62 protein-coding genes (1 of these 62 running past the window's edge) are annotated in these 54,985 nt (G+C 58.5%); 10 read left to right on the top strand and 52 right to left on the bottom strand.

The window, feature by feature from the left end; genetic code table 11:
* Positions 1 to 21 precede the first annotated feature (21 nt).
* The 4 genes from pgl to JJB09_RS01590 all read left to right on the top strand — a co-directional run bounded on the left by pgl (position 22) and on the right by JJB09_RS01590 (position 3,681).
* Positions 22 to 720, top strand: a complete 699-nt coding sequence (gene pgl, locus JJB09_RS01605; RefSeq protein ID WP_201652106.1) for a 6-phosphogluconolactonase — start codon at positions 22 to 24, stop codon at positions 718 to 720.
* Between the two features lie 70 nt (positions 721 to 790).
* Positions 791 to 2,608 carry a phosphogluconate dehydratase gene (gene edd / locus JJB09_RS01600; RefSeq protein ID WP_201652104.1) on the top strand — a complete coding sequence of 606 codons (1,818 nt, stop codon included), beginning with the start codon at positions 791 to 793 and terminating at the stop codon, positions 2,606 to 2,608.
* Between the two features lie 7 nt (positions 2,609 to 2,615).
* Entirely contained in the window at positions 2,616 to 3,107 is a 492-nt protein-coding gene (locus JJB09_RS01595; protein WP_201652102.1) for a GNAT family N-acetyltransferase, read from the top strand.
* Positions 3,108 to 3,168: 61 nt separating this feature from the next.
* Positions 3,169 to 3,681 (top strand): GNAT family N-acetyltransferase, encoded by a 513-nt coding sequence (locus tag JJB09_RS01590; RefSeq protein WP_201652100.1) that lies wholly within the window; start codon positions 3,169 to 3,171, stop codon positions 3,679 to 3,681.
* Here the strand turns inward: JJB09_RS01590 and JJB09_RS01585 are convergent.
* The 39 genes from JJB09_RS01585 to flgF all read right to left on the bottom strand — a co-directional run bounded on the left by JJB09_RS01585 (position 3,676) and on the right by flgF (position 37,274).
* Positions 3,676 to 3,891: a hypothetical protein gene (locus JJB09_RS01585; protein ID WP_201652098.1), complete on the bottom strand. Its 216-nt coding sequence runs from the start codon at positions 3,889 to 3,891 to the stop codon at positions 3,676 to 3,678. The genes JJB09_RS01590 and JJB09_RS01585 overlap by 6 nt on opposite strands.
* A 116-nt stretch (positions 3,892 to 4,007) precedes the next feature.
* Positions 4,008 to 4,907 carry a bifunctional methylenetetrahydrofolate dehydrogenase/methenyltetrahydrofolate cyclohydrolase FolD gene (locus JJB09_RS01580; protein ID WP_201652096.1) on the bottom strand — a complete coding sequence of 300 codons (900 nt, stop codon included), beginning with the start codon at positions 4,905 to 4,907 and terminating at the stop codon, positions 4,008 to 4,010.
* Between the two features lie 121 nt (positions 4,908 to 5,028).
* Positions 5,029 to 5,715 (bottom strand): hypothetical protein, encoded by a 687-nt coding sequence (locus tag JJB09_RS01575; protein WP_201652094.1) that lies wholly within the window; start codon positions 5,713 to 5,715, stop codon positions 5,029 to 5,031.
* Between the two features lie 161 nt (positions 5,716 to 5,876).
* Complete coding sequence (locus tag JJB09_RS01570; RefSeq protein ID WP_201652092.1) at positions 5,877 to 6,671, bottom strand: WecB/TagA/CpsF family glycosyltransferase; 795 nt, start codon at positions 6,669 to 6,671, stop codon at positions 5,877 to 5,879.
* Between the two features lie 444 nt (positions 6,672 to 7,115).
* Positions 7,116 to 7,670 (bottom strand): hypothetical protein, encoded by a 555-nt coding sequence (locus JJB09_RS01565; RefSeq protein ID WP_201652090.1) that lies wholly within the window; start codon positions 7,668 to 7,670, stop codon positions 7,116 to 7,118.
* 6 nt (positions 7,671 to 7,676) lie between these two features.
* Positions 7,677 to 8,057 carry a hypothetical protein gene (locus JJB09_RS01560; protein ID WP_201652088.1) on the bottom strand — a complete coding sequence of 127 codons (381 nt, stop codon included), beginning with the start codon at positions 8,055 to 8,057 and terminating at the stop codon, positions 7,677 to 7,679.
* A 50-nt stretch (positions 8,058 to 8,107) separates the two neighbouring features.
* Positions 8,108 to 8,653: a rod-binding protein gene (locus tag JJB09_RS01555; protein WP_201652086.1), complete on the bottom strand. Its 546-nt coding sequence runs from the start codon at positions 8,651 to 8,653 to the stop codon at positions 8,108 to 8,110.
* Between the two features lie 92 nt (positions 8,654 to 8,745).
* Positions 8,746 to 9,153: a hypothetical protein gene (locus tag JJB09_RS01550; protein WP_201652084.1), complete on the bottom strand. Its 408-nt coding sequence runs from the start codon at positions 9,151 to 9,153 to the stop codon at positions 8,746 to 8,748.
* A gap of 7 nt (positions 9,154 to 9,160) precedes the next feature.
* Positions 9,161 to 9,907, bottom strand: a complete 747-nt coding sequence (locus tag JJB09_RS01545; protein WP_201652082.1) for a flagellar biosynthetic protein FliR — start codon at positions 9,905 to 9,907, stop codon at positions 9,161 to 9,163.
* Complete coding sequence (flhA, locus tag JJB09_RS01540; protein ID WP_201652080.1) at positions 9,904 to 11,994, bottom strand: flagellar biosynthesis protein FlhA; 2,091 nt, start codon at positions 11,992 to 11,994, stop codon at positions 9,904 to 9,906. Before flhA ends, JJB09_RS01545 begins: the two co-directional genes overlap by 4 nt.
* A gap of 108 nt (positions 11,995 to 12,102) precedes the next feature.
* Positions 12,103 to 12,369, bottom strand: a complete 267-nt coding sequence (fliQ, locus tag JJB09_RS01535) for a flagellar biosynthesis protein FliQ (protein ID WP_201652078.1) — start codon at positions 12,367 to 12,369, stop codon at positions 12,103 to 12,105.
* A 29-nt stretch (positions 12,370 to 12,398) separates the two neighbouring features.
* Positions 12,399 to 12,854 carry a flagellar hook assembly protein FlgD gene (flgD, locus tag JJB09_RS01530; protein WP_201652680.1) on the bottom strand — a complete coding sequence of 152 codons (456 nt, stop codon included), beginning with the start codon at positions 12,852 to 12,854 and terminating at the stop codon, positions 12,399 to 12,401.
* Between the two features lie 11 nt (positions 12,855 to 12,865).
* On the bottom strand, positions 12,866 to 13,315 hold the full coding sequence (gene flbT, locus JJB09_RS01525) for a flagellar biosynthesis repressor FlbT (protein ID WP_201652076.1): 450 nt from the start codon (positions 13,313 to 13,315) through the stop codon (positions 12,866 to 12,868).
* The gene (flaF, locus tag JJB09_RS01520) at positions 13,312 to 13,659 is read right to left on the bottom strand and encodes a flagellar biosynthesis regulator FlaF (protein WP_201652074.1); all 348 of its coding nucleotides are present in this window, start codon (positions 13,657 to 13,659) and stop codon (positions 13,312 to 13,314) included. The genes flbT and flaF overlap by 4 nt, the downstream gene beginning before the upstream one ends.
* A 133-nt stretch (positions 13,660 to 13,792) precedes the next feature.
* Complete coding sequence (locus JJB09_RS01515; protein WP_201652072.1) at positions 13,793 to 14,830, bottom strand: flagellar hook-associated family protein; 1,038 nt, start codon at positions 14,828 to 14,830, stop codon at positions 13,793 to 13,795.
* A 12-nt stretch (positions 14,831 to 14,842) separates the two neighbouring features.
* Positions 14,843 to 16,336 carry a flagellar hook-associated protein FlgK gene (flgK, locus tag JJB09_RS01510; RefSeq protein ID WP_201652070.1) on the bottom strand — a complete coding sequence of 498 codons (1,494 nt, stop codon included), beginning with the start codon at positions 16,334 to 16,336 and terminating at the stop codon, positions 14,843 to 14,845.
* A gap of 22 nt (positions 16,337 to 16,358) precedes the next feature.
* Positions 16,359 to 17,633, bottom strand: a complete 1,275-nt coding sequence (locus JJB09_RS01505) for a flagellar hook protein FlgE (RefSeq protein WP_201652068.1) — start codon at positions 17,631 to 17,633, stop codon at positions 16,359 to 16,361.
* A gap of 120 nt (positions 17,634 to 17,753) precedes the next feature.
* On the bottom strand, positions 17,754 to 18,425 hold the full coding sequence (rem, locus tag JJB09_RS01500) for a transcriptional activator Rem (protein WP_201652066.1): 672 nt from the start codon (positions 18,423 to 18,425) through the stop codon (positions 17,754 to 17,756).
* A gap of 283 nt (positions 18,426 to 18,708) precedes the next feature.
* The gene (locus tag JJB09_RS01495) at positions 18,709 to 19,254 is read right to left on the bottom strand and encodes a transglycosylase SLT domain-containing protein (protein ID WP_246748528.1); all 546 of its coding nucleotides are present in this window, start codon (positions 19,252 to 19,254) and stop codon (positions 18,709 to 18,711) included.
* Complete coding sequence (locus JJB09_RS01490) at positions 19,214 to 20,587, bottom strand: flagellar hook-length control protein FliK (protein ID WP_201652062.1); 1,374 nt, start codon at positions 20,585 to 20,587, stop codon at positions 19,214 to 19,216. The genes JJB09_RS01495 and JJB09_RS01490 overlap by 41 nt, the downstream gene beginning before the upstream one ends.
* The gene (gene motC / locus JJB09_RS01485; RefSeq protein WP_201652060.1) at positions 20,584 to 21,900 is read right to left on the bottom strand and encodes a chemotaxis protein MotC; all 1,317 of its coding nucleotides are present in this window, start codon (positions 21,898 to 21,900) and stop codon (positions 20,584 to 20,586) included. Before motC ends, JJB09_RS01490 begins: the two co-directional genes overlap by 4 nt.
* 2 nt (positions 21,901 to 21,902) lie before the next feature.
* Positions 21,903 to 23,312 (bottom strand): MotB family protein, encoded by a 1,410-nt coding sequence (locus JJB09_RS01480; protein ID WP_201652058.1) that lies wholly within the window; start codon positions 23,310 to 23,312, stop codon positions 21,903 to 21,905.
* Positions 23,309 to 23,956 (bottom strand): hypothetical protein, encoded by a 648-nt coding sequence (locus JJB09_RS01475; RefSeq protein WP_201652056.1) that lies wholly within the window; start codon positions 23,954 to 23,956, stop codon positions 23,309 to 23,311. Before JJB09_RS01475 ends, JJB09_RS01480 begins: the two co-directional genes overlap by 4 nt.
* A 278-nt stretch (positions 23,957 to 24,234) precedes the next feature.
* Positions 24,235 to 25,212, bottom strand: a complete 978-nt coding sequence (locus tag JJB09_RS01470) for a flagellin N-terminal helical domain-containing protein (protein ID WP_201652054.1) — start codon at positions 25,210 to 25,212, stop codon at positions 24,235 to 24,237.
* Positions 25,213 to 25,594: 382 nt separating this feature from the next.
* Positions 25,595 to 26,590, bottom strand: a complete 996-nt coding sequence (locus JJB09_RS01465; protein WP_201652053.1) for a flagellin N-terminal helical domain-containing protein — start codon at positions 26,588 to 26,590, stop codon at positions 25,595 to 25,597.
* 276 nt (positions 26,591 to 26,866) lie between these two features.
* A complete protein-coding gene (locus JJB09_RS01460; RefSeq protein ID WP_201652051.1) occupies positions 26,867 to 27,850 on the bottom strand; it encodes a flagellin N-terminal helical domain-containing protein in 984 nt (327 codons plus the stop codon).
* Between the two features lie 270 nt (positions 27,851 to 28,120).
* Positions 28,121 to 28,879: a flagellar type III secretion system pore protein FliP gene (gene fliP, locus JJB09_RS01455; protein ID WP_201652049.1), complete on the bottom strand. Its 759-nt coding sequence runs from the start codon at positions 28,877 to 28,879 to the stop codon at positions 28,121 to 28,123.
* A complete protein-coding gene (locus JJB09_RS01450) occupies positions 28,876 to 29,394 on the bottom strand; it encodes a flagellar basal body-associated FliL family protein (RefSeq protein ID WP_201652048.1) in 519 nt (172 codons plus the stop codon). The genes fliP and JJB09_RS01450 overlap by 4 nt, the downstream gene beginning before the upstream one ends.
* 27 nt (positions 29,395 to 29,421) lie before the next feature.
* Complete coding sequence (gene flgH, locus JJB09_RS01445; protein WP_201652046.1) at positions 29,422 to 30,132, bottom strand: flagellar basal body L-ring protein FlgH; 711 nt, start codon at positions 30,130 to 30,132, stop codon at positions 29,422 to 29,424.
* Complete coding sequence (locus JJB09_RS01440) at positions 30,129 to 30,677, bottom strand: MotE family protein (protein ID WP_201652044.1); 549 nt, start codon at positions 30,675 to 30,677, stop codon at positions 30,129 to 30,131. Before JJB09_RS01440 ends, flgH begins: the two co-directional genes overlap by 4 nt.
* Positions 30,674 to 31,792: a flagellar basal body P-ring protein FlgI gene (locus JJB09_RS01435; protein ID WP_201652042.1), complete on the bottom strand. Its 1,119-nt coding sequence runs from the start codon at positions 31,790 to 31,792 to the stop codon at positions 30,674 to 30,676. The genes JJB09_RS01440 and JJB09_RS01435 overlap by 4 nt, the downstream gene beginning before the upstream one ends.
* Positions 31,789 to 32,277 carry a flagellar basal body P-ring formation chaperone FlgA gene (gene flgA, locus JJB09_RS01430; protein WP_201652040.1) on the bottom strand — a complete coding sequence of 163 codons (489 nt, stop codon included), beginning with the start codon at positions 32,275 to 32,277 and terminating at the stop codon, positions 31,789 to 31,791. The genes JJB09_RS01435 and flgA overlap by 4 nt, the downstream gene beginning before the upstream one ends.
* Positions 32,278 to 32,293: 16 nt before the next feature.
* Entirely contained in the window at positions 32,294 to 33,082 is a 789-nt protein-coding gene (gene flgG / locus JJB09_RS01425; protein WP_201652038.1) for a flagellar basal-body rod protein FlgG, read from the bottom strand.
* Between the two features lie 9 nt (positions 33,083 to 33,091).
* The gene (fliE, locus tag JJB09_RS01420) at positions 33,092 to 33,421 is read right to left on the bottom strand and encodes a flagellar hook-basal body complex protein FliE (protein ID WP_201652036.1); all 330 of its coding nucleotides are present in this window, start codon (positions 33,419 to 33,421) and stop codon (positions 33,092 to 33,094) included.
* A 2-nt stretch (positions 33,422 to 33,423) separates the two neighbouring features.
* Entirely contained in the window at positions 33,424 to 33,837 is a 414-nt protein-coding gene (gene flgC / locus JJB09_RS01415; protein WP_201652034.1) for a flagellar basal body rod protein FlgC, read from the bottom strand.
* Between the two features lie 3 nt (positions 33,838 to 33,840).
* Positions 33,841 to 34,224 carry a flagellar basal body rod protein FlgB gene (gene flgB / locus JJB09_RS01410; RefSeq protein WP_201652031.1) on the bottom strand — a complete coding sequence of 128 codons (384 nt, stop codon included), beginning with the start codon at positions 34,222 to 34,224 and terminating at the stop codon, positions 33,841 to 33,843.
* Between the two features lie 328 nt (positions 34,225 to 34,552).
* Positions 34,553 to 35,125: a flagellar protein gene (locus tag JJB09_RS01405; protein ID WP_201652029.1), complete on the bottom strand. Its 573-nt coding sequence runs from the start codon at positions 35,123 to 35,125 to the stop codon at positions 34,553 to 34,555.
* 1 nt (position 35,126) lies between these two features.
* On the bottom strand, positions 35,127 to 36,485 hold the full coding sequence (gene fliI, locus JJB09_RS01400; protein ID WP_246748546.1) for a flagellar protein export ATPase FliI: 1,359 nt from the start codon (positions 36,483 to 36,485) through the stop codon (positions 35,127 to 35,129).
* A gap of 63 nt (positions 36,486 to 36,548) precedes the next feature.
* Entirely contained in the window at positions 36,549 to 37,274 is a 726-nt protein-coding gene (flgF, locus tag JJB09_RS01395; RefSeq protein ID WP_201652025.1) for a flagellar basal-body rod protein FlgF, read from the bottom strand.
* Between the two features lie 243 nt (positions 37,275 to 37,517).
* Here flgF and motA point away from each other — a divergent pair, with 243 nt between their 5' ends.
* The 6 genes from motA (at position 37,518) to JJB09_RS01365 (ending at position 42,756) form a co-directional block, all read left to right on the top strand.
* The gene (gene motA, locus JJB09_RS01390; protein WP_201652023.1) at positions 37,518 to 38,393 is read left to right on the top strand and encodes a flagellar motor stator protein MotA; all 876 of its coding nucleotides are present in this window, start codon (positions 37,518 to 37,520) and stop codon (positions 38,391 to 38,393) included.
* Positions 38,390 to 39,325 (top strand): FliM/FliN family flagellar motor switch protein, encoded by a 936-nt coding sequence (locus JJB09_RS01385; RefSeq protein ID WP_246748527.1) that lies wholly within the window; start codon positions 38,390 to 38,392, stop codon positions 39,323 to 39,325. Before motA ends, JJB09_RS01385 begins: the two co-directional genes overlap by 4 nt.
* A 51-nt stretch (positions 39,326 to 39,376) precedes the next feature.
* Positions 39,377 to 39,991 (top strand): flagellar motor switch protein FliN, encoded by a 615-nt coding sequence (fliN, locus tag JJB09_RS01380; protein WP_201652021.1) that lies wholly within the window; start codon positions 39,377 to 39,379, stop codon positions 39,989 to 39,991.
* A gap of 54 nt (positions 39,992 to 40,045) precedes the next feature.
* Positions 40,046 to 41,083: a flagellar motor switch protein FliG gene (locus JJB09_RS01375; protein ID WP_201652019.1), complete on the top strand. Its 1,038-nt coding sequence runs from the start codon at positions 40,046 to 40,048 to the stop codon at positions 41,081 to 41,083.
* Positions 41,084 to 41,202: 119 nt separating this feature from the next.
* On the top strand, positions 41,203 to 42,285 hold the full coding sequence (gene flhB / locus JJB09_RS01370) for a flagellar biosynthesis protein FlhB (protein ID WP_201652017.1): 1,083 nt from the start codon (positions 41,203 to 41,205) through the stop codon (positions 42,283 to 42,285).
* A 3-nt stretch (positions 42,286 to 42,288) separates the two neighbouring features.
* Complete coding sequence (locus JJB09_RS01365; RefSeq protein ID WP_201652015.1) at positions 42,289 to 42,756, top strand: hypothetical protein; 468 nt, start codon at positions 42,289 to 42,291, stop codon at positions 42,754 to 42,756.
* On the opposite strand, the gene visR is transcribed toward JJB09_RS01365, so the two are convergent.
* From visR to JJB09_RS26870, 13 genes are all read right to left on the bottom strand, one after another.
* Positions 42,757 to 43,485, bottom strand: a complete 729-nt coding sequence (gene visR / locus JJB09_RS01360) for a transcriptional regulator VisR (protein WP_201652013.1) — start codon at positions 43,483 to 43,485, stop codon at positions 42,757 to 42,759.
* A gap of 15 nt (positions 43,486 to 43,500) precedes the next feature.
* A complete protein-coding gene (gene visN / locus JJB09_RS01355; RefSeq protein WP_343228972.1) occupies positions 43,501 to 44,196 on the bottom strand; it encodes a transcriptional regulator VisN in 696 nt (231 codons plus the stop codon).
* Between the two features lie 472 nt (positions 44,197 to 44,668).
* The gene (fliF, locus tag JJB09_RS01350; RefSeq protein ID WP_201652011.1) at positions 44,669 to 46,372 is read right to left on the bottom strand and encodes a flagellar basal-body MS-ring/collar protein FliF; all 1,704 of its coding nucleotides are present in this window, start codon (positions 46,370 to 46,372) and stop codon (positions 44,669 to 44,671) included.
* 176 nt (positions 46,373 to 46,548) lie between these two features.
* A complete protein-coding gene (gene cheT / locus JJB09_RS01345; RefSeq protein WP_201652009.1) occupies positions 46,549 to 46,941 on the bottom strand; it encodes a chemotaxis protein CheT in 393 nt (130 codons plus the stop codon).
* Positions 46,942 to 46,960: 19 nt separating this feature from the next.
* The gene (gene cheD, locus JJB09_RS01340) at positions 46,961 to 47,509 is read right to left on the bottom strand and encodes a chemoreceptor glutamine deamidase CheD (protein WP_201652007.1); all 549 of its coding nucleotides are present in this window, start codon (positions 47,507 to 47,509) and stop codon (positions 46,961 to 46,963) included.
* Entirely contained in the window at positions 47,506 to 47,895 is a 390-nt protein-coding gene (locus JJB09_RS01335) for a response regulator (RefSeq protein ID WP_201652005.1), read from the bottom strand. Before JJB09_RS01335 ends, cheD begins: the two co-directional genes overlap by 4 nt.
* Positions 47,896 to 48,960 carry a protein-glutamate O-methylesterase CheB gene (cheB, locus tag JJB09_RS01330; protein WP_201652672.1) on the bottom strand — a complete coding sequence of 355 codons (1,065 nt, stop codon included), beginning with the start codon at positions 48,958 to 48,960 and terminating at the stop codon, positions 47,896 to 47,898.
* A complete protein-coding gene (locus tag JJB09_RS01325) occupies positions 48,957 to 49,862 on the bottom strand; it encodes a protein-glutamate O-methyltransferase (RefSeq protein WP_201652003.1) in 906 nt (301 codons plus the stop codon). The genes cheB and JJB09_RS01325 overlap by 4 nt, the downstream gene beginning before the upstream one ends.
* A gap of 2 nt (positions 49,863 to 49,864) precedes the next feature.
* A complete protein-coding gene (locus tag JJB09_RS01320; protein WP_201652001.1) occupies positions 49,865 to 50,332 on the bottom strand; it encodes a chemotaxis protein CheW in 468 nt (155 codons plus the stop codon).
* Positions 50,333 to 50,361: 29 nt separating this feature from the next.
* A complete protein-coding gene (locus JJB09_RS01315) occupies positions 50,362 to 52,650 on the bottom strand; it encodes a chemotaxis protein CheA (protein WP_201651999.1) in 2,289 nt (762 codons plus the stop codon).
* A gap of 13 nt (positions 52,651 to 52,663) precedes the next feature.
* Complete coding sequence (cheY1, locus tag JJB09_RS01310; RefSeq protein WP_201651997.1) at positions 52,664 to 53,029, bottom strand: chemotaxis response regulator CheY1; 366 nt, start codon at positions 53,027 to 53,029, stop codon at positions 52,664 to 52,666.
* Positions 53,029 to 53,325 carry an STAS domain-containing protein gene (locus JJB09_RS01305; RefSeq protein ID WP_201651995.1) on the bottom strand — a complete coding sequence of 99 codons (297 nt, stop codon included), beginning with the start codon at positions 53,323 to 53,325 and terminating at the stop codon, positions 53,029 to 53,031. The genes cheY1 and JJB09_RS01305 overlap by 1 nt, the downstream gene beginning before the upstream one ends.
* Before the next feature lie 142 nt (positions 53,326 to 53,467).
* Positions 53,468 to 54,985 carry the 3' portion of a globin-coupled sensor protein gene (locus tag JJB09_RS26870; protein ID WP_201651993.1) on the bottom strand. It continues 93 nt past the right edge of the window, so only the last 1,518 of its 1,611 coding nucleotides appear in the window; its start codon lies beyond the right edge, outside the window; the stop codon is at positions 53,468 to 53,470.

The following is a 54,985-nucleotide window of genomic DNA, read 5'->3' as shown; positions in this document are numbered from 1 at the left end:
TTTGCAGGAACGAGATAGTCGATGGCGTACCGGTTCAATATTTTCGACAATGGAGCAGCACTGGCGGAGACGCTTGCGGAGCGAGTGGCCGGCACCTTGGCCGAAGCGGTCGCAATGCGCGGCCATGCTTCGATCGCCGTTTCCGGCGGTTCGACGCCCAAGGCATTCTTTCGTGCCCTGTCCTCGACAACGCTCGACTGGAGCCGCGTGACGATCACGCTGGTCGACGAGCGTTTCGTCCCGGAAAGCAACGAGCGATCGAACCATGCGCTGGTGTCTGCGGGGCTATTGCAGGGCAAGGCCGCAGAAGCCCGTTTCGTCCCGCTCTACCATGACGGAGCGACGGCTGAGGATGCCGCACGACTGGCGACAGCGGCGACCGTGGATCTCTGCCGACCCTTCGATGTGGTCGTGCTCGGCATGGGTGGCGATGGCCACACCGCTTCGTTCTTTCCTGGCGGCAGCAACCTACAGATGGCGCTCGACCCGGCCACTCCGCGCGGCGTCATCACGATGGAAGCCGAAGGGGCTGGCGAGCCGCGTCTGACCTTCACCTTCTCGGCTCTGCAGGATGCGCGCCTGCTCATCCTGCATATCGAAAGCCAATCCAAGAAGCCTGTCATCGACCGCGCGCTGTCGGAAGGCAAGGACAGCACGTTGCCGATCGGCCGCGTCATCGCGACGGCATCGTCGGATACCGAGATTTACTGGGCGCCCTAAAGATCCCGAAATGTTTGGGCGCCACCTGTGCCGCGCCCTCCCCAGCGGCACGACATAGAAAGGAACCGCCATGGCAGCCGACAAGAAAATCGCGGCCATCACCGCTCGTCTCGTGGAACGATCCAAACCCTCGCGTGAAGCCTATCTCGGCCGCGTACGCGAAGCGGCAACAAAGGGTCCGCATCGCTCGGTCCTGTCGTGCGGAAACCTCGCGCATGGATTTGCCGTCTGTTCCCCCTCCGAGAAGGGCATGTTGGCAGGCGACCGCGTTCCCAATCTGGGCATCATCACCGCCTATAACGACATGCTCTCGGCCCACCAGCCCTACGAGACCTATCCTGCGCTGATCCGGGAAGCCGCTCGGGAAGCCGGTGGTGTCGCTCAGGTGGCGGGCGGCGTGCCGGCAATGTGCGACGGCGTTACCCAGGGCCAGCCTGGCATGGAGCTATCGCTGTTTTCGCGCGACCTGATCGCCATGGCGGCAGGCGTCGGCCTGTCGCACAACATGTTCGACTCGGTGGTCTATCTCGGCGTCTGCGACAAGATCGTCCCCGGTCTTGCAATTGCGGCGCTGACATTCGGCCACCTGCCGGCCGTGTTCGTGCCCGCCGGACCGATGACATCGGGCCTGCCCAACGACGAGAAGGCGCGCGTGCGCCAACTCTTTGCCGAAGGCAAGGTCGGCCGTGATGCGCTGCTCGAGGCCGAGTCCAAATCCTATCATGGTCCCGGCACATGCACCTTCTACGGTACGGCCAATTCCAACCAGATGCTGATGGAGATCATGGGCTTTCACATGCCCGGCTCCTCCTTCATCAATCCGGGCACGCCGCTACGCGATGCGCTGACCAAGGAAGCCGCCAAGCGAGCACTGGCGATAACTGCCATGGGCAACGAGTTTACGCCTGCCGGCGAGATGATTGACGAACGTTCCGTCGTCAACGGGGTGATCGGCCTGCATGCCACCGGCGGCTCGACCAATCACACGCTGCATCTGGTGGCGATCGCGCGCGCGGCCGGCATTCATCTGACCTGGCAGGATATTTCGGATCTTTCCGACGCGATCCCACTCCTGGCGCGCGTCTACCCCAACGGTCTGGCCGACGTGAACCACTTCAATGCGGCGGGTGGCATAGGCTTCCTGATCCGCGAACTGCTGAAGCAGGGCCTGCTACACGACGACGTCCGCACCGTATTCGGTCAGGGCTTATCGGCTTACACCGTGGAAGCGGGACTCGGCGAAAATGGCGCCGTGGTACGCAAGCCGGTCCCTGCACAAAGTGGCGATGCCAAGGTACTGAGCACCATCGAAGCGCCCTTCCAGGCATCCGGCGGTCTGAAGATGCTCAAGGGCAACATCGGCACCGGCGTCATCAAGATCTCCGCCGTCAAGCCGGAACGCCATGTCATCGAAGCGCCGGCCAAGGTGTTTCACGACCAGGCCGGGCTCAACAACGCCTTCAAGAATGGCGAACTGACCGGCGACTTTATCGCGGTCGTGCGGTTCCAGGGGCCGAAGGCGAACGGCATGCCGGAACTGCACAAGCTGACCACCGTGCTCGGCATCCTGCAGGATCGCGGCCAGCGCGTGGCACTGCTGACGGACGGCCGCATGTCGGGCGCTTCCGGAAAAGTGCCGGCGGCAATCCATGTGACGCCCGAGGCCAAGGATGGCGGAGCTATCGCCAAGATCCGCGACGGCGACATGATCAGGCTCGACGCGACCAAGGGCACGATCGACGTCCTGATGGATGCCGATATCTTTGACGCACGGATCGCCATCGAGGCCGATCTGTCGGACAACGAGTACGGTATGGGCCGCGAGCTGTTCGCCATCTTCAGGCAGAATGCAGGCGCCGCCGATCAGGGCGGCAGCGTGCTGTTCTGATCCGCTCATGGTGACCATCAGACGCGCCGGTCCGCCAGACATAACTGCCTTCATGGAGATCGAGCGGCAGCCCGGATTCGAGCATCTCGTCGGGCGGTCCTCCGCTGAATTCCATGCCCGGGTGATAGACGATACGGACTACGCCTATCTGGCGGGCCTGACTGATGACGGCGCGATTGCCGGAATTGCCATATTGCGCGATCTCGAAAATCCGCAGGGCAATATCCTGCTAAAACGGCTTGCCGTACTCACGCCGGGCTCCGGCTTCGGCAAACCTTTTCTCAGGGAAGTCATCGGCTGGGTATTTACCAATACGCCCGCCCACAGGTTGTGGCTCGATCACATCATCACCAACGACCGCGCCCGCCATGTCTACGAGCAGAGTGGCTTCGTGCGCGAGGGCGTTTTCCGGCAAGCCTACGAACTGCCTGACGGAAGCCGAACCGACCTCGCGGTCATGTCGATCCTCAGACCGGAATGGCTGGCCAGACAGCGATAGACATGTAGAATGGGGTCTTCGCTGGCGCCGAAGGCCGCCAGCATACTCCTTCGGGCCGACCATGCAGAACGCGCCGTCCACCGATATCCGCCGTGCCATCGTCACCGACATTTCCGCCATCATGCAGATCGAGCGGCAGCCCGGCTACGAGTTGCTGGTCGGGCGGTGGGAAGCGGACCAGCATTTCCGCAACATCACCGATCGCAATTTCCGCTACCTCGTGGCTGACAGCGACAATGGCAGGCCTATCGCCTTTGCCGCCCTGAGCGGCTTTGAGAAGGGGAATGGGCTGGTGCTGATCAACAGGCTCATCGTCAAAACGCCTGGCATGGGCGTGGGCAAGCAGTTCCTGCGCGCGGTCATGGCATTCGTCTTTGAAAATACCCAGACGCAACGGCTATGGCTGCGCGTGGTGCCAGACAACACCCGAGCACGCCATGTCTATCAATTGCTGGGTTTCTCGGACGAGGGCGTACTGGAGAAAGCCGGTACGCGGCCGGACGGGGTTCGCGTCGATCTGGCCGTCATGTCAATACAGCGGGCAGCATGGGAGGCATCTCTGCCGCCCTCATAGGTCCGCCCTGCCGACAACGGCTTGACCACTGCGCCGCCAGGCAAGCAAGGCCGCGACAGGCAGTGACAACGGCCAGAACAGGCAGGCAACAAAGCCGGGCAACAGTCGCCGGCTGAAATAACCGTCTCCGGCAAAATAGCTTTCACGATAGGTCAGGCTCATGCCAACGGCCGCAGGTAGTCCCCACAACAGTAAGAAGAATTCAAGCATCACAAGATCTCGTAAACCAACGGACCAATGCGTAGCGCGAAACAAAATTCGCCGCCTCACCCAAACTGGTGAGACGGCGAATTTTACAGCAAGCGATTCCCTCCGACAGAGTGAAATCAGAATTTCGGCGCGGTCTTTCCAGCCTTGCGGTAGGCGGCAATCACCGTGTTGGCCATCAGCATGGCAATCGTCATCGGCCCCACGCCCTTCGGCACCGGCGTAATGGCGCCCGCCACCGGCTCGCAGGATGCAAAATCGCAATCGCCCACGAGCTTGTGCTTGCCCTCACCCTTTTCCGGTGCGGCAACGCGGTTGATACCGACATCGATGACGGTCGCGCCGGGCTTGACCCAATCGCCTTTGACCATTTCCGGGCGGCCGACGGCGGCAACGAGAATATCAGCGCCAGCGCAGACCTTGGCGAGATCCTTGGTGCGCGAATGCGCCATCGTGACGGTGGCATTGCGCGAAAGCAGCAATTGCCCCATCGGCTTGCCGAACAGGTTGGAACGGCCAATCACGACGGCGCTGAGGCCCGACAGGTCTTCGCCGCGGACATTGCGCACCAGAATGAGTGCACCAGCGGGCGTGCAGGAAATCAGGCCGGTATCGATGTCTCCGGTCGCCAGCTTGCCGGCATTGACGACATGCAGGCCGTCGACATCCTTCTCCGGCAGGATCGACTGGATCACAGGCTCTGAATCGAGATGCTTCGGCAGCGGCAGCTGCACTAGGATGCCATGAATGCTCGTATCGGCATTGAGCTGTGCGACAAGCGCCAGCAGCTCCTGCTGGGTGGTTTCCTCCGGAAGCGAGTGCTGTACAGACTTGAAGCCGCAATCCTTGGCCATCTTGCTCTTCGAGCCGACATAAGCCTGGCTGGCGGGATCGGTGCCGACGATAACGACCGCAAGACCGGTCACGACACCTGCTTCTGCTTCAAGCGCCTGGGCAGACGACTTGACCTTCTCGATGACGGCTGCTGCCGCTTCCGTCCCATTGATTACCGATGCCACCCGTAGTTCCTCCGCTTTGCTCTTATTGGACCGATCCTATCCCCGGACCGAAACATGCAATTGTCTTTTCACGCCCCTCAAGGGCGCGTTCAACAAGGTGTATTGAGAGAAATAAGAGAGATCAATAGGGGTTGCGGCTGCGCCGGCGGGTGACCGAAGCAAGTCTCTCGCGCAACTCGTCGAGATCGTCCTGCAAGCGATACAGCTCGGCGTCCTCGCGGCTGATACGGCGCGAGGCGAGCTCGGGCATACGAGGCTCTTCGTGAGGCTGCTTATGGCGGAGCTCCTGCGTCAGCGACGACAGTTCCGTCGTCATCTGCCGGAACGCCGTCACCATCTGCACCATGGTGGCAGCGAAATCGGCGCCGTTCTGGACAGAGCGAACCGGAACCGGCTGCTGTTCGAGCGCCGGTATCGACCCAGGCTGCCCGAGAAAGCGCTCTGCGGCCTGACCGACGAGATGGACGGCCTCGATGAATTTTGCGAAATCGCCGGAGATCTCAGGCAATTGATGCGCAAGCGGCGGCGCCTGCATGGGAATGCGCGCGACCGGCGGGGTTCTGGGAGCGACAGGTCTTTCCACGGCCTCGGCAGCAAGGCCGTTTCGCCGTTTGAGGATCGCTTCGATCTGCGATGAGAAACCAGTTTCTTCCTGTTCCGGCTCGGGGTGGCGAGTTGCTGCCGACAGACGGCTTTCGAGCTCCTGCAGACGTTTTCTCAGATCATCCGCCGAATAGGTCGCCGGTTCTGCAGGTTCGTCCTGCGGATCGAAATCGGAGAGATAGTCGAGAAGCGGGCGTGGGGGCATCGGCGCAGTCCATCGAGCTCTTGGGTTTGAAGCGGACCGGAACACACCGCAATCACGCGCCGGTCGCTGCCGACCGACCCAAAATCTAGAACCCCATGGCTAACAAAAGGTTAACGCCAGCGGATTGAACAGCTCCGGATCACACTAAAAGCGTGCTGCAGCTATGACAGCGCGCGCTTCAACGTCCCCAAATGGTAAGACGCCCTGTTGGCAAGTATGTGGCCGACAAAGCGCGGCCCGCCAACAAAGTAGCGCGCGGCAAGGCGGCGCGGCTCCTGCATGAAGCGGAACAGCCATTCCACCCGAAGACGGCGAAGGTGTTCGGGTGCACGCGGGACTTCGCCACCGACGAAATCGAACAATGCGCCAACGCCGATCACCAGCCTCGCATGCTCGGGACGGATATAGCGGTCGATCCATTTTTCCTGCCTGGGTGTGCCCATCGCCACCAACAGGATGTCGAGCTTGTGCCGGGTGATTTCCTTAGCAAGCTCGGCGGAGTTCTCCTCGCCGAAATAGCCATCGCTGACGGCGATGAATTCATGCCAAGGGGCATGTGCCTCGAAGGCAGCACGCGCACGGCGCAGCACTTCGGGCTTGGCACCGACCATCCCTATGCGCTTCGGCGTCGTCATATAGGTCAAAAGCGCAGGCACGAAATCCGTGCCGTTGAGGTTGGCGGGAAACGTCTTGCCGAATGCTGCCAGCGAGGCGAGATCGACGCCGATGCCGTCGGGAAGCACCAGATGCCGCTCGAGCGTCTCCCGGTAGTCGGGATCCTTCAGCATGATGTTGGCGTTGTGAGCATTCAGGAATGAAATGACGGTCTGGCCAATCGGAACATCTGCAAGCGCACTGACGAAGCTGAATGCTTCCGACCAATCCAGATCACATACGGGCAGGCCGAACACCTCCCGCTGCGAGCTGAATACGGCCATATTGGATACAATGTTCATTCCCGACTACTCCCGTCATCCCAGCCGGCTGCTTGCTTGCGAGCCGCGGCCTTCGAAACAAGACACAGCAAATCCCGTGCCGCCGGTGAGAGCGGTTGAAACCGTATGACGTTTTGAGACCCTTGGAGGAGTAGTTAGCAAGCGGCCCTGAAACCGCCTTTAAGTCATTCAATCAAAAGCATAATCTGACGTTTACCGGTCATTAACCGGACATCTGAAAACGATGATTTTTCAAGGAATTGGAGGAAATCGCATCCAAAAAATAGCGAGCGCTACTTCGGGAATCTTCACGCGAAAAGGTGTTTGCGCCGCAGTGCCGACACAAAAAGGTCCGGCTTTCGTTTCGTTGCGAAACGGGTGCGCCAAATTGATTGTCCCGTAACGGGACGAACGGGGCGATCAGCCGCCGAAGAGGTTCCTGATCGCCCGTATCCTGCGAAATCGTTAATGACCTGCAGCGGCCGAAGGCTGGGCGGCGCCATCGCCTGGGACCTGCTCGGCAACCAGCTTCTTGCCGCTTTTGATGGTGACCTGCTTCTGCGACATGCTGGTGCGGATATCCTCCTTCGAGAGGTAATCGACCTGCTCCACGACGATATCCAGGATGGCGTCGGAACCGAGGCGCTTGTTGAGCGCAGTCTTGATGCGCTCGCGGAATGCCTTCAGGTCGAACTGGCCGTTTTCCTCGACGCGGATCACCCGATCGCCAACCAGTGCCGTGTAGAGCTCATCCGTCAGCAGGGCGTCGATCGGCAGTGTAATCTCAGCGATCTTGGTCTTGTCGACGATGTAGGAGGTACGCGTCAGGAAATAGCCTTCCACATGGCCATCCCCGATGACCGGGAAGGTGACAACCTCGCCGCGCACCAGTTCCTGCACCGCCTTTTTCTTGGCTTCCTCATCGGCAGGGTCCGGCGCCTTCGACATCTCGATCGAAAAGTAGACCGATCCCAGGGTGACGACCGCCACCCAGACGCCGGTGAGAATGAGCTTCAGCATGGTTTATCAGATCTCGGCGTAGCGGAATTGTTCCTGGGTATAGGTGCCGTCGCCTTCGTTTTCCTGGGCGGCGGTACGCAATATGTCCGTCACGGTACGGACAGCATTCAGGTGCGCTTCAAGCTTGCGGGCATTGAGCAACAGCTTCTGTTTGAGAAATTTCATCTGCGATGAAAAGCCGGTCGGGAATTCGTCCGGCCCGGTGTCCCTGCAGAGCATCGTCAGTTCGTACAAGCAACGGCTCTTGTGGGCGTTCGACGTCTTGATGTCGAACATCTGGTCCTTGCCGATCCGATCGTTCTCGTTGTCGATGATCAGCTCCAGGCGACCTAGAACCGTCTTCAACCGCACGTCCCTGAAATTCTCTTCGTTTACGGCTGTGGTCATTTCATCTTCTCCGTCAGTCCTGGCGACACTTCATAAGATCCGAAAGGAGATCAGGCCTTCTTGTCCTTGCGATCGACAGGCAGGAACTTGTCGAGCGCACGCATCTGGTTTTCCTCGATCACCTGTGTCGCCATATGCAGGCGATCGGATCGATTGGCTTCCGCAGCTTCCTTGGTGCGCGTTCGCGTCGCGCCGCCCTCTGTCAGCTTTTCGGCGATGCCGATGCCGCCATTTTTCGACATCTCGTTGCCGAGTTGCTCAGCCATCATGCCCTTCCAGATCTCTCCGGTCGCGCCCTTGCCATAGATCTCTTCGCTATCGGGCATCATCGATTTGAGCATGCTGGAAAGAACCATGCCCTCGAACTTGCGATAGCTTTCAGGAATCTCCTTGCGGTCGGCGGAATTCAGGTGGGCATTGGAACGTATGTGTTCGCGAGCGACAGCGGCATCGAAGGATGCGTCGCTGCTGGCGAGCCTCTGCGCCTGCATGGCGGCTTGCCCTGCATTCAAGCGCGCGCGCGCAACTTCCATCGTGGAAGGATCTGCTGCCTTCAAGACATCGGAGACGATATCGGTAGGTGGGTTGATAGCCATGGGATTACCGCCGCAATAGACGCATTTGAACTGATTTCAGATCATCGCCGGTTAAGCTTGACCGTGGCTGGTGCTGCATCGAAAACACAAGTTCATACAGGATCGGACTTGCCGTTTGCGGCCATCCGCTGATCGATCAGGTCGTAGATCGCCGCGTCGTCGGCCTCGCGGTTTTCGAGTTCACGGGCCTCCTGCGCGTTCTCTTCCAGCCGGTCGCCCTTGGCCTTTTCGCGCAGCATGCGGTTTTCATGGATCTGCTGCATCGTGTGCAGATGTTGGTCCTTAGCCGTAAGACGGCTGATCTGGCTGGAATAGAGCCCCGCGAAGATCTGATGGATCGGCTCAAGCGAGCCAATCGCGTCGACCACTGCGACGAGATTTTCCTGAACTTCGGCGCGGGCCTGCGTCGTTGCTGCGAGCTCGTTTTCCGCCATGTGCTCGAGATGGCGCTGCACCTTCACCAGCCGCGTCAGCTTTTGCGACCTGCTCTGCTTCACCATGTCGATCTCATCGGAATACCGTCCCGAAAGCGTCGGCGAACAGCGACAGCATGGAGGTCACACCGAAATAGAATAGGAGCATTCCCCCCATCACCTGATAGGGCGTGGAGATGAAGTAGACCGGCACGATGGGGGCGAGCTTGTTGATGAAGCCGATCGCCACATTGAACAGGACGTTGAACAGGATGAACGGGCTTGCGAGCCTGAGCATGATGGTGAATGTCATCGCCAACGTATCGACAAGCGTCACGAGCGCCTTCTGGGAGTCGAACGCCCCACCGGGCGGCCATGTCCGATAGGATTCGGCAACCGCCAGAAACACCTGATGGTGAAAATCCAGCATGAACAACACCATCAAGCCGGCAAAAGTCAGCAGGTTCGTCAGCTGGCCTTCGCTGGTATCTTCGAGAACATCGCCCGCCGGCGGCGTGTTGAGGCCGATCATCATCGTGACCACGGTGCCCAGGAACTGCAGTCCGAGCGCATAGAAGCGCGTAACCAGGCCAAGCACAACGCCGGTGACCGTTTCAATGCCGATCATCAGCACATAGTCTGGCGTGCCGCCGCTGACCTTCGGATAGAGGCTGTCCCACATCAGCGGCATCATCGCCAGGGAGATCGTCAGAGCCATCATCAGACGAATGTTGACGGGCACGCGCGCCGTCGAAAATCCCGGCAGCACCATGATGCAGCCACCGATCCGGCAGAAAGCCAGGATCAGCGCCAACAGCATGCCCTCCGGATCCTGAATCATGAAATTGTTCCGAGAATCTTGATTTCGATGCCCTTGGCGAGTTCGACATGCGAAAGCACCGGCAGGGTCGCAAATAGCCGTTCGACGATCATCCTCACGTAGGAGCGTGTCTCCGGCGACGTGACCAGCACGAAGGGAACGCCACGGTCCAGGTATTCGCGGACGACCTTCGTCGCCTGTTCGGAGAATTCCTCGAGAAGCCGCGGATCGATATCGAACTCGACGATCTCACCCTTGGCATCGCGCTTGATGGCCTGATGGAACACCATATCCCATTTGTTGCCGAGGCGAAGCACGCGCAACAGACCATTATCGGACAGGTCGCCGCAGATTTGCTGGGACATTCGTACACGAACATGCTCGACGATCTGCTCGGTCTTGCGGACATGCGGGGCGAGTTCAGCCACCGCTTCGAGAATGAGGTGCAGGTTGCGGATCGACACCCGTTCGGCCAGCAGGAGCTTCAGCACGGCCTGCAGACCGGAATAGGACATATGGGTCGTGCAGATCTCGTCGGCGAGCTTCTTGTATTCGGGGTCGAGCCGATCGATCAGGATCTTCACATCCTTATAGGACAGCAGCTGGGGCAGATTGTTCCTGATGACCTCGCTCAGATGCGTCAGCACCACAGACACGTTGTCGATCGGATGGAAGCCTTCCCGCTTGAGCTCTTCCGTGAATGTTTCGACCACGGAAACGGCCGGCATGCCAAACGCTGGTTCGCGAACCTCGTCGCCCGGAACCGACGGCTTCCTGCCGCCACCAGTGATGACGAGCACTTCGCCGACGCGCAGTACGTTGGAAGCTATGGTCGTGCCGTGAATGCGGATCTGGTAGGACTTGTCGGCAATGCCCAACTCGTCGGCCACCTTGATCTCGGGCACCACGAAACCGTATTGGCTGGCGAATTTCTTGCGCATCTTGCCGACGCGGAACGCCAGTTCCTGATGCGCGCCGAGCAGCCGGGTCGAGACTTGCTTGCCAAGTGACAACTCGATCTCCGGCGTTTTCAACGCCTGCTTGACTGAGTCCTTGTCGTCGGCTTTGACCTCGGCCGCCTTCTTCTGTTCCTCGACCTGGCGCTTGGCCTGGTTTTCGGCCTCAAGACGACGGGGAATTGCCCAGCTTGCGAAAGCCATCACGGCACCAAGGGTCGCAAAGGGAAAGAACGGAAGACCCGGCATGACCGCGAGTACGAAGACAAGACCTGCGGACATTCCCAACGCGCGGGGATAGCCCGCAAGCTGGTCAACCACAGCCTTGTCGGTCGTGCCGGTCTGGCCACCACGCGAGACCAACAGACCGGCGGCAAGTGAGATGATCAGTGCCGGGATCTGCGAAACCAGACCGTCACCGACCGAAAGCTTGACGAAAACATCGGCGGCTTCACCGATCTCCATTCCATGGCGGAAGTAGCCGATGATGATGCCGCCAAAGATGTTGATGGCGGTGATCAGAAGGCCCGCGACCGCGTCGCCGCGAACGAACTTGGAGGCACCGTCCATGGCACCGAAGAACGAGCTTTCGTCCTCCAGCTCCTTACGGCGGCGGCGCGCTTCCCCTTCGTCGATCATGCCTGCCGAAAGATCGGCGTCGATCGACATCTGCTTGCCCGGGATGGCATCGAGGGTGAAGCGGGCACCGACTTCGGCAATACGCGTCGCACCCTTGGTGATGACGATAAAATTGACGACGATCAGGATCAGGAAGACGATCAGACCGATGACGAAGTCACCGGACATTACCAGGCCGGCAAAACCGGCGATAACGTGCCCCGCCGCTTCATGGCCTTCATTGCCGTGGCTGAGGATGACGCGCGTCGTCGCAATGTTCAGCGACAGCCGCAGCATCGTGGCAATCAGCAGAATCGTCGGGAAGGATGAAAAATCCAGCGGCTTCTGAATCCACAGTGCCACCATCAGGATCAGCACTGAGAAGGAAATCGAAAATGCAAGCCCGAGGTCGATCAGAAACGGCGGAATCGGCAGAAACAGCGCCGCAAGGATAATGATAATGCCGACGGCAAAACCAATGTCGCGGCCTTTCGGCGCAACTTTAGGAACGACTAGGGATTGCACATCCGCCATAAAACACCCGCCTCTTCATGAGCCGTATTACAAGCGCTGGAACTCGCGCCGAGGCGAAACTAGCTTTTGAAACTTGTGCGAAGGGTGCGGCTGCGAAATTGGACGCAGCTAAAACCCGCTCTGGACGCGGGAGAAAATCATGTTGGTGAAGATGGACATCTGCGAGCCGATGAACGGCGCGGAAATGGCAACGGCGGCAAGCACCGCCAAGATCTTCGGGACGAAGGTCAGGGTGATTTCCTGAACCTGTGTGAGGGCCTGGAGAAGCGCGACGGTGACGCCGACGATCATCGCCGCAAGAACGGCCGGGCCCGAGGCCGCGAGTACCGTCCAGATTGCTGCCTGAACCATGTCAAGCGCGTCAGCCTCGTTCATCGAAGGCCCTCACTTTTCTCTATTCGCCGTCAGCTTGCGGCGTCGTCCTTGTCACCCTTGACGGGCTTCGTACCAACCGTGATGCCTGTCTGGATCACCACAGTCTTGCCGTTGTCAAGCGTGGCCGTCAATCCATCAGCATTGATCTCGACCGATGCGACGATACCTGACGTCTTGCCGTCGACGCTTGTGACTTCCTTGCCGATAAGCGAGGTCGCTTGTGACAGCGTCGTTTCCTGGATCAGGCTTTCGAGATGCGCATTCGTCTTGATAGATTGCTCGACATTCGAAAACGATGCAAGCTGCGACATCTGCTCGCTGGCGTCAACAGGATCGGTCGGGTCCTGGTTCTTCATTTGCGCAATGAGCAGCTTCAGGAAGCTATCGTAATTCAGCGTCGCTGTGCTGGTGTCCTTGGTCGACGCCGTCTTGGGCGTGTCCTGCGTATTGTTTGTGGCCGCCGTCCCCGCCGCGCCCGTAAACATCAATGGGCTGATCATTGCCATGGAGCCATCTCCCTGCGCATGCTTTCACGCGCTGCCGGCGTGATTTCGTGGGCAGCAAGGATCTGCTCTTCCAGTGCATAGAGACCGCGAATGGCCTTCAGCGCATCGAAGGGACGGCCCGATGTCACGACAGCGTCAATGCGCTTCAGCTCGGCCAGGATCTCGTCATGCTGGAAGCTTGCCAGAAGCAACGCAATCGACCGCTTGAACATGGCCTTGGATTGCTCGGCGCCTTCCGGATTGATCAGCATCATCTGCACGATGAAATAGAGCTGCTTGAGCGGCGTGGTAGCGCCCTCGGGCTGCAGAACGTGGTTCTCGAGCAGAAAAGTGACGTCGTTGAGAAACTCGACAGCAACCTTGCGATCCACTCGCAGAACGGCTCCGTTTATGAAAATCCGCTCACCGGATTTTAGCGAAATTCGCAAAGTGCTCTTCATTTCAGTCCATCCCTGATGATGGTTATAATGTCTGCGATGCCCTTGAAATTCTCGGACTGGCGCAAGCGAATCCGATCTGTTTCCTTGAGCACCCAGACACCGATCGAAATCAGGTCGGCCCTCAAGTTGGCAGGCAATTGATTTTCGGGATTGCGCAGATCGTCAATGAAGGCGATCCAGACGCGACGCGTATAGTATAGGGCTTCAACCGCTTCACGCGATTCCCGCCCGTTCTGCATTGCCAAGCGCAACAGCTCGACAGCTCGGTCCAAGACTTGTTTCTCTCGGTCACGCGAACCGGCGACATCATCCGCCATGATTTCTGCGTAGGAAAACTGGTACATTCAGTCCCTCATATTCCGGTCATTCCTGAAGCCTAATCCATGTGCCTGAACCCAGGCTTACGCTTCAGCATTCTACTTCGGAGATTTCGAATTTATTGCGGTATTTCAGCAATTTATCCGAATGAAACTCCTACTAGAGCTCGTTTACCAGGCTCAACTGCGAAATTCTTGCAGTGAGATTGTAGGAAATTTCCATCTGGTTCGTCAGCGCGGTGATGCGTGTCGACGCCGCATAGACATCAACCCCTTCGAGATCGTCGAGGTTGAGCTTGATGATGTCGATCTGCGCCTGAAGCGTCTCGTTGGCGATGGCGACGCGATTTTCCGACAGCCCGAGTTGACTGCGTTCGGCATTCACACCATTGATCGCCTGACCCATCTTGCCGATAGCCCAGTCGCTGACCACCCGTCGGGTTTCGACACTCATTTCCTGGTTCAGCAATTCGATGCCGACAACAGACGCCATTGCCAGGTAGCGGAAGCCATCGGCATTCGTCGTCGTCGATGTCTGCACGACCTCGGTCTTGGAAATGCGGCTGGTGACCGGCGTATCGGACGCGCTCGACCACGTTGCCCATTTGTAGTCAGGAGAAGATGGATCGAGAAACATCGGCTCGATAACCGTCGTCAGGAAAGTCTCCATGTCGGCGGCTGCAATCGGCGAACCCAAGGACGCGATCCATCCTTGAATGTCTGTCCTCAAGCCGCCTTCATCCTTCAGGAAGTTGGCGACCGGCTTTACATCGGTGTTGATGCCCGCAAGCACATATTCGCCATTGACCGACGTGTTTGCCGCGGTCGTGAACTGGTCCATGACGTCAGTCAGCGTTTGCACTGCGGTTCCAAGCTGGGTACTGTCGGTTGAACCGGCCAGCGCCACAAACGTATTCAGCCCGGTCTGAGCCGCATTGGAGATCGTCTCCATGGCCATCTGGGTGGAGGACAAACGCTGCGTCACCACCGAATTGGTGGAAAGCAGGTTGTTCATCATCGACAGGTCACGATGCAGGTTCAAGCTTCGCGACGTCGTCGCACCGAGAACTTCACCGAGATTGCTGTGGCGCCCGGAGACTACTTCTCTCTGCGCATCAATCAACTCACCCTGGATCTGATTGATCGTCGAGCGCATTGCCGACTGTACGGAAAGGTTCGAAATAAAAGAGGTTTTCATCGTCAGTAAACCTTAGACAGCCTGCAGCAGCGAATCGATCATCTGATCGACCGCACTGACCAGTTTGCTGGACGCCTTGTAGCTTTGTTCGAGATCAAGCATCAGCGACATCTCCTCGTCCAGGCTTACGCCGGTGGTATTGGAAAGCGCTTCTGTTACCCGCGCCAATTGCGCGGCTTTGTTGTCGGATGCCTTGGAGCTCTCTGAAATATACTGCTCCAGCCAACCGACCGACCCAGTCGAAAAATCTGCGATCGTGGTGCTGGTATCGAGCATGGCACCAGTGTCGAAGGCGATGTCGGTTTCGAAGTTGCCAACCAAAGCATCGAGGATCTGCGAGTAGCTCGCATCATTGCTCGTATTGCCCAGATAGGCCGCATCGGCCACACCCAGCCCATCGACGTCGTATCCGCCGTCACGCAGGAGCGTCGGATTACCCCCGGTGAGGCTCTTGACGAGACTGTCGTTGACCTTGATCAGGGATGCAAGGCCACCGGTCAGCGAGCCGGACGCCGGCAGGGAATCGCCGGCAGCATAACCCTTCCAGGTGAATAGGCCGGGCAGCGGATCCAAACCGGATGCGGATTGATCCTGCTGGGCAAAGATCTCGATCAGCCCGCGCGCCGTCTCGTCCAGCTGCGTCTGGTAGGTCGGGATAATATCGTCACGTACCTGCAACAGGGCCTGCAGCGAGCCGCGTCCGGTCGTATTGCCGTTCACGCCTGCCGTCATCGTCACGCCGTCGATGATCACCGGATTGCCCAGTGTCGCCGCGTCAAACGCCGCATTCGGGGTAAACATGATATCGCGGGCATTGACGTCGAACAGCATCGTGCCGTCGCTGGTGTAAAGCACCATGTCGTTGTCGCCACGGGTAAACGAGCGAATCCCTACGATCTTGGAAATATCCTTGAGGTAGCGTTCGCGCATATCCAGTTCGTTATTGACATCCGAACCGGTGGCAGTCCCCGCCTTGATGGCGTTGTTGACGTTCTCGAACTGCTTGAGCAGCCCCCTCAACTCCTCGAGCTTGTCCTGAATCTCCTGGTCGATCGAGCCGCGCATGGACTGGATCTCCGACGAAATCGAGTTCAGCGAATTGGATACGTCCTTGGCACTCGAGATCACCGTCGATGCCAGCGTCGATTCATTCGGCTTGGTGGCATAGGCCTGCAGATTGTCCCGCAGCGTCGCAATATAGGTAGACGGCGATGTTTCATAGTCATTGCCGCCGAGCAACGAGCGAATACGCTCCAGCTTTTGCTGGAGCGTTTCCTGAGCCGACGACTCCGCCGTCGAATACATGGTCTGCTTGACCAGGCCATTGTCATAGGTGCGCTGAATCGAAAGCTGCTGGCCACCTGCCGAATCAATCGTCAGAACTCCAACCCGGCGCGCGTAGTCCGGGTTGGATGCATTCGCAATGTTCTTTGACAATGCCGCGCTCTGCAGCCCGGTATTGGAGAAAATTGTTTGTGCCGTACTGATGGCAGAAGATAGCGACATAGCGCGCCCTTTCTAAAATTCACTACCGCTTCAGATTGACGAGAACGTCCATCAGATCTGAGCCGGTCTGAAATACTTTTGAATTTGCAGTATAGGTTCTCTGGGACTCAATCATCGTCGTCAGTTCGGACGCGAGGTCGACCGTTGAGTTTTCGAGAGCGCCAGAAACGATTTCACCGAAACCGGAATTGCCTGGGAAGCCGAGTACGACAACACCGGAATCCACGCTCTGGGCGTAGACGTTGCCGGAAATGACACGCAGCTCGTCCGGGCTCTGAACGGTTGCCATGGCAAGACGATAAATCGGGACGAGGTCGCCGTTTTCGTATTGCGCATAGACGGTTCCGTCGCCTGACACCTGAACCTTCTCGACTTCGCTCGGCGCATTGCCGTTGACGTCCGCATCCTGCACGGAATAATCGTACGAGAGCTGCGTCATCTTCGACATGTCGATCGTCACATCTTCCATGTTGGAGATGAAGCCTGCAGCGAGGGTGAAGACGCCAGTGGTAGGGTCGACGAGTTTGCCAGTCGACGGATCGAACTCCATGGGCGCGTCCAACAATGAGGCATTAGCATACGGGAAGCCACCAGACGCAGGATCGCGCCCAGCCGCATCGAAAACCGAGAGCTCCCATGTATTGTCAGCGGTCTTGGTGTAATACATGTCGAGCAGAACTTCATTGCCAAGCGTATCGTACGTCTTGAGCGAGCTCTTGTGCGTGAATTCAGCGTTCGGGTCATTGCTAGACGGCAACGGCCCGGGCGCGGCCGGAATAACAGTGCCTGCATCGAGATTGGCACTGAAAGTGGCGTGTGTCGTCGGCTTCGCCACGAGCGAATCGGTGCCGACTTTGACTGGAACGAGACCGTCAAAGCCATTGACGACCGGCGCCGGAGCGCTGGCAGTATAGGGATAGCCAAGCAGCTTGTAGCCGCCGGCATTGACCAGTTCTCCCGCCGCATTCGGCACAAACCCGCCGGCACGCGTCATATAGGGAACGCCGCTCGCGTCCTGGACGACAAAAAAGCCGTTGCCGCTGATTGCAAGATCCGTCGATGACGAGGTGTATTGCAAGGCACCCTGCTGGCTGATGCCATAGCGGATATCTGTCGATACCGCGCCGGAATTGTAATTGCCCGAGACAGACGGCAGCAGCAGCGAAGAAAATTCAGTCGATGCCGCCTTGTATCCATTCGTGCTGGCGTTTGCGATGTTGTCAGCAACCGTGCTCAATCGGCTCGCCTGGGCATTCATGCCTGACGAGCCGGTTCTCATCATACCGTAAAGGCTCATGTCGGATCCTCGTTTCCGTATTTGTCTCAGAGTAGGACACGTGCCTTGCGTGAAACTTTGCGACTTACAGAAAATCAACTGATAGCCATGCCAGAGCCTGCGGTGCACGCGTCGGTGCGGCTACTGCCAATCGATGCAGTAACCAAGGAAGCGCTTGGAATCGATCGGGTCAAAGCCCAGGCGCTTCCGCAGCTTCTTGCGCAATTTGGAGATGTGGCTCTCGACCACGTTCTCCTCGACATCTTCATCGAAGATCCCGTAAATCGCATTGAATATCTGGGTTTTGGAAACGCGCCGCCCGCGGTTCGAGACCAAATATTCAAGGATACGACGCTCGCGACGCGGCAAAGCGAACACTTCGCCGGCGATCTCCGGATCGCGACCATCAGAGAACACCCTGACCGTGCCGATATCCGTGAAATTGTTTGCCACGCGATAGCGCCGGCGAATGGCCGCCGCCCGCGCCAGGATTTCCCTGGGATGCACGGGCTTGCGGACAACGTCGTCCACACCACAATCAAAGAATGCAAGTGTCATTTCGAGGGAGGGCGAATCAGAGACCGCTATTACCGGTGCCTGGCTCCTGTCCCGTATGGCTTTCGGAAGCTCCAGAGAGAGCTCCGACTGCCCAATCAAAAAGGCTTCCACGGCATCGATATCCGTGTCCGCCGCCGTGTTTACCCACTCCCCGAATTCACTGGGATCGAAGCCCGTGGAGGGCACACCTTCCCGGTAAAAAAGCGAAGTATATCCATCTTTTACGAGTGTTCTCTCGTCTACCACCACGATCATCAGCCGCCTCCGAATCAGTGTAGTGAACCAATACGGCTATGAGTACGAATCGCGGGACTCAGCGACAACTAGACGTTCTGATGGGTACGTATTAATAGTTGATTAACCATTTCGATGCGATTTGATCTACATGTAGTGGGTAAAATATTCCTCAGCACTATTTTCCGAATCCAAAAGTTAACACATGGTTAATGGTCGGATTCCGGCCTCTTGACTCTCTGCCGGCTCCACATTGTCGCCACAAAGAATCTATCGGGGATTCAACCTGACGTTTTGGAGATATTCAATTGCTGCAGAAGGTTTTCGCTTCGGGCGTCCAGTTGCCGTAACCGGTCGCAACCAGATTTGAAATGACGCGGCATACGTATCTTTTTTGCGCCGGATCATTGTTGGGGCCCGCATGATATCGAGCCACTGCCATGGTCCACGTAACATGCTTCGCATGCAGCTGAGCAAGAAATTTCGCTGCATATTCCACGTTTCTACGTGGATTCAACATTTCTGCAACACTGCTGAAACGATCGCCATGATAGCGATGATTTATCTGCATGCAGCCTAGGTCGATCAGCTCCGCGCCACCCCTTCGCGCATCCTCGAAACGACCGAGAGCCTCATCTTGAGAAACGGCGAAAACCGCCTTTCCCTCAATATTCAGCGACCATGGTTGAAGCGACCCCCGCCTTCCAGTCTCCGTCAACCCCACCGAGTACAGGATGCCTTCGGGGACGCCGTATTTCATGGCTGCTGCAGAAATCTCGCGTTCGCAGATTCCGGCCGAAGCATCAGCGTCAGAGGTAAAGGTTACCAGAAGCACCGCCGTCAGCAGCATCGCTGGAATCGCTTTGGGCACCACTCTGCTCGCTGCCATGCCACTCACCCTGATTTCCGGCCCGCCGTGCATTTTCTTCACGCTGTTTAGCATTCTGTCCCTGGCTGTCACGCAGGTCTTGCCCGCCTGATGCCTGGTTGCCCCGGTCTTGTCCGGGCTCGGAATTCTTATCGGCGGCGCTGAGCTGGATGGTTACCTGGTCGATCGCAAACCCCTGATCCTTCAAGGCCTTTACGATGACGTCCTGGTCATTGCTGAGCTGCCGGTAGGCTTCGACAGTCTCGACCCGAACTTCGACCGACAACTCGTCGCCCTTCAGCCTCAGCGACGCTATCATGGGGCCGAGGTGATCGGGATTCATCTGTAGCTTCAGCGTGTTGACCGTAGTTGCGGTGTGAGCGCCGCCGGCGGGATGCATCGATTGTGCGCCACGCATGGCTTCGGTCCAGGTGCTGTCACCTTTGATGGCTCGCGCCAATGTATCGGCGTTGTTCTGGGTCTCGAAACCAAGATAGCGTCGGGCATCGAGCACGGTTACCAGATCCACCTTGCTACTGGCGGATGCAGAGTTTGCCTCGTCATCACCGTGTATCTCAGGCAAAGCAATATCGACAGGCCGGCCCTTACAATCAGCCGAGACGAGTCTGACCGTGTCATTGCCCTCGTCCTTGGGAGCATCGTTGGTCGCAGTCGCTCGAGTCGGGGTCGCAACTGCGACATTTTCCGCTACGAGCGTTACCGCCTTCAACGCATCGGCGACCGCGTTGTCGTGGTGGTCCGGCTTTGCGTCCGCCGCCTCTGTCTTGGGCTCGGGTTCGGATTTCGCATTGCTGGCCTTGTGCGGGGTCGAAGCCTTATCGGCTACAGTATCCGCGGTTAGGTCGAGTAGATCGGTCAACTGCTCGGAAGCGCTTTCGGCCTTGTCCGACGATGACGAAGCTGCATCCCGCTCCGCGAGCTTCTGCAGGTCAGCCTTCTTTCGCACCATGCCATCGGTGGGCGCTACCTTTTCGTTTTGCGGGGCCTGCCGGTTGTCCGTAGCCTGTTCGCTTCTCAGCAAGCGATCGAAGTTACTGAGCCGTATCCGCGAAGGCTGTTCCTTCGTGGTTGCGCCCTCTTCTGCTGTCGCGTCAATCGCTGGCAGAAGCGCTTCGATGTCCTTGTCTTCGGAAACTCCATCGCCAAGCTTCTGCTCCAGCTGCGCGACCAGATCGTCGAAGCTTTTCGCACCCTTGTCGTCCTTGCCGAAGCCCGGCGCATGGTTGCGCCCGCCATTGGCTTTTGCGCCGCGGACTGGTGCCAGGTCGATTGCCGATTGATCTATCGCCGTCAATTGCTTTCCCCCGAGAGAAGTGCGTCGACATCCCGGAGCCTGGAGCGGCTGGAACTGACGAAGTTCTCCACTTTCTCGATGCGCAGATCGAGTGCTTGCCTGCGTGTTTCCTGTTGTGCATCCTGCTGGTCATTCTGACCATCGGCGGCCGCGTTGACCCGCGCCGTGGATGCAGTCTTGCCAGCATCAAGGCTGAGCTCGGACATCCTGTCCCTGTATTCTTTGTCGACCATATCGCGCTTGACTTGCGTCAGGCTATCGCCGCCGGGTACCTCGGTGACCTCTTCCGCCACCACCCGCGCAGCATCCCTCAGGAACCGATCTTTAGGGGTCAGCTCCTGATCCGGTATTTCGGCGAGACGGTTCAGAATCTCGTTGACGCCATCCCCCGAGATATTGACGATGCCGGTGTAGAGCTCGGCGAGCGCCAGTTGCGACGTGTCTTCCTTAGTGGAAAGCTTGCGTGCTTCGGCCGAGGCGAATTCCGTCAACGTCCTGTTTCCGTTAATGGCGGCGCGGCGCGCCAGGCGCAAATAGATCTCGCGCTGGCGCTTGCCTTCGACCAGAGACAACACCGAGCTGATTTCTTCGGGCGGCAGCGCTTCCTGATGATCCAGCGCCAGGCTGACAAAAGTATCGGCGAACTGCGACGCATAAGGCGAAGCCATGTAACGGCGGGCATAGCGGCGCGCGAAAGGCAACGCACGTGCGGTGTCGCCCTTGTGCGACGTAATATTGAGGGATCGCCGGAGAGCAGCTTCCTCGACAATCGACCCCGGCGCTTCCACGCGTGCCCAGTCAAAGAACCTGAGAGCCGCTTCGGGATCCTTCTCCATCAGCGCGTTCGCACCGATCAGTTCGAGATAAGGGCCGATCGGCGTGTTGCGGTATTCAGGAACGACTTCCTGCAACTGCTTGACTGCCGTGCCACCCTTGCCGGACAGATATCGGCGCAGGATGCTGGTCACACGGTTGTCGAATCTGCCCGCGACGTCGCGATCGGCCAGGATATCCAGCGTCTCCGGGTTGCCACCGCTCATCGCGTAAATCAGCGCCGCATCCACATTGCGGGGATCCTCGAATACAAGCATCTCCGCCGTGCGAAGCCGGCGGTCAATTTCGCCGAGCAGAAAACGCTGCATCTCCACCGCATTGAGGTCGCCGTTGATGACCGAGTCCTGGATGTTCTGCAGGCTGCGGACCATCCGGAAAGGTGCCGCCGCTTCGGCGCTACGCTCCGCCGACGGCACCGGCGATGCTGCAAGCAGGCCAAGCGCCAATGTCAGACCGAAGCGGGCGATATTTCCACGCATGCTCACCCCTCGTCCGCCTGGATGAGGATCTCGATGCGACGATTGCCTTCGTCCAGCGGCTTGGCCGGAAATCTCAGGCGATGGTCGGCAAAGCCCGAGATCTGCGAGATACGGTTTTCTGCCACACCTGCGCTCTTGAGCATGAAATATGCACTTTGAGCGCGATCAGCCGACAGCCGCCAATTGTCGTAGTTCTTGGTCTTGTAGGGGCGCGCATCAGTATGACCACGGATCGCGATCTGTCCCTTGCGCGACTTGAGCAGTTCGCCGATCCTGGCCATGGCAACGACCGTCTCGCGCGTCGGTATCGACGAGCCGATACGGAACATCGGCGTCTTGATCTGGTCGCTGATGCTGATCAGCAGACCGCCCTCGGCCGGCATGACGACCAACCCCTCAGCCAGAAGTCCGATCCTACCCTTCAAGTCCTTCTTGAGTTCGGCCTCGAGCGCCTTGGCGGCCTTCCGGTCCTCGGTGAGCTTCTTGAACTCCGCTTCCGAAAGACCGCTCTTATCGAATTCGGTTTTGCCGTCCCGGTCCTTGTCGGCAAGCTTGTCCTTGTCAGCGATACCGTTCTTGTCCTTGTCCGTCTTGCCGTTGTCGGTCTTCTCGGTAACACCTTGCTCCTTCATCGCGTGATCGGTAGTGCCGTCCTTGTTGGTTAGCCCCTCGCCCGCATTCAGGTCGCCAGAATTCTTCTCGCCGCTTTTCAAGTCACCCGACTTGGCATCGCCGGTAAACACGGTCTTCGGGTCTTCGGCATCGACAACCATGCCATCGCCCGGCAGGCCGGAGATTTCGACCGGCCGATCGGCGCTGGCAGCTGTCGTGCGCGACACTTCCACCTGCTGCGTCCAGAAATCCGGATCGAAGGGATCGCGAAACGCCTCGCCGCCCTCGGCACCGGTGCCAGGGCCGGCATTCTGCGCGCCGCCGTCACCCTTGGCGCTGACATTGGCCTTGTCATCGGTCTCCTGGGCAATTTCCGCGATCACCGAGTAGGGATTCTCGAAATAGTCGGCCTCGGAGTACTTGATCTCCTCGCCCACGGTCGCGCTTTTATCCTTGCCCGAGTCGGCTGCGGTCCCAGGCGATTTTTCACTGCCTTGGGATGTGGACTTCTCCTGCTCGTTCTCGCCGTCGGCCTCCTTGGCGGGCTTTTTCAAACCCTTCTCGGCCGGTGACGGATCGGTCAACTTGATCGGGTTGAAATAGCTGGCAACGGCGGCCTTGGTCTCCTCATTGGCGGCATTGACCAGCCACATGATGAGGAAGAACGCCATCATTGCCGTCATGAAGTCAGCATAGGCAATCTTCCAGGCGCCGCCGTGGGATCCTTCATGACCGCCCCTGTGGCGTTTTACGATGATGATTTCATTTTTGCCGTGATGGTGGCTTTCGGCTTCGCTCATCCTGTCACCTCGGAGAGCGTCTGGGCCCATGTGCCCAGGCGGGTGGCCAACACTGTTTCATTGATTTCCACGGTCAAATCCTGCGATGCCTGTTCTATGAAGCGACTGTCAATTCCATCCGCATCGAGCAGCGGCTTGAGCGCGGCAAAAAGCTCTGCCGAACCGCGCACGATGACGGTGCTGATATCAGCTTCCCGGAGTGCTTCCCTGACCGTCGCACCGAGTGTCGCTACGGCCAGACTTGCCAGTTCCTTGTTGAACACCGGCAGCAGAACCTGAAGCGTCTGATCGGCCAGTGTTTGCGACAGAACCTGCGTCATCTCGTGAAAGCGGGTGTGGACCATGCCCACCACTTCATTTTCATGAATAGCCTGGATGGCGGCAAGTTCGTCGGACTGGGCTTGGCGCAATGCGGCCATTTCGTCTGCATGCCGGGCTTCCAACAACTCGGTGGCGGCTCGATGCCCCTCTTCGTAGGCCTCTCGGCGTTCCGCCTCGATGTCGATTGCGGGTTCCGGATCGGTGTCGAAATCGATATCGCCGAAGGGGGAGCCATCCAGGCTTTCCAGTATGTTGCCATGTGCGGGTTCTATCGCCGCGGGCACACTGAAATCCTTGAGATACTTGGCTAACATGGCATTCATTGCAAAGCCGCCGAAACTAGAGCCTGAATATGGATTGCCGACGCGAGCCGGAAATACGGTACATTTTCTACAGGCTAGATGCGCAAACTTGCGCGAGAATGAATGTGTTGGGCCGCATCAGGGCAATAACGCGGCCCAACGTTCCGAAACCGCGCCAATGACCGCAGCGCGACGGAATGCGAACCAGTCCGGCATGCCCAGCTATGGCGGCTGAACATGCCCGATCCATCCGGTTGGGGCGCAAGATCAACTTGCCCGGAAATGCGCCCCGACAATGCTTACTTGAACAGCTGCAGGATGTTTTCTGCGTTGGAATTGGCGATCGACAAGGACTGGATGCCGAGCTGCTGCTGGGTCTGCAGCGCCTTCAGCCTGGTGGATTCCTCGTTCATGTCGGCATCGACCAGTCGTCCGACACCCTTGTCGATCACGTCCATGAGCGTGGAGACGAATTCGTCCTGCATTTCGATGCGGGTGTTGATGGAACCCAGCGTGGCGGCCGAGTTGGTCAACGTGCCTAGAATACCATCGACGACCGAAATCATGCCATCGAGTTCGAAGCCCGTGGTCACTGTGTCCAGTACGATTTCAGTGGGAGTTCCGCCACCGCTGGCACCCGAAGCCGATTGTGCGTCGATCAGGAAGTAGGTCATCGTGGTCGTGCCGCCAGCGCCGTCGTCGATATCCACGTCGATACCACGCGTCAAAACGCCGTCCTGGGCATCATTGGTGTCGATGAGGGTCGAGGTCGTGGTATCGAATTCAAGCGTTTCCACCGCCACTGAACCATCGGAGGCGCGATTGAAGGAGCCGACCATCTCGACAACTGCCGGCGGCGCTCCGGTGTCGTTGAAGAGCCAGTTCTCTCCCGAGAACGACGCGGATTCTGCGATGGACTGAAGCTGGTTCTTGAGTTCCTCAAGTTCCTTGTTGATCTTCAGCTTGTCGACACCAGGCTCGCGGGCCGCGACCAGCTTGGCCTTGATTTCGGAAATGACATCGATGGCGGAAGAAAGACCGGTGTAAGCCGTGTCGGTCTTGGCCGCGCCGAGACCGAGGGCATCCTGCACGGTTCCCAGTGCCTTGTTGTCCGAACGCATCGTGGTGGCGATCGACCAGTAAGCGGCATTGTCGGCTGCGGTCTCGACCCGGTAGCCCGAGGAGACCCGCTGCTGCGTCGTTTCCATCTTTCCGTTGATGTCGCGAAGGGTTTGCAGCGCTGCCATCGCAGCTGCATTGGTCATTATGCTTGTCATGGGTATTGCCCTAGAAGGAGTTTCGCGGACATTCCGGACCTTCGTACCGGCAACAGCAGTGGTGCATCATGCGCGTCGTCGCCACTCTTTGCCCTGGGCGACAACCTGCCATTCGTTAAGGATATTTAAACAGGGATGGTTAATCAATGGTTAATTGCCCGCGAAATTTAACCATTGATTATTGTTTATTATCAATGCCTTAAATTTTAGGCGTCCGGGAATTTCTCAGGCGTTTCGTGCAATGTTTTCAATGAAATAGCGCGGCTCCGAGAACCCCGAAGCAGGCAACGCAGCATATGCCGGATGCAAATTCCATATACGCGAAAACCGCCGGCTGCGATGCAGCCGGCGGTTTTCAATCTTGTTGCGATGTGATTCGCTGTTAACGGAACAGCGACAGCACGTTCTCGGAATTCGAGTTGGCGATCGACAGCGCCTGGATGCCGAGCTGCTGCTGGGTCTGCAGGGCCTTGAGGCGGGTCGACTCTTCGTTCATGTCTGCGTCAACGAGTTTGCCAACGCCCTTTTCGATCGAGTCGGTCAGGTCTTCGACGAAGTCTTCCTGCAGAGTGATGCGGCTGTTAAGCGCGCCGAGATCGGCGGCCGCGTCCGTCATGTGCTGAAGAACAAAATCAACGCCGCTGATGGCTTCCCGCATTTCGGCAAGGCTCTTCGTCGAAATGTCCATGTTTAGGACGGAATAGGTCAGCGCCTTGTCGTTAAAAGCGCCGGCGCCATCGGGCTCTTGGTAAGCCATTTTTGCCGAAAGCCAGCTCACGGTGCTGTTGTTGACGGGATCGTCAGAAACGATCTGCTGATCGAAATAACCAGTCGGGTCGCTTAGATCTTCGTTGATCAAAGAGCTCTTGTTTGTATCAAACTTTAGTGTAGTGACGCTGACATTGCCGCCCGCATCGCGGTTAAAGGAACCAACAACCTCTTTTTGGGCAGGCGTGTTGTTAACAACGTCGTGATAGACCCAGTTTTCACCTGAGAACGAAGCGGATTTCGCGATGGAAACCAACTGGTTCTGCAGTTCGGTGATTTCCTTCTGGATCTTGCTCTTGTCGACGCCCGGCTCGGAAGCAGCAACCAGCTTGGCCTTGATTTCATCGACGACGGAGATCGAGCTGTTCATTGCAGTGTAGGCAACGTCGGTCTTGGCAGCGCCGAGGCCGAGGGCGTCCTTGACGGCGCCAAGCGCCTTGTTGTCGGAACGCATGGTGGTGGCGATCGACCAGTAAGCGGCGTTGTCGCTAGCGGTTTCGACGCGGAAGCCGGAGGAAACGCGGTTCTGCGTCGTTTCCATGTTGTCGGCGATCGAACGGAGAGTGCCAAGCGCTGCCATGGCAGCAGTGTTTGTAAGAATGCTCGTCATTGGTGTAGTGCCCCTCGTAATACGAGAAAAATGAAAGGGACATTCCGGGATTTTCAAACCGGCAACGGCGGTAGGCTTCATGCTTGTCAGCCAATCTTCTGGCCAACCCGACGCTTCAATGAGGATCAATAAACACCGATATGGTTAAAGAACATTGAATGCGCTTGATAATTTACCGTGAAACTTAGCAAGTTTGGCGCAAGCTACGAAAAACGTGAAAAAGCCGCCCGGAAAATCCGGGCGGCCTCGATAAGGCTACTAAGTTGCAGTCTACGCTTAGCGGAAAAGCGACAGGATGTTCTGCGAAGCCGAATTGGCGATCGACAGTGCCTGGATACCAAGCTGCTGCTGCGTCTGCAGAGCCTTGAGGCGGGTCGACTCTTCGTTCATGTCGGCATCGACGAGCTTGCCGATGCCCTTTTCGATCGAGTCGCTGAGATCGGCAACGAAGTCGCTCTGCAGGCCGATGCGGCTGTTGAGTGCGCCGAGATCGGCAGCAGAGTCCGTCATTTTCTGAAGAATAACGTCGACAGCGCTGATTGCGCCGGCCATCTGCTTGCTGTCGAGGCCGTCCGTAGCGATCGTCAGGAGGGACTTCTGGAAGTCAACCGGCGTAGCCGTTGTCTTATCAGTGACATACTCGTTACCGATCAGCAGACCGGAGAGCAGAGAGCCACCATCGCCGGCCACATCGAGTTGCTCCACCGCAAAGCCATCAGTTTGGGCGGGATCGAAGTTGATCAGCGAGCTCTTGGTGGTGTCGAACGAGAGCGTCGTCAGGCTGACATTGCCCTGGCCGTCACGGTTGAAGGAGCCAACGATTTCCTTGGCACCGGCGGTGTTGTTGGCATCGTGTGCAACCCAGTTCTCGCCGGAGAACGATGCCGACTTGGCAATGCTCACGAGCTGGTTCTGCAGTTCCTTGATTTCCTTGTCTACCTTGGCGCGGTCAACGCCCGGCTCCGAAGCGGCAACGAACTTTGCCTTGATTTCATCGACGACCGAGATCGCGGAGTTCATCGCGGTGTAGGCGACGTCGGCCTTGGCTGCACCGAGGCCGAGGGCGTCCTGCACAGTGCCGAGAGCCTTATTGTCCGAACGCATGGTGGTGGCGATCGACCAGTAAGCCGCATTGTCCGACGCGCTGCCGACGCGGAAGCCCGACGAAATGCGGTCCTGGGTGGTTTCCATGTCCTGGTTGATAGAACGCAGCGTAGCGAGTGCCGACATTGCGGAAGTGTTGGTCATGATAGAAGTCATTGGGGACGTCCCTTTTACGCGTTACAAAAAGTAGGGACATGCCGGGTTCGAAAGCTCTTACCGGTCACGGCGTCTCGGCTTCATGCCACTCGGTTCCCGTCGTTTTCTTGAGAACCGTTCGTCGTGTGAGGGCACTATTGCGGCCGATACATTGCCAACAACTTAACAAACCCGGCCGCCTTCAGGGCGACCGGGTTTGATGGATAATCATCAATTAAAATAGATGGTTAAGATGTGTCGCGTTGAAACGTTAACGCGACCTTGGAGTCTTCAGGTGAACGATCTGACGAGGCTGCCGACCAGCAGGTTCCAGCCGTCGATGAGCACGAAGAACAGGATCTTGAAGGGCAGTGAAATGGAGGTTGGCGGCAGCATCATCATGCCCATGGCCATGGTGATGGTCGCCACGATCAGGTCGATGACGAGGAACGGCAGCACGATGAGAAAGCCGATCTCAAAACCCCGGCGGATTTCCGAAATCATGAAAGCCGGAACAAGCACGCGAAGATCGACCTGGCCGTTGGTCACCGCCGGTTGGCCCTTCTCTGCCGCGATATCGGCAAACAGCTTGAGGTCCTTGTCGCGCGTGTTGGCGGCCATGAAGTCGCGGAACGGCACGGCAATCCGGTTCAGCGCTTCGGTTTCGGTGATCTGCTCGGCCAGCAGCGGCTGGGCGCCATCCTTCCACGCCTTTTCCAATGTCGGCGACATGACGAAGAAGGTCATGAACAGCGCCAGACTGGTCAGGATCATGTTTGATGGCGTCGACGCCAGCCCCATGCCGGATCGCAGGATCGAAAACGCGATGATGAAACGCGGGAAACTGGTGACCATGACCAGAATGCCGGGTGCCACCGACAGGATGGTCAGCAGACCGAAGGTCCGGATGATCCAGCTCGCCACCGAACCGCTGATCGGCGTGTTCAGGATATCTGGCGTTGTCGTCTGAGCATGCGCCAGTCCCGCGACCGCCGCGATTGCAAGGGCGGTGGCGAAGGACAACAGGTGCCTGGATAGGTGGCGGCTCATTCGATTACGAAACTCCTGAACAGTATTTTGGAGATCTTGCCTTCGGAAATTACGTCTGCCCGCTCTTCCAGATCTTCCTTCAGGTACTGGAAGCCCCGTGGCCCCTCGATCTGTTGCAGGGTTACCGTGCGGAGATAGACGAGAATGTCCTGATGGATGGATTCGGCCAGTCTGACATCCGGCTTCTCCTTGAACAGCAACGCCACCTCCAGCCGTATCCAGCGATCTGCCGGAAAGGACAGGTTGGTGGTGATCGGCTCAAGCTGCACGACGCCGTTTTCTTCCGTGGAGATGCGCGGCAACCCGTCTTCGGACTTGGTAGCGCCGCCCTCACCGGCAGCCTCTGCCTTTGCCTTTTCGGCAGCCTTGTCGGCCGCTTCGATTGCCGGGGCCAGCATTCCGCCCAGAAACCAGCCGCCAGCCCCGGCGACCGCCGTCACGACCGCCACGGCCGCGATGGTCATCACCAGCGCGGACTTCTTCTTGGGCGACTCAATATCGACAGTATCAACCATGGTTCACCGGCATTACATCAAACGACATCAGAGCGGAGAGAAAATATCGAGGAACTGTTGGCCTACAGGGGCGTTCTGCACCTCGGACAGGCGTCCACGACCGCCATAGGAGATGCGCGCTTCGGCAATCTTCTCGTAGGATATCTTGTTATTGGCGTCCACGTCCAGCGGCCGGGCGATACCGGCAAGATTGAGCACGCGCAGTTCCTGATTGACGCGCACTTCCTGCGAGCCCGAGATCAGCACATTGCCGTTGTCGAGCTTGCCGGTCACCACCACCGCGACCTGCAGCGTCAGCTTTTCCTTGCGTTCGATCGAGCCATCCCCCTTGGTGGAGGTCTTCGAGCCCTGCTCGATATCTGCCGACAGGCCAACGCTGTTGTGGCTGTCATCGCCATTCAGCCCGAAGTTCTTGCTCCAGTTGCTTTCGCGGCTGCGGTCGGTCGTGTTGTCGAACTTGGCCTGATCGTCGATGTCGATGATGACGGTGAGAATGTCACCAATCTCGTATGCGCGGGCATCCTTGAACAGGGCCGCCTTCTGGTCGCTCCACAGCGAATAGCCGGTTGACGTCTGCGCAGGCTGCTTGGGGTAGAGCGACATCTGGCTGGTCTGCGTATACTGCAGGCCGGTGCCGATGGGGCTCATCACGGGCGCCTTGCCGATCTCCTTCACCGCCTGCTGCGAGCAGCTGGCAAGCAACAACACCGTCGTCAACGCTGTCAATTTTGTCTTCATGACGGGTTCCTTGCCTTAGTGCGGTTGGCGGAATTGCGATCGCCTGCCGATGACATGACCGCGGCCACCATCGCGGCCTTCTTGGATTCCATTTCCGAGAGAATCAGGCTCGATTGACGCGGCGGCAGCTTCATGATGATCGCCGATGCCAGTATCGGCTCGAGCTGTTCCAGCTGGAGGGCTGCGGCATCGGGCTTCATCTTCTTGTAGATGTCGACCAGCCCGCCTTCGGCCTGCTTGAGGAAGTCGTTACGCTTCTTCAGCCACTCTTCGTATTCCGTCTTGCGCTTTTCCAGAACGGCAATGCGCTCATCCACCTGGCCCTGCAACTTCTCGAGTTCGGACTTCTGCAACAAATAGCGCTGGTCGCGCGCCGAATCGGCAATGTTGCCGCAAAACGCCTTGATCTCCTCGCGCGCAGTCTTGACGACGGGCTTGGGCTTGTCCTCGGCGAGCGCTCCGGAAATCGGCGCCACCGCGATGCAGGTCAACGCCGCAACAGCGATACGGATGAAGCCATGATTGAAAACAGGACGATTGATCATTGCAATACGAGCTCCGCTTGCAGCGCGCCGGCCGACTTGATGCCCTGAAGGATGGCGATAATGCCGTCCGGCTTGACACCGATGCTGTTGAGACCAGAGACAAGCGTCTTGAGGTCCGAACCCTTGAGGATGGCGACCTTGCTCGAAGCCTGCTGGGCGATGATGTCGGTCTGCGGTTGAACAGCTGTCACACCGTCGGTAAACGGCAGGGGCTGGACCACCATCGGATTTTCGCTGACCTGAACGGTGAGCGTGCCGTAGCTGACGGCGACTTCGGAGATGCGGACATCCGCGCCAATGACGATCGTGCCGGTGCGTTCGTTGACGACAACCTTGGCCGGCGTATCCGTCTCGATGACCAGATTTTCGATTTCGGCCATCAAGCGGGCGAGATCGGCGCGCTTCGGCTTTTCAATCACCACTTCCTGGGAATCGTTGATGGTGGCGATCGGCGCGCCATAAGTGTCGCGTGAAAATGCATTGACAGCATCCGACATCCGGACAGCCGTGGAAAAATCGGGATTGCGCAACTGGAGCACCAGATTGACGGAATCCTTGAAACGCGACGGCAGCGGGCGCTCGATAATCGCGCCGTTGGGCACGCGGCCCGCTGTCGTCACGCCTTGCGTCAACTGGGCCGCATCCCCTGTTGCCGAAAAACCTGAAACGATGATCGCGCCCTGCGCGACCGCATAGATCTGCCCGTCAGCGCCGGTCAGCGAGGTCATCACCAACGTGCCGCCGCGCAAGGAGGTTGCATCGCCGAGCGAGCTGACCGACACATCCATGCGGCTGCCGGGGCTTGCAAATGGCGGAAGCGATGCCGTGACCATGACGGCTGCAATGTTCTTGGAGCGATTTTCACCGCCCTGGGTCGAGATGCCGAGATTCTGCAACATGGCGCGCAGCGACTGCTCGGTAAACGGCGACGACCGCAGGTTGTCACCCGAGCCTTGCAAGCCGACGACCAGACCGTAGCCGATCAGCTGGTTGTCTCGTCCGGCCTGCAGCGACGCCACATCCTTGATGCGGGCGGTCGCAGCCGCCTGGCCAACTTGCGGCTGGCATCCGACAAGGACGGCGACGGCCAGGAGAACATTCAGGAATTTCTTCATTTCTGCGCTACCAGTAAGGAACCATCGGCCATTACCGTGCCGGAGATGATGACCCCGGTATCGGTGTTACGTGCCTTGATCAGTGCGCCGGTGATCGCATCGGCGAGCGGCGTGCCGGACGCGGTGATGCGCAGGCCGTCATTGTCGTAGACCAGAATGATCTTGTCGCCACGCCGGACCGTGTAAGGCTCGCGAAGCGCCGAGACCATGATCGTGCGGCCCGGCAGCAGGGTGCGTGTCGAGATCAACCCTTCGATTTCCGATACCTTGCGCGCGTACCCGTCCAGCAGGTTCGGGTTGGTTACGTCCACGCTCTCGAGCTTGTCGGCCTCGACCGCCTCGCCCGGATAGATGATCTGGGTGGGAACCACCGCGACGCCGAGCTCTTCGGCTTTCACTTGCCCCGAAAACAGGCAAATGAGCGGCAGGGCGGCCAGCACGGCCACCCTCTTCAGTTTCTTCGAATGCTGGAAGCCAAACATCATGTTTGCCTGCCTTTCATCATCTCATGTTCTTGCTGACAGTGGCGGCCATTTCGTCGGCCGTAGTGATCACCTTCGAGTTCATCTCGTAGGCGCGCTGCGCCGAGATCAGCTCGGTGATTTCCTTGACCGGATCGACGTTGGAACCTTCGAGATAGCCCTGCTGGATGTATCCGAATGCCGGATCATCGGGGGCGCCGACGATCGGATCGCCGGACGCGGGAGTCTGCTGGAAGAGGTTGTCGCCCAGTTCCTTCAGGCCGGCTTCGTTGACGAAGTTGGCCACCTGCAGCTGGCCCAACTCCTGCAGTTCCGACTCCTTGCCGATCCGCGCAAATACCTGACCGGAACGATTGATGCTGATTTCGGTCGCATCGGTCGGCACCGTGATGTTGGGGATGACCCTGTAGCCGTCGATCGTGACGAGTTCGCCGTCGGCATTCTTGTTGAAGGCGCCATCTCGCGTATAGAGCGTCGAACCGTCGGTGGATTCGATCTGGAAGAAGCCGCGGCCAATGATTGCCATGTCGAACGAGTTGCCGGTGGAAACCAGATCACCTTGGGTGTGCAGGTTCCGCACGGCCGCCGTCTTGACGCCGAGGCCGATGTTGACGCCTTCGGGCACGACTGCCTGGTTAGCGCGGTTGGGAACACCTGCCGCCCGGTCGGTCTGGTAGATCAGGTCGGAAAATTCCGCCTTCGCACGCTTGTAGCCGGTGGTGTTGATGTTGGCGATGTTGTTGGCAATGACCTCAAGATTGGTCTGTTGGGCATTCATGCCCGTGGCGGCTATGGCAAGAGCTCTCATGTTCTGTCCTCAGATTGGCATCTTGATGACTTCAAGATAGGCCGAGACTATCTTGTCCCGGAAGGCCATCGCGGTCTGCAGGGTCTGGTCCGCAGTCATGACGGATTCGACAACTTCGCGTACGCCGGCCTTGCCCATCATGCCGTCCATCGATTTTTTCTCGGCATCCTTGAGGTTGTCGGAGAATGTGGTGGCCATCGACGACATGAAGCTGGCGAAGCTGGCGCCGGCGTCGTCGACCTGCGCGCTGGCAGCCGGATTCGTCCCCTCGGTTTCTGCGGCCTTGCGCATTTCCGAGGCGAGCGAAGCCGCGTTCAGTGAGTTGATTGCATCGATCATTATCACGACCTCAGGAGATCAATCGTCGAGGTGATCAGATCACGGGTCTGACGAATCGACTGGAGGTTTGCTTCGTAGGACCGGTTTGCTTCCCGCATGTCGGCCATTTCGACCAGGATGTTGACATTCGGATACTTGACCACGCCGTTGCCGTCGGCTGCCGGGTTGCCAGGATCGAATTCGGTCTGGAAAGGGGTACGGTCCACGCCGATGCGCTTGATCTCGACAGTGGCGACGCCGCTTGAACGGTCGATCGTGTCAGAAAAGGAAATCGTCTTGCGCTGGTAGGGATCGGCGCCGGGTGTGTCAGCCGTCGAACGGGCATTTGCGAGGTTTTCCGAAACGACGCGCAAACGCGCCGATTGCGTGGACAGTCCCGACGCGGAAATCTTGAGGGAAGCGCTGAGCGGATCCATGAATTAGCCTTTCCTGACAGTCATCAGCATCATCTTGTTGAAGGCTTTGACGACGCTGGTATTGAGATCGTAGTCGCGCTTCACCGAACCTGATTTCATCAGTTCGTCGGCGAGATCGACCGAATTGCCCGAAAGCTGCGAGGCGGCGCCCTTGTCGACTTCCGATTCCACGACGTAAGTTTCAGTCGGGGTCTCGGCAAAGTGCAACGGATTGGTCGCCCGCATCGGAATATCGGTGCTTTTCATGATCTGGTCGAAAGACGTGACATCCTTGGCGCGAAAGCCAGGGGTGTTGGCATTGGCGATGTTGCCCGAAACCACGCTCTGGCGGACGGTAAGCCATTCCGCCTGTTTGGAAGCCAGTTCAAAGAGCTGGATTGGTTGCATGCTTTTCTCCGTCTTCATGACCGATCATGAGTCTTCATGACTGATCGTGAATCTAGAAAGATAAACTTGCGCGGGACTTATCCGAGAGTTCGTCCATGCAATTGGGTGTCAAGGCAGGTAGAATTTATGCTCGATAGTCGAGAAATGCAGGGCTTTGACCGATTTTCGCCCGCTTAGCCACGTCAACGTAAGGTACGCGTCGGCTCAACAGCCATGGTCGCGAATCAAATGGCACCCCCGCTTTCGCAAGCGGAGGTGCCATTTAATGAAATCAACTGTGGCTGGTATCCTGAATGTCTGATGTCAGGCAGAAAGCAGGTATCGCCGATCAGCGTTGCCTCTTGCCGGTCGCGTCATAGATATCGCCCTTGTCGGTGACCAGCACCCATTCACCCTGCTGCTCGGCAATTTCAGAGACCTTGGACAGGTCCGGCAACAGCGAACCAACGGCGACGATATAGATGCCGTTCTTATCCTCGATCATCGCCTTGCCCTGGGCAATATGCAGTAGATGGAAGTCCACGGCCTCCGTGGGGAACGGCTGGTTCACAGCATCAGCGTTGCCGCCATCCGGCATGGATGCGTCGTCCTTGATGGTGCCGGTAAATATCTGTTCTTCGGGGCGCGGCAAAGCAGCCAGGTCATCGTTGTCGCTAATGCCACTCGGCGACGGGGTGACGATCGGCCGCCCCGCACGCTCGGGAAGATCGCGCGACAGGATCGCTTTGGCAAAGTCGATGCCGAATTTGTCTTCGTTGAAAAACACGTACCAGGGGAAAAACGCGGCCGTCAATGCCAGGGCGGCGCCTGACCAGCCCAGGAAGCGATCCGACGTCAACCAGCTTCCGCCCTTCTGCTTTTTGGGAGCCGCTACGGGCTCATCCGCATCAAAATCGGTCATATCACCTCTGCCGGATCATGTTGGGAGCGACGCCTTGCTGGGCGTTGGCATTCTTGAGCGCATTGGCGAGATCGGCAAATGCATCGCGCGCCGGTCGATCGCCGGGGCTCTGCTTCAAAATCTCGTAAATCGGTGGCACCTGTTTGACGGCCATGTCCAGATCGGGATCGGCGCCTGGCCGATAGCCGCCGATCAGTCGAAGATCGCGCGTTTCCTCGAAGCGATGGATAAGCGACTTGAGCCTTGAGACGAGTTTTTCCTCGTCCGGCGTCCATGCCTTGCGAGCCAGACGCGATATCGATGCCAATGGGTCGATGGGCGGATAGCGCCCCTCTTCGGCGAGCGAACGATCCAGCACGATATGGCCGTCGAGAATGCCGCGGGTCGAATCGGCGATGGGGTCGTTGTGGTTGTCGCCGTCGACGAGAATGGAAATGATGGCGGTGATGCTGCCGGTTCCTTCGGGGCCAGGCCCTGCCCTTTCGAGCAATTTCGGCATTTCGGTGAACACGGATGCCGGATAGCCGCGCGCGACTGGCGGTTCACCCGATGCAGTTGCCACTTCGCGGATCGCATGTGCAAACCGGGTCACGCTGTCGACGATCAAAAGGACATTGTGTCCCTCGTCGCGGAAGTGTTCGGCAATCGTCACCGCCGACAGCGGCGCCATCTTGCGCAGCATCGGGCTTTCATCTGAAGTGGCGACCACCGCGACCGACTTCTTGATGTTTTCGCCCAGCGTATCCTCGATAAACTCACGCACTTCGCGGCCGCGTTCGCCGACCAGCGCGATCACCACCTTGTCGAACGCATCTGCGCGGGCGAGCATCGAAAGCAGTGTCGATTTGCCTACGCCCGAACCGGCGAAGATGCCAAGCCGCTGGCCGAGGCACAGAGGCGAAAAGATATCGATTGCGCGGACGCCGGACTTGAACCCCTTGGTAACGCGCTGGCGGGTCATCGATGGAGGCGCCGTATTGGTGATCGACAGTGCGCGCGGTCCGACATCGAGCGGGCCAAGCCCATCGATCGGCTGGCCGAGCGAATTGATCGTACGGCCACACCAATTGTCGGAAGGCGACAACCGGAAGGCTCCGCGCCTGAGAATAAGATCACCGATGCCAATCGGTTCGCCCGGCTCGATGGGGCAAACATAGATGATATCAGGTTCAACGCGCACCACCTCGCCCAGGTGGATGCCGTTGGCGCTCTGATGGGCGACGAATTCGCCCAGCCGGACGTGGCGGGAGAGGCCGGTCACGGTGTAGTGGCCAGCCGCTATAGTCTTGACCCTTCCGCCATGGGCAACGAGCGCTTCTGGGCGGCAATGCTGCCTGAGAGCGGCGGCCATGTCGCCCATCTTGCGTTCAGCCAGGCTGGAGATTTCTGCCGTTTTCATCACTCGTCGCCTTTCGCGGTGCGTTTATCGCGCGCCGCCCAGGGTCTTGATTGCATCGCCCATGGAGGTTTCGCTATCGCGCATCAGCTGCGTGACCTGCTCGAAGGCGCGCGAAATCGTCATCATCTGCGTCATCTGCTGGATGGGATTGACGTTGGCCTGCTCTACGAAGCCCTGCACGACGCCCGCGTCGATGCGGTCGGTCACCGGCTGCGGCGTTTCGTTCGGGATGATCGCAGAGTTGCCGACGCGGGTGAAATTCGGGCCGACATCGACCTCGAAAAGGCCCAGCGTGGCGACCGGCTTGTCAGCCTGATAGAGGATGCCGTCCGCAGATGCTGTCGGCGGCCCCTCCTGCGGGTTCAATTGAATGGCCGAGCCACCGGCATCCAGCACGGGATATCCTTCCAGCGTCACGAGCGCACCGGTTTCCAGCATGGAAAATCGGCCGTCCTTGGTAATCGCGTTGCCCGAGGGCGTGTCGATGGAGAACCAGGTGTTGCCCTTTGCAGCGAAATCCAGAGGGTTCTTGGTCTGCACCATCGCCCCGTTGGCCGACGAGAGATATTGCTCTCCTTCAGACACGTAATTTACCTTGGCGCCATCGGCTCGCACCGGCACATCTTCGAACTTCATCTGCGTGGCGCGAAAGCCCACCGTATTCATATTGGCGAGATTGTCGGCGATGGTGGTGAGCCGCTTTTCGAGCGAGATCTGCGAGGAAAGTGCGACGTAAAGACCCGATTGCATTTCGGCCTGCCCCTTATCGGGAATTCATTCCCGAATCATAAGTAACTGAAGATGTTTAGGGGGCCGCAACCGACAAAAGCCGGCAGCACGCACGCCCATTTTCAGGGTGCAGTCTGGGCAAATTTGCTTGCGCGAGGCTGTCGCCAAAACATCCTCGGGTTGGTACCGGTCAACAGCCTCACACAAGCCTGATTCCGTATTTCTTTCGGCAACTTCCAGAAGGTAAAAATTCGGGCACCGCGCATGAATATTATAATCGGATTTGTCATCGTCTTCGGCTGTATCATCGGCAGCTTCATGGCAAGCGGCGGTCACATCGACGTGCTGTGGCAGCCTTACGAATTCCTCATTATCGTCGGCGCGGGCATCGGTGCGTTCATCGCCGGCAACCCGATGAAGGTGACCAAGGACGCCGGCAAGGCGCTCGGTGAAGCATTCAAGAACAGCGTTCCCAAGGAACGAAACTATCTCGACACGCTTGGCGTGCTCTACGCCCTGATGCGCGACCTGCGCACCAAATCGCGCAACGAGATCGAAGCGCATATCGACAATCCCGATGAATCGCCGATCTTCCAGACCGCGCCGACCGTTCTCAAGAACAAGGAACTGACCGCGTTCATCTGCGATTACGTGCGCCTGATCATCATCGGTAACGCGCGCAGCCACGAGATCGAAGCCTTGATGGACGAGGAAATCGAAACCATCAGCCACGACAAGATGAAATCCTACCATGCCCTGCAGAGCATGGGCGATGCATTTCCGGCCATCGGCATCGTCGCGGCCGTTCTTGGCGTTATCCACGCCATGGGCGCCATCACCGAACCGCCGGAAGTCCTGGGTCACCTGATCGGCGCGGCACTCGTCGGTACGTTCCTCGGCATTCTGATCTCCTATTGCATCGTCAATCCGCTGTGCTCGATGGTCAAGGCCGTGCGCACCAAGCAGAACCGGCTCTATGTCATCGTCAAGCAGACCCTGATTGCCTACATGAACGGCTCGGTCCCGCAGGTCGCACTGGAATACGGCCGCAAGACGATTTCCTCCTACGAGCGTCCGTCGATTGACGCGGTAGAACAGGAAATGATGAATCCCGGCGGCGGCAGTGAGAAGGTCGCATGATGAGACAGAATACCGCCATGAATCCCAAACTGCTTGCGCTGCTGACCGGCGATATGGGAAGCCATGAGACGATCGGCAGGATTTGCGGCGATCTCGGCCAAGTGCTGACCGCATTCCTGCCCGACATGATCGCGATGGAAACCCAGCTCCAGTTCGGGTTCGTCTATGACGGCTGCGAAACAGGCTTCAAGAACGACCTGATCGCAGACCTCGACGAATACATGGTCCTGGTCGATGGCTCCCTGAAGAACTGGTGCTCGGATTTCACCATCGCGTGTTCGACGGGCGCAATCGTTCCGATGGTCGAATGCCTGATGGGTGGCGACCCCAAGACGCTCATCGAAGCAGAAGGCCGGCCGGCCTCACGCATCGAGCTCGAGCTCGCGCCACTGATCATCGACAAGATTGCCTCGGTCGTCAAATCGGCGGTCAGCGCTCCCGGCAATTTCGAGCCGACGCTGACCAAGCCCTACAATTCCGAAGATCGCGCCAAGCCAGCCGACGACTATGTCGACATGCAGGCCGCCCTTATCAGGGTGAAGGTCGAACTCTACGGACTGGTCAGCCATTTCGCCGTCATCATCCCCCAGAAGACCCTGCTCAAAACCACCGTGCGCACGCCGGCGGCGGCATCTACGGGCGCCAAGACAGGCGAAGGCTGGACCGAACAGCTTCAGCAGCAGGTCCGCCGCTCGCAAGTTCGCGTAGAGGCACGCATTCAACTGACGCCACTGGCGCTGGGCACGATCGCCAGGCTGCAGCCGGGCGACGTCATTCCCTTCCTGGACAAGGAAGACCCGACGGTTCAGGTCAGCGCCAACGGGCGCGATCTCTACACCTGCGAGTTCGGGCGCGCCGGGGAGCAGTACACCGTACGGGTCAAGGACACCGCCACCTCAGAGGAAATCCTGATCCGCGATATCCTCGGATAACAAATTCATCAAGAAAAGCTCTGCACAAGTTTTAACTGGAATATTGCACCCATGGCACCCAAGAAAGCAAAAGCGGCCGAAGCCGAAATGGCGTTCGGAGATGAGAACGCCGAGTTCGACCAGGCGATCGACGATCTGCGCGGCGTATTGAAGGCCGATGCGGACGGCCTCCCGGCCGTCAACGATTTCGGTTCGGAATTTTCCGCCGAAACCGGCGACACCGGCTTTTCCAGCGACTTCGGTTTCGACGCTGGTAGTAGCGATTCGGATTTTGGCGCAGCATCCGGCCTTTCCACCGACTTCGGCGGCGAAAGCTTCGGAGGTTCAGACTTCGGCGGATCGGACTTCGCGACATCCAGCTTCGGTGAATCGTCAGGCGAGAGCATGCAGATGGCCGGCAGTGCGATGCACGCCAACCACGATATGATCATGAACATCCCGATAGATGTGCAGATCATCCTCGGCTCCAGCCGCATGCAAGTTTCAGGTCTTATGAATCTCAATGAAGGCGCAATCATCTCGCTCGATCGCAAGATCGGAGAACCTGTAGACCTCGTGGTCAATGGCAGGCTGATCGGCAGGGGCGAGATCTGCGTCTTGGAAAATGACGAGACACGTTTTGGCATCAAGCTGATCGAGGTCAAGTCTGTTGGTAAACCGCAGTAATACCTTGCAATAGGAAGCCGCGATCAGCCGGAATGATTCCGGGGAGGCCTCAAGATGTTCGATTTTGATAATTTTGGCGAGACAAGCCCTACTGTCAACCTTAGTTCCCCGGACAAGGCTGCTGCAGTATTGCTCGCCATGGGCAGACCCGTTGCGGGCCGGCTCCTCAAATACTTTACCCAGGCCGAATTGCAGGCCATCATCCAGTCGGCTCAACGCCTCAGGACGATCCCTCCTCATGAACTGATCGATCTCGTCAACGAGTTCGAGGATCTGTTCACCGAAGGCGCAGGACTGATGGATAACGCCAAGGCCATCGAGGGTATCCTCGAAGAAGGGCTGACGCCGGAGGAAGTGGATGGACTGCTCGGCCGTCGCGCCGCATTCCAGGCTTACGAAGCTTCCATCTGGGACCAGCTCGAGAATGCCGAGCCGGCTTTCGTGGCCAAGTATCTCATCAACGAGCACCCGCAGACGATCGCCTACGTGTTGTCGATGGTTCCATCATCAGCCGGCGCCCGCGTCCTGATGGAAATGCCGGAGCGCCGACGCGCCGATATCCTCAACCGGACGGTTGCACTCAAGGACGTCAGCCCGAAGGCCGCACAGATCATCGAGGATCGCGTGCGCGAAATCCTCCGTGATCTCGATGCCGAGCGCAACTCGGTCGGCACGGTCAAGGTTGCCGAACTGATGAACGAACTCGAAAAGAACGACGTCGATACATTGCTGGAATCGCTCGAAGTGCTCAGCAGGGATGCGGCCAAGCGCGTTCGCCCGAGGATCTTCCTTTTCGAAGACCTGCTGGTCATGCCGCAGAGAAGCCGCGTGCTGCTGTTCAACGACATCGCCGGCGACGTCATCACCATGGCACTGCGAAACGCTCCGATGGACATTCGCGAAGCCGTTCTGTCCTCGATCGGCGCACGCCAGCGCCGCATGATCGAAGCGGATCTCGGTGCGCCTGACACCGGCGCGAGCCCACGCGCCATCGCTGTGGCGCGCCGCTCGATCTCGCAAGAGGCAATCCGCCTCGCCGCAGCCGGACAGATCCTGCTCAAGGAACTGACGGATACACCGGCAGCAGCCTGACGCTGCCTCGAAGTTACTGGAAAACCACCAGATTGGGGCCCGCGAGTGCAAACAGTGCGCACGCGGGCCTTGCTGCATCGTTATAATGCCGATTCGGTACACTTTGGGAATCGTCGGGCATGAGCGATAGCGCTGATAAAGACAGCAAAACAGAAGCCCCGACACAGAAGCGCTACACGGAAGCCGCCGAGAAAGGCAATGTGCCCTTTTCCCGCGAAGTCACGGTGTTCGCCTCGACGCTCGGCATCTACGTCTATCTTCTCTTCTATCTCCCCGAAGGCATTGCCCATCTTTGGGAGACACTGCGGGATCTGTTCGACAAGCCGGACCAATGGCGCTTCGATTCCGGCCCCGATGTCGTTGCGCTGTTCATGCGACTGGCCTGGGACTCGAGCGCTATTGTCTTTCCCGCGTTCATTCTGATGGCTGCATTTGGTGTCGGTTCATCGATCATGCAGAACCTGCCGAGCCCGGTGCTTGAGCGCATAACCCCAAAACTTTCGCGGCTGAGCCTGGTTGCCGGCTTCAACCGGATCTTCGGCCTGCCCGGCTTGGTCGAGTTCGGCAAATCGCTGTTCAAGGTGGTGATCGTCGGGCTTATCATCGTCTTGGCGCTCAAGTCAGAGTTCATCTCGTCGCTCGACGCCATGTATGCGGATCCGAGCTACCTGGTTTCCCGGCTGACGTCCGACGTCAAGACCATCCTGATCATCATCCTGATTGCTTCGGCCATGATCGGCGTGGCCGACTATTTCTGGACCCATCACCAGTGGTTCACGGAACTGAAGATGACCAAGGAGGAAATCAAGGAGGAGCGCAAGCAATCCGACGGTGATCCGATCATCAAGCAGCGCCAGCGTTCGTTCGCCCGCGACCTGGCGCGCAAGCGCATGATTGCTGCCATTCCACGGGCGACACTGGTGATTGCCAACCCGACGCACTTTGCCGTCGCACTTCGCTACGTGCGCGAAGAAGACGCTGCACCGATCGTTCTGGCCAAGGGCCAGGATCTGATTGCACTGAAAATACGCGAGACTGCCGAGCGACACGGCATCCCGGTTTTCGAAGATCCGCCCCTGGCCCGCTCCATGTTTGCGCAAGTCTCGGTCGATAGTGTGATTCCGCCGGCTTTCTACAAGGCCGTCGCGGAACTTATCCAGCGGGTCTATGCGTCGAAAAACAAAAACAAACGGGTTAACTGACACATGAAAAAGTGCCCCCATACAGTCGAACGCGAAAAGCTTGTCGCAGAGGCATTGCGGCCGGTCGCAACCGAACTCAGGCTCATCGATGCCGCCGATCTGGTGTCTCTTGTGCGCTACGAGCGCTGGGGCAACCTGTCCGACCTTGTGTCGTCAGCGGCGGAGCTGTACTTCCTGCCCGGAACTGTAAAATTCGGTATTGGCGGAGACTATAATCTCGACTGGAACAGGCTTCCCGAGATCCTGCTGGATCTGGAAATCAAGCCTGCCGGCGTGACGATCTATGCCAAGCTGTCGCTGACAGATGAACTGGCCGGGCTGGAAATCTCGCATATTGCATTTCACTCGCCATCGCTCGATGCCGACGAGAATACGGCATTTCTTGCCCGCAGCCTGCTCGAGGCACGCTTCGTCGTGCCATCCGCAATGGGTGGCGCCGGCGAAATGAGCCACAGCGGCAATCTCCACTGATCAGGCGATATAGCCGAGCCGTATTGCCTTTGCGATCGTCTGGATGCGGTTTACCGCATCCAGCTTGACCGTTGCCGATGCGAGGTAGGCGTTGACCGTGTGAACGGACAATCCAAGCTGGCCGGCGATTTCTTCGCTCACAAGCCCATCGCCAGCCAGTTGCAGGCATGCGATCTCACGATTGCTCAAGACTTCATCTGGCGCCGAGCGGCGTTCGTCGAGCACCAGGAGATCCATCATCATCTGGTGGCTACGAGCGTGCAGGTCGATAATCGTTTCACTGGTAATGTCGAGGTAGTTCGCTACGAAGACGGTATAGCCATTGCCCATGGACCCCAAGCGAACCGGCATCGCAATGCCGCAGACTGGCAGGACGCGTGCCTTGAGGCGCGTCACGAACGCCGTGAAGTCCGGCGTTTCGGCGGTCTGGGCTTCATCACGGCCGTTCCACAGCAGCGGCAGGGAAGACAGCTCCAGATGTTCGAGCAGGGCCTGCCCGTAGGCATCGAGCACGCTCGTGGCGCTGATCTCGCCATCGGAAGCAAAATTGTCGAGGATGCAGGTCAGTTTCCGGCGACTGGCCAGCCCCGAATTGTTGGTCTTGAAGACCGCAAAGTTGCGTGCATGGACAAACCGTTGCATCGCGACAAGCCTGGGGAAGAAATCGGATCGGCTGACGGCTTTGCCTGGTCTCTTGGTCGGATCCGCGATGGTTCTGGCCAATTTCATGCTACGATCCGGTCCCTAGACAAGGTTGTGCCTGACGGCATAGGCAATTGCTTCCGAACGCGTTCGGGTCGCAGTCTTGCGCATCACGCTGGTAATGTAATTGTTGATGGTGTTCTTCGAAATGCCGATGATCGTGGCGATCTCGTCGCTGGTCTTGCCTTCGGCAATCCAGTAAAGGCATTCGAGTTCGCGATCGGTCAGATCCATCTCTCGGGTGACTTTGGTAACGTCCTGGAACATCAGGCTGGCAAAGTAGCTCGTCAGCATCGCCGTCTCGCGCAGCCTTTGCTGGGAGAGAATGACGTCTGCCGGGCATAGGAACATCAAGCAGTAACGATTGCGCCCGGCATTGAAGATGATCGTGCAATATTCGCAACTTTGGGTCTCCAGCCCGTAACCTTCTTCCGTTGCAACGCTGAAGGCAGGCTGGAGTACCGAGAGGCACTTTTCCAGCTCTGTGGTACGGGCCAGTCGCGCAATCAGTTCTGCGCCGCGCTTGCGCACCAGATCGAACGGCCAGTCGGAAGACAGGACATTGTCGAGACCATTTTCGCTGTTGAGTTCCTGGCGGGCAAGAAGGTATCCATCAGCACCGACAAACTTCGAAAGTGCCGACAGCCCCCCGGCGACGTTGCCGGTCTCTATGCAGGACTTCAGGTGCTGGACAAGCTGCTCGGAAGACACTGAGCTCAGGTCTACTGGTGCGGTCACCAATGGCCGCTCCGGTAAATCCCAATCCATATTTGCACTTGTCACGCTACCCACCCAAATCGAAGCGATCAAATGCCAATGCCTTTGGCTAAAGCCAACCCTCAATGGCGGAAAAATCGTTTTATCGTCGAAAAATGCCCCGCTAAAGATGTGTGCTGATTCGAATGCAAAAACAAACGTTAATTGACATTGTTAACGTGCAACCCGTCTGGATTGACGCGGTGTGTCAATTATGTCGACTTGACTGTTTTGGCGCCCCTTGTCGCATTCGCTTCAGCAGAGGCTCAAATGCTCTCGATTTGCGACATTTCCAGCAGTTTCCGATGATATGACCACTACCGTTAAGCGTATTGTATTTTATCAATACAATGTTGCAGTTGCCTCCGGCACGACAACACACTGATCCCGTTCGAGACGAAGAAGGGGCGAACTTGACGTTCGCCCCTTGCGTTTGGTTGTATTCTTCTCGCCGCTAGGCAGCCCTTTCGGCCGATGCCCATTTGCGTAGAATCTTGGCTGCCCGCTCTTCGCTGAGATCGACCATCCGCGCCAAACGCCGTTCTGGTCCTTCCTTGACGCGCTTGCTGAAGCTTGAGTCTTCGTCGCCAGCCGACAGCAGGTCGTCGGTCGAATCGAAGCCGAAGTCGGAGCCAAAGCCATCCATCAGCGTAGAGCCCGGTCCAACCACTGGGGGCGAGAAGTCAGGCAATTCCAGCCCGGCGCTTTCACCCATCGGCAGGGAACCTGGGGCGCCGACCGATGCCGCGGCAAGTTCAGGTCCGCCAATGGCCTTGATGAGCGGCCGGAAGCCGAGCCAGACGATAAGGAAGGCGACGAGCACGAATGCGCCTGCATTGACCATGCTGCCCATATTGCGAAGGAAGACATCCATGAAGGATTCGGTCGAGGCGCTTTCCTGCAGCAGTTGGTTTTCGAGGAAGTCGATCGCCGAGACGCTGACGAGGTCACCTCGCACCGTGTCCAGACCTGCCGCCGACGAAACGATCTTCTGCATTTCGGCGATGAAATTGTCATACTTCACCTGGTCGAAGGGCTCGCCGATCAATTTGCCGACGCGGCCTTTGTTAATGACAACCGCAACCGAAAGCTTGTCGACCGTGTATCCGTTCCTGACCGTCGCTGTGGTCTTGGAGTTGATTTCGTAGTTGGTCTGCTCTTCCTTCTTGTCGTTCTGGTCGGACGACTTGGGACCGGTACCGGCACTGTCATTGCCCTGCGGCACGTTCTGTTCGACGGTCGCCGCCTGATCGGCCGAAACCTGCTCGGACTTCTGCGCTTCCTTGGTGACCCGTACCGACCGTTCGACCTTCGATTCGGGATCGTAGACGGTTTCCTGGATCTGCTGGGCGTCAGTATTGAGCTTTGCCGTCACCGAAGCACGGAAATTGTCCATGCCGAGAAACGGCGCCAATGCCTTGTCGATTTTGTTTTCGAGTTCTGACTGGACGTTCTGGACGATGCCGAGCGAACGATTGAGCGCGCTGTTCGATGGATCATCGCCGGAGGCAAGCAACTGTCCGGCGGAATCGAGAATCGTGACGTCGTCGATCTGCAGCCCGGGAACTGCTGATGCGACGAGATGACGAATCGAAGCGGCCGCACCCTGCCCGGCGGACTGCGAAGCGCGGATCATGACCGACGCACTCGGCTTCTGCTCTGCCTGACGGAAGGAGCCGCGGTCCGCCATGACGATATGGACGCGCGCAGCGCTGATGCCGTTGATTGTCTGGATCGTCCGGGCAATCTCGCCTTCAAGCGCACGAACCCGCGTAACTTCCTGCATGAAGGAGGTCAGGCCCAGCGAACCCACATTGTCGAAGAGCTCGTAGCCGGCATTGTTGGAATTAGGCAGTCCGCGCTCGGCGAGAAACAGTCGCGCCTTGCCTGTCAAACCGACGGGGACCGAGATCGACTTGCCGTCAGTACCGACCTGGAACTCCATGCCGCCTTCTGAGAGTGCGATGCCGATCTGGTTTACGTCGGTTGTTTCCAGTCCGACATAAAGCGTTTCATAGCCTGGACGGTTTACATAATATGTACCGAAAAGGATGGCTGACAGCGTAAGTACGCCGACCGCGCCAAGGGCAATAAGCTTGCCTGTTCCGAGGGCCATCAGATTTTTCAGGATGGCCGTAAGCTGATTCAACAGATTCATTCTGTTCCCGTGAGTTCGTGCAGAGCGTCATGGGGCTATCATTTCCCACTGCCTGCTTACGGGACCAATCTTGCGCGAAGGTTTTCACCGGGCTTATTTCGGAAGGCAGAATGCAACAAAAAAGCGACAGCCAGCCAGCCGTCGCTCATCTGCCGGTAGCAGTTGATCAGTGATGGTCAGAAGAGGTCGATGTCGCCCGCCGCCCGCTTGAGCGGCTGCGAATGACCATGCCGCTGCATTCCGCCAGAAAGCGAGCGCTGCATATCGGCGAGCTTGACGAGATTGAGCGCGGTCGTGACATCGACAAGGATCTCCTCCGGAATCGAGCCGGTCACGGTATCGATGAATTCGGCAAGTCCCCTCGCCTTCTGGACGGCAAGATCGATACCCTGCATCACCATCACCCGGTCGGCGCTATCGGCAATGCCCTCGGAACCGGAGTCTGACAGAAAGGGCTCTATGCGTTCGATGAGATAGGCGACGTCATGCAATTCGGAAACGACCCGCATGAGAATGTCCGACAGCGACTCGTCATTGGACGGCGCGTGGGACGCAAGACTGGACTGCATGACTGAAAACCCTTCACACTCAAAAAAACTCGATGGAACTTTCGACGGGCTTTGGTGGCACCGGCCTGGTTTCCAGTTGTACAGTACGTTGTGTTTCCGCGCCCGAAAGCGCGTATTGGCGAGCCCGGCCGGAAACCGGCCAGAATTCAAGCTTGCGGCCAGCGTCGCCACCGGTTGACGAGCCCGCAATCGTAATTCCCTCGTCCCTCAGAAATCGGGTTGCAAACTCCGCGTTCTGCTGGCCGACATTGGAAAAGGATGCGATCGTTTTCGCGCCGCCGAAAATCTTCGCTTCCAGCCGATCACGCCGCGCTCCCTGCTTCAGGAGGCCGTTGATCAACAACTCCATCAGATGCACGCCGTAGCGGGAAACATCGCCCCCCTGAGCCATCGTCTCCACGGAGCCCGGCAAGAGGAAATGATTCATGCCCCCAACGCCAAGCACCGGGTCACGCAGACAGGCTGCCACGCAGGAACCAAGCACAGTCGACAGGACGACATTGGGATCGTTCGAGACTTTCCACTCGCCCTGTATGACATGAACCCGCCGGAAGCCGTCTGTGTTCATTTCAGCGATCCGAAGACGGCTTCGATGGCAGCCCGCATCTTGTCGATGGTGAAGGGTTTGGCCAGCACGTTGTTGGCACCCATCTGCGCAGCCTTCTGGACCAGAGCGCGATCGCCCTGCGCCGTCAGGATGATGAAGGCCGCCTTCTTGGTCGCCGGATTGGAACGCACCGCCTGAAGGAGGCCAAGGCCGTCCATCTTCGGCATGTTGAAATCCGAGATCACCAGGTGATGCGGCTGCTGCGCCATGATCTGCGCGCCCTGCTGGCCATCGCCGGCAGAGGTAATCTGTTTAAAACCAAGCTGGGTCAGCGCATCGCTGAGCAGCAGGCGGCTGGTAACCTGGTCATCGACGATGAGGACCTTGATTTTTTCAGCGATAGACATTTATTCGCTTCCTTCTTTACGGGCGGCCGTAAGTTTCAGTACTTCTTCCCCGATCGCGTTCAGTGGCAATTGTGTTTCCACACCACCGAGTTCGAACGCCACGCGGGGCATTCCATAGACAACGCAGGTTTTCTCGTTCTGCCCGAGAGTGCGAGCGCCTGCGTGCCGCATTTTCAAAAGGCCGGCGGCACCGTCGCGGCCCATTCCCGTCAGGATCACCCCGACGGCATTGCGTCCCGCCAGTTCCGCGACAGAATCAAACAGCACATCGACCGACGGCCGATGGCCGTTGACCGGAGGCTTGTCGAGCAGCCGGCAGACCGGAGCATGAGGATTGGCAACGACCGTGTGCCGCTCTCCGCCCGGGGCGAGATAGATTCGACCAATCTCCAAACGCGCGCCATCGGTTGCCTCCTGGACCTGCGGTGCGCAGATCCGGTTCAGCCTTTCCGCGAAGCTCTTGGTGAAAGTCGACGGCATGTGCTGTGTGATAACGGTCGGAGGGCAATTAACCGGAAAACCCTTAAGAACTTCTATCAGCGCCTCGACGCCCCCGGTCGAAGAGCCGATTGCCACAACCTTGCGGCCGACGCGATAGTTCGCCGCAGCGACGTTGGCGTTGGCTGCCTGGACGGGCTGGGGAGCAGCCGCGCGCATCGTCTGATAGCGATAGCCCGAACGGGCCGCCGCCTTGACCTTGTCGATGAGCTCATGGAACGGGCGCACATCGCCGGGAGCAGGCTTGCCGATGCAATCGAATGCTCCGATCTCGAGCGCCGCGATCGACGCTTCCGCGCCACGGTGCGTGAGCGAGGACACCATGATCACCGGCATCGGCCGGAGCTTCATGATCTTCTCGAGGAATTCGAGGCCGTTCATGTTCGGCATCTCGATGTCGAGGGTCACGACATCCGGATTGAGTTCCTTGATAGCGGCGCGCGCCTCCATCGCGTCGCCAGCCTGTCCGACAACACTCACCTCCGGGTCGGAGTTGAGAACGGCCGAGATCAAGCCGCGCATGGTGGCGGAGTCATCGACAACAAGCACTCTTGCTGGCGCCATCAGCCCTTCCTCCCACCGGACTTGCCGAGAAACTTGTAGGTCGTGATCCCGGTGTTGTCGAACCACGCCTTGGATTCGCCCGAGACACGCTCGGAATGGCCGATATAGAGATGCCCGCCGACCGGCAGCAAATCCGAGAATCGCGTCCAGATCTTCACCTGGGTCGGCTCGTCGAAATAGATCACCACGTTGCGGCAGAAGATCACGTCGAACTGCCCCTTGAACGGCCAGCTCGCCATCAGGTTCAGTTCGTTGTAGGTGATCAGCCGCTTGACCGCGTCCGCCACCTGCCATTTGGGCTTACCGCCGATACTGACCTGCTGGAACCATTGCTTGCGCATCTGCGGGCTGACGGTTTCCAGCGCGCTCTCGTCGTAGGCGCCAAGCCGGGCCGCAGCCAGGATCTTGGGATCGATGTCGGTGGCGAGAATCTTGAAATCGTAGTCGGCAATGTTCGGCATGACCGAAAGCGCCGTCAGTGCGATCGAATATGGCTCCTGACCGTCCGACGATGCCGCCGACCAGATCCGCGCCCGTCCGCCGGCCTTCAACCGCGTGATCAGTCCGGGAAGGACCTCCGTCCGCAAGTGATCGAAATGATGGTTCTCGCGGAAGAAGCGCGTGAAGTTCGTGGTCAGATACGAAAGCATCTCACGACGTTCCCCGGCACCTTCCGGCGACGAGACCAGTTCGCAATACGAGCGGAAGTTCTTCAGCCCGAGTTGCCTGATATGCTTCGACAGGCGGGAATAGACCAGCGATGCCTTGGTTTCGTTGAGATAGATACCTGCATCCGAATAGATCATCGCCGCGATTTCGGCGAGGTCCCTGCGCATCAGGGGGAATTCGCCTCCAGCAAGAATTTCATCCTGGCTGCTGCGGCGCGGGTCGATGGCTAGGGTCATGTTCAGGCCGCTTCACTTTCTGTGTCTGGAAAAATCGCCTCTAGTTCCACGAGGCAGATCATCCGGTTATCGAGCGCGAGGATTCCGCGCGCGAAGTTTCGCTCCATATCGGAGGCAACTTCCGGTGTCGGCTGGACGTTTTCATCGGTCACCGTCAGGATATCCGACACCGCATCGACAAGCAGTCCCACGATCGTGTCGCGTACCTGGGCGACGATGATGACATGCCTGGAGGTGGGCTTGACCGGCTTCATACCCAAGTGGGCCGACAGATCCACGATCGGCAGGACAACGCCCCGCAGGTTGATCACTCCCAGCACGTAGGACGGCGAATGCGGCATTGGGGTCGCGGCAGTCCAACCACGAATTTCGCGTACGGCCATGATGTTCACGGTAAATTCCTGATCGCCTATCCGGAAGGCAATAAGCTCCCGTCCGCTTTGCGATGTGGTTTTTGCAGTGTACGACATGCTGACTTCCCGAGACCCCTTTGTTACATTCAGCCGGTTGCGGCGAGCGCGTTGTCGATCTTGAGCGCCTGTCCCCTCGACGCGGCGACGACCGCATCGACATCCAAAATCAGCGCCACGCGTCCATCGCCGAGGATGGTTGCAGCCGCGATGCCCGGAACGTGGGTGTAGTTGGCTTCGAGGCTCTTGATAACGACCTGGCGCTGGCCCTGGATGGCGTCCACCATCAGTGCGCGCTGGCCTCCGCCTTCCGATTCCACCAACAGCGCGACGCCATCGACCGGATTGGCCGGCGTGCCGCGATAGTTGAGGATCCGGCCGACATCCACGAGCGGGCAGAAAGAGTTGCGGATGGCGATAAGCTTCTGGTGAGCGCCAAAAGAGTGGATGGCGCTTGCTTCCGGCTGCAGCGTTTCGACGATGGCCGTCAACGGCACCACCAGCGTCTGGTTTGCGACCGTCACCACCATGCCGTCGAGGACTGCCAGCGTCAGCGGCAGACTCATCACGAAGGTCGAGCCTTGGCCCGGACGGGACTGGATCGAGATGCGGCCGCCAAGCGCCTGGATCGAGCGCTTGACCACGTCCATGCCGACGCCACGGCCCGAAACGTCGGTGATTTTGTCGGCCGTGGAGAAGCCCGGCATGAAGATCAGGTTGTCGATTTCCTCGTCCGACAGGTTAGCATCGGCCGGGATGAGATCGTTCTCGATCGCCTTCTGCTTGACCCTTTCGCGGTTGATGCCGGCGCCATCGTCGGAAAGCTCGATGACGATGCGGCCGGAGCGATGCTTGGCGGTCAGGCGAACGGTGCCATCCGCGGGCTTTCCGAGGGCTGCGCGTTTTTCCGGAGATTCGATGCCGTGATCGACCGAGTTCCGGATCATGTGTGTCAGCGGTTCGGCAAGCTTGTCGATGACCGTCTTGTCGACTTCGGTGTTTTCGCCCTCGGTGACGAGACGGACGGATTTGCCAACCATGTCGGCGACTTCGCGAACGATGCGCGACATACGCTGGAACACCGGCTTGACCGGCTGCGCGCGGATCGCCATCACGCTGTCCTGGATCTCGCGGGTGAGCTGCTGCAGCTCGTCGAGACCCATATTGATGCCCTGGGTACCCGTCGAGTCGTTTTCGATGACGCTCTGGGCCAGCATGGCCTGGTTGATAACGAGTTCGCCGACCAGATTGATCAGGCGGTCGACGCGATCGAGATCAACGCGGATGGTGGGGTTTGCCCCACCCGAATTGTCAGTTGCCTTGGCGGCAGCGGCATTGTTTTCGCGACGGTCGCCACCTTCGCGACGGTCAACGACCGGTGCCGCGACGCTGGCGGCCGCTTGTACGACCTGCGCTGTGGCCTGCGTCGCCTGCTGCGCCGCTGTTATCGCGCTGGAAAAGTCGTCGGACGGCTCATCCACGCCCATCGACATCACGGGCTCTTCGTCAAGCATGCTCAGGTCGAACGGAATCGGTTGCATCGGCAGCTCTTCGGTGGCTTCCGGCGCGGATTCGAGCGATTTGATCTCGAGTTCGCAATCCCACTCGGCAAATTCGAAAACCTGGCGGATGGCTTCCTCGCCCTTGTCGGTCTTGATCCAGATCTTCCAACCGAAATAGGCGGCCTCCGGATCGAGCTGGTCGAGCGGCGGCAGGCTGGACATGTCGCAATGAATGCTCATGTCGCCAAGACGGCGAAGGTCGCGCAGCAGAAGCGCGGCATCGTTGCCCTTCGAATAGAGATCCGAGCGCGGCTTGAAGATGATTTCGAACGAAGGCAGCTCGGCTGTTGCAGTATCGTCATCGCCGAAATCGTCAAAGGAGAACGGAATCGGCTGGAAACCGCTGTCATCGGATGGCTTCGGCGCCTCGGCGGCCGGCGCAGCGGCAACCCGGGCAACCGGTTCGATGAAAGACGAGGCACCCGACGGCGCTTCGCCATTGGCAAGCGCTTCCAGGTCCTTGACGAGGCCACTTGTCCGGCTCGGCTCGATCTTGCCTCCATCACGGGCGGCATTGGTGAGGTCGGCGAGCACGTCGGCCGACTTCAGCATGACCTTCATCACTTCCTGGCCGGGGTCGAGCTTGTTGGAACGAACGCAATCCAGAGTGGTCTCGAAGACGTGGGCGAAAGCGACCAGATCGTCGAGGCCAAAGGCACCGGCACCGCCCTTGATGGAGTGAACGGCACGGAAAACGGCATTGACCGTTTCCGAATCCGTTTCGCCATCGTTCATTTTCAGCAGACCGGATTCCAGTTCGGCGAGTTGCTCCTCGCACTCCTGGAAGAAGATCTCTTTGATTTCGTTCATATCCATAGGAAAACTTCCCTTAAGCGGTTACGCGCTCGATGGCATCAATGAGCTTGGTCGGATCAAACGGCTTGACGATCCAGCCGGTGGCGCCGGCCTGTCGCGCGCGGTTCTTCTTTTCGGCGTCGCTTTCGGTCGTCAGGACCAGGATCGGGATCGCACGATACTTGTCGTTCCTGCGCACACCTTCGATGAACCCGAAGCCATCGAGACGCGGCATGTTGATATCGGTGACGATCACATCCGGATTGCACTGCTCCAGAACCTCAAGGCCCTCGATGCCGTCCTCAGCCTGGATCGTTTCGAAGCCGGCATTGTTGAGGGTCACCAGAAGCATGTTGCGGATGGTGCGGGAGTCGTCGACTGTCAGCACTTTCTTCTTCATTATTTGCTCTCCTTTGCGAGCAGATGATCGTAGTTGACGCCGATCAACTGCATTGTCTTTGCAAGGGCGTCGGAGATTTTCGAAAAGGCGAAGGAGTGCTTCTCCTCCTCCCAGCTCTTGGCGGCTGACATCAAAACCTGCACGCAAAGCGCGCCGGCGCGTTCGACAGAGGATGCATCGATGCGCAGGTTGCTGCCACGCAACGCCATCAGCTTGGTGTGAAGCGCACTCGCTTCATTAAGATCGAGAACCTTTCCAAGACTCAGTTTCTTGGCTGCGCCTGCTTTTGCGGTCATTTCATTGTCCCTGGTTGAATGATCTCATTGATCATTTGCGCATTTCCCATTCCCTGTTTCGGCGAGGCGTGAAGCAATTCGTGGCGTCCCTGCCACCGTCCCCGCCCACCGTATTGTTTTGCGATTGCCAGTCTTGCCGAGTTCATCGCGAGAGACCTCCGGCGGCAACGTTCGGCAGTGGTGGTTGGATTGCCGCATGGGGCCGATGGACCTGTCCGGAGATAGCCTGTTGCGGGCTTGCATGATGGTGCCTGGGCGAACCCTCGTAAGCTTGTAGGCGGAACGCACGGATCGTCTCGCCAAGCTCAACGATCACGGTCTGGAGATCGGTCGCCTGACCGGCCGCCTCGGTCGCGGTGGACGCTGTTGCTCTTACTTCGACAGAAATTTCCTGCGTCGTGCGTGCGATCAGGCCAACGGCGGCGGCGGATTCACTCGTATCAGCAGCAAGACCCGAGATTTTGTCGTTGATGCCGCTGACCTGAGTGACAATGTCGCCGATCGCAGTCTGGGTTCGTGCGACGATGGACACGCCACTCTCGACCTGCGCCTTGGTTCCTGTCACCAGGTCCTTGATTTCGCGTGCCGCATCGGCCGAGCGCTGGGCGAGTGCCCGTACCTCCTGGGCGACCACTGCAAACCCCCGGCCGGAGTCGCCGGCCCGAGCGGCTTCAATGCCAGCGTTGAGCGCCAGCAGATTGGTCTGGAATGCAATCTCATCGATGACACCGATGATCTGGCCGATTTTTTCCGCCGACTGTTCGATATCGGCCATCGCGGCGATGGCATTTTCGGCAATGGCGCCGCTGGAGACGACTGCCTGGCGGGCAGCCTGCGTGGCCTCCTCCGCGGCGCGGGCATCCCTAGCGCTTTGGGTAACCTTCAAAGTGGCGTTCGCCATTTCGGACGCGACCGCGTTCAACGCCTCGGATGCAGCCACGCCCTGGCGGGCGACCGTATCAGCCGATAGTGCGATACGCCCCGAGGATGCGCCCATGCGTTCGGCCGCGTCCCGCGAGCCGGACAGCGACGTGCGGATCTCCTCCAGCGCATCGTTAAGACCGGCAAGTGTATCGGCATGGTCAATAGCCAGATCGATCGAAAGGGGACCGCAAAAGTCCTTCGCCCGCAGTCGCTCGGTGATGGCGCCGAGAAGCGCTGATGTTTCAGCCCGATGGCCGGCATGAGCGCTGGCAAGCGCTTGTTGATGGTTGACGCGGGTCTCGTTGAAGCGAAGCGAAACGGAGATCTCGAGATCGACCATGACGGCACGAACGACTGCGCGCGCCAGCGAGATAGCGTCCTGACGGCGGCGTTGGCCGCTCTTCAGCCAGGATTTCGGCCAGGATTGCTCGATCAGGCCCGCGACAATGTGCTCGAGCACAACCGCATGGCTGGCGATGTGCCAGCGCGGATCGAGACCGATGCGGCTTTCGGTATCGGCGAGTACCTTCACCCGCTCTGCGTAAAGGCTATCGAACCGGGCATCGGTGAGCACATCCCAGTGAGACTGGCTCAGGTCGTGCAGCCGTTCGAGTTGCGCCTCGCTCTGGAAATTTCGCGATGCTTCTGGATATGTCTGGAAACGCTGGAAGAGATCGCGCAGCGCCAGCTTCACATGCGGCAGCAGTTGATTGCGGTTTTCTCGAATGAGCGCTGT

The sequence above is a fragment of the Phytoamicus setariae genome (assembly GCF_016722925.1).
Lineage (GTDB): Bacteria > Pseudomonadota > Alphaproteobacteria > Rhizobiales > Rhizobiaceae > Rhizobium_E > Rhizobium_E setariae.
Note: the sequence above shows the minus strand (reverse complement) of the source record. Positions and strands in the feature narration are given on the sequence as shown.

What these genes read in the sequence shown, in the direction of transcription:
- pgl (WP_201652106.1), top strand. Translation starts at nt 22, where the DNA reads ATGGCGTACCGGTTCAATATTTTCGACAATGGAGCAGCACTGGCGGAG.
- edd (WP_201652104.1), top strand. Translation starts at nt 791, where the DNA reads ATGGCAGCCGACAAGAAAATCGCGGCCATCACCGCTCGTCTCGTGGAA.
- JJB09_RS01595 (WP_201652102.1), top strand. Translation starts at nt 2,616, where the DNA reads ATGGTGACCATCAGACGCGCCGGTCCGCCAGACATAACTGCCTTCATG.
- JJB09_RS01590 (WP_201652100.1), top strand. Translation starts at nt 3,169, where the DNA reads ATGCAGAACGCGCCGTCCACCGATATCCGCCGTGCCATCGTCACCGAC.
- JJB09_RS01585 (WP_201652098.1), bottom strand. Translation starts at nt 3,891, where the DNA reads ATGCTTGAATTCTTCTTACTGTTGTGGGGACTACCTGCGGCCGTTGGC.
- JJB09_RS01575 (WP_201652094.1), bottom strand. Translation starts at nt 5,715, where the DNA reads ATGCCCCCACGCCCGCTTCTCGACTATCTCTCCGATTTCGATCCGCAG.
- JJB09_RS01570 (WP_201652092.1), bottom strand. Translation starts at nt 6,671, where the DNA reads ATGAACATTGTATCCAATATGGCCGTATTCAGCTCGCAGCGGGAGGTG.
- JJB09_RS01565 (WP_201652090.1), bottom strand. Translation starts at nt 7,670, where the DNA reads ATGCTGAAGCTCATTCTCACCGGCGTCTGGGTGGCGGTCGTCACCCTG.
- JJB09_RS01560 (WP_201652088.1), bottom strand. Translation starts at nt 8,057, where the DNA reads ATGACCACAGCCGTAAACGAAGAGAATTTCAGGGACGTGCGGTTGAAG.
- JJB09_RS01555 (WP_201652086.1), bottom strand. Translation starts at nt 8,653, where the DNA reads ATGGCTATCAACCCACCTACCGATATCGTCTCCGATGTCTTGAAGGCA.
- JJB09_RS01550 (WP_201652084.1), bottom strand. Translation starts at nt 9,153, where the DNA reads ATGGTGAAGCAGAGCAGGTCGCAAAAGCTGACGCGGCTGGTGAAGGTG.
- JJB09_RS01545 (WP_201652082.1), bottom strand. Translation starts at nt 9,907, where the DNA reads ATGATTCAGGATCCGGAGGGCATGCTGTTGGCGCTGATCCTGGCTTTC.
- flhA (WP_201652080.1), bottom strand. Translation starts at nt 11,994, where the DNA reads ATGGCGGATGTGCAATCCCTAGTCGTTCCTAAAGTTGCGCCGAAAGGC.
- fliQ (WP_201652078.1), bottom strand. Translation starts at nt 12,369, where the DNA reads ATGAACGAGGCTGACGCGCTTGACATGGTTCAGGCAGCAATCTGGACG.
- flgD (WP_201652680.1), bottom strand. Translation starts at nt 12,854, where the DNA reads ATGTTTACGGGCGCGGCGGGGACGGCGGCCACAAACAATACGCAGGAC.
- flbT (WP_201652076.1), bottom strand. Translation starts at nt 13,315, where the DNA reads ATGAAGAGCACTTTGCGAATTTCGCTAAAATCCGGTGAGCGGATTTTC.
- flaF (WP_201652074.1), bottom strand. Translation starts at nt 13,659, where the DNA reads ATGTACCAGTTTTCCTACGCAGAAATCATGGCGGATGATGTCGCCGGT.
- JJB09_RS01515 (WP_201652072.1), bottom strand. Translation starts at nt 14,830, where the DNA reads ATGAAAACCTCTTTTATTTCGAACCTTTCCGTACAGTCGGCAATGCGC.
- flgK (WP_201652070.1), bottom strand. Translation starts at nt 16,336, where the DNA reads ATGTCGCTATCTTCTGCCATCAGTACGGCACAAACAATTTTCTCCAAT.
- JJB09_RS01505 (WP_201652068.1), bottom strand. Translation starts at nt 17,633, where the DNA reads ATGAGCCTTTACGGTATGATGAGAACCGGCTCGTCAGGCATGAATGCC.
- rem (WP_201652066.1), bottom strand. Translation starts at nt 18,425, where the DNA reads ATGATCGTGGTGGTAGACGAGAGAACACTCGTAAAAGATGGATATACT.
- JJB09_RS01495 (WP_246748528.1), bottom strand. Translation starts at nt 19,254, where the DNA reads ATGCTGCTGACGGCGGTGCTTCTGGTAACCTTTACCTCTGACGCTGAT.
- motC (WP_201652060.1), bottom strand. Translation starts at nt 21,900, where the DNA reads ATGCGTGGAAATATCGCCCGCTTCGGTCTGACATTGGCGCTTGGCCTG.
- JJB09_RS01480 (WP_201652058.1), bottom strand. Translation starts at nt 23,312, where the DNA reads ATGAGCGAAGCCGAAAGCCACCATCACGGCAAAAATGAAATCATCATC.
- JJB09_RS01475 (WP_201652056.1), bottom strand. Translation starts at nt 23,956, where the DNA reads ATGAATGCCATGTTAGCCAAGTATCTCAAGGATTTCAGTGTGCCCGCG.
- JJB09_RS01470 (WP_201652054.1), bottom strand. Translation starts at nt 25,212, where the DNA reads ATGACAAGCATAATGACCAATGCAGCTGCGATGGCAGCGCTGCAAACC.
- JJB09_RS01465 (WP_201652053.1), bottom strand. Translation starts at nt 26,590, where the DNA reads ATGACGAGCATTCTTACAAACACTGCTGCCATGGCAGCGCTTGGCACT.
- JJB09_RS01460 (WP_201652051.1), bottom strand. Translation starts at nt 27,850, where the DNA reads ATGACTTCTATCATGACCAACACTTCCGCAATGTCGGCACTCGCTACG.
- fliP (WP_201652049.1), bottom strand. Translation starts at nt 28,879, where the DNA reads ATGAGCCGCCACCTATCCAGGCACCTGTTGTCCTTCGCCACCGCCCTT.
- JJB09_RS01450 (WP_201652048.1), bottom strand. Translation starts at nt 29,394, where the DNA reads ATGGTTGATACTGTCGATATTGAGTCGCCCAAGAAGAAGTCCGCGCTG.
- flgH (WP_201652046.1), bottom strand. Translation starts at nt 30,132, where the DNA reads ATGAAGACAAAATTGACAGCGTTGACGACGGTGTTGTTGCTTGCCAGC.
- JJB09_RS01440 (WP_201652044.1), bottom strand. Translation starts at nt 30,677, where the DNA reads ATGATCAATCGTCCTGTTTTCAATCATGGCTTCATCCGTATCGCTGTT.
- JJB09_RS01435 (WP_201652042.1), bottom strand. Translation starts at nt 31,792, where the DNA reads ATGAAGAAATTCCTGAATGTTCTCCTGGCCGTCGCCGTCCTTGTCGGA.
- flgA (WP_201652040.1), bottom strand. Translation starts at nt 32,277, where the DNA reads ATGATGTTTGGCTTCCAGCATTCGAAGAAACTGAAGAGGGTGGCCGTG.
- flgG (WP_201652038.1), bottom strand. Translation starts at nt 33,082, where the DNA reads ATGAGAGCTCTTGCCATAGCCGCCACGGGCATGAATGCCCAACAGACC.
- fliE (WP_201652036.1), bottom strand. Translation starts at nt 33,421, where the DNA reads ATGATCGATGCAATCAACTCACTGAACGCGGCTTCGCTCGCCTCGGAA.
- flgC (WP_201652034.1), bottom strand. Translation starts at nt 33,837, where the DNA reads ATGGATCCGCTCAGCGCTTCCCTCAAGATTTCCGCGTCGGGACTGTCC.
- flgB (WP_201652031.1), bottom strand. Translation starts at nt 34,224, where the DNA reads ATGCAACCAATCCAGCTCTTTGAACTGGCTTCCAAACAGGCGGAATGG.
- JJB09_RS01405 (WP_201652029.1), bottom strand. Translation starts at nt 35,125, where the DNA reads ATGACCGATTTTGATGCGGATGAGCCCGTAGCGGCTCCCAAAAAGCAG.
- fliI (WP_246748546.1), bottom strand. Translation starts at nt 36,485, where the DNA reads ATGGGCGACATGGCCGCCGCTCTCAGGCAGCATTGCCGCCCAGAAGCG.
- flgF (WP_201652025.1), bottom strand. Translation starts at nt 37,274, where the DNA reads ATGCAATCGGGTCTTTACGTCGCACTTTCCTCGCAGATCTCGCTCGAA.
- motA (WP_201652023.1), top strand. Translation starts at nt 37,518, where the DNA reads ATGAATATTATAATCGGATTTGTCATCGTCTTCGGCTGTATCATCGGC.
- JJB09_RS01385 (WP_246748527.1), top strand. Translation starts at nt 38,390, where the DNA reads ATGATGAGACAGAATACCGCCATGAATCCCAAACTGCTTGCGCTGCTG.
- fliN (WP_201652021.1), top strand. Translation starts at nt 39,377, where the DNA reads ATGGCACCCAAGAAAGCAAAAGCGGCCGAAGCCGAAATGGCGTTCGGA.
- JJB09_RS01375 (WP_201652019.1), top strand. Translation starts at nt 40,046, where the DNA reads ATGTTCGATTTTGATAATTTTGGCGAGACAAGCCCTACTGTCAACCTT.
- flhB (WP_201652017.1), top strand. Translation starts at nt 41,203, where the DNA reads ATGAGCGATAGCGCTGATAAAGACAGCAAAACAGAAGCCCCGACACAG.
- JJB09_RS01365 (WP_201652015.1), top strand. Translation starts at nt 42,289, where the DNA reads ATGAAAAAGTGCCCCCATACAGTCGAACGCGAAAAGCTTGTCGCAGAG.
- visR (WP_201652013.1), bottom strand. Translation starts at nt 43,485, where the DNA reads ATGAAATTGGCCAGAACCATCGCGGATCCGACCAAGAGACCAGGCAAA.
- fliF (WP_201652011.1), bottom strand. Translation starts at nt 46,372, where the DNA reads ATGAATCTGTTGAATCAGCTTACGGCCATCCTGAAAAATCTGATGGCC.
- cheT (WP_201652009.1), bottom strand. Translation starts at nt 46,941, where the DNA reads ATGCAGTCCAGTCTTGCGTCCCACGCGCCGTCCAATGACGAGTCGCTG.
- cheD (WP_201652007.1), bottom strand. Translation starts at nt 47,509, where the DNA reads ATGAACACAGACGGCTTCCGGCGGGTTCATGTCATACAGGGCGAGTGG.
- JJB09_RS01335 (WP_201652005.1), bottom strand. Translation starts at nt 47,895, where the DNA reads ATGTCTATCGCTGAAAAAATCAAGGTCCTCATCGTCGATGACCAGGTT.
- JJB09_RS01325 (WP_201652003.1), bottom strand. Translation starts at nt 49,862, where the DNA reads ATGACCCTAGCCATCGACCCGCGCCGCAGCAGCCAGGATGAAATTCTT.
- JJB09_RS01320 (WP_201652001.1), bottom strand. Translation starts at nt 50,332, where the DNA reads ATGTCGTACACTGCAAAAACCACATCGCAAAGCGGACGGGAGCTTATT.
- JJB09_RS01315 (WP_201651999.1), bottom strand. Translation starts at nt 52,650, where the DNA reads ATGGATATGAACGAAATCAAAGAGATCTTCTTCCAGGAGTGCGAGGAG.
- cheY1 (WP_201651997.1), bottom strand. Translation starts at nt 53,029, where the DNA reads ATGAAGAAGAAAGTGCTGACAGTCGACGACTCCCGCACCATCCGCAAC.
- JJB09_RS01305 (WP_201651995.1), bottom strand. Translation starts at nt 53,325, where the DNA reads ATGACCGCAAAAGCAGGCGCAGCCAAGAAACTGAGTCTTGGAAAGGTT.